Here is a 42,203-nt window from a genome sequence, read left to right as displayed (position 1 = left end):
ATAAAGTGAAAAAGTCTATAAAGAAAGGCGACTATCCGTCCAAAAAATGAACGGATAGTCGCCTTTTTCGTTTACGATCTTGAAATAAAATTAAAAAACGTAAGTTTTTCAGTGGCCTCCCATAAGGCCGACTACTTTTTTCATTATTATTCTTCCTCTTCTTCATCAAGGAAAGTATTTAACATTTCTTCAATTAAATCCCATTCCTCTTCTGTTTCAATTGGTTCTAGATCTCCATCTTCTCCATCTTTATGTGGATTAAAGCTTGATGCATGAATCTCAATTTCTTCGCTATCATCCTCATCCGCACCAACTGGATAATATAAGACATATGATTTTTTAAATTCTTCTGACTCAAACGTAAACAATACTTCACATAATTGTTCATTTCCATTTTCATCAATTACTGTAATTTGTTTTTCTCCATGTTCCATTAATGGTCACCTCATTATTAGTTTAACCGCTACTTTATTATCAGACGATTTCTAATCATTTTTGCATTTCATTCGAAAGAAAAGTCTAACTTCTTTTATAGCAGGGCTTTAGTTTAAACTATCCAAATAACTTTGTAAAATCATAACTGCCGCCATTTTATCAATGACTTGCTTCCGCTTTTTACGACTAACATCTGCCGAAATTAACATCCTCTCAGCCGCCATTGTAGTAAGTCTTTCATCCCATAAAATAACGGGCAAATCAAACTTTTTTTGTAAAATTTGAGCAAATTGTTGACTAGCTTCTGCTCTTGGTCCAATTGTACCATTCATATTTTTAGGCATTCCAAGAACCACTTTCTCAACGCCGTATTCTTTAACAATTTCAGAAAGCCGCCCCATATTATAGTCTCGGCTTTCTTCATTTATTTTAATCGTTTCAACCCCTTGTGCAGTCCATCCGAGTTCATCGCTAATAGCTACCCCAAGTGTCTTTGATCCTAAGTCCAATCCTAATATCCTCATGACTATCCTTTCAATTCAAAAAATAGGTGTAAATCAAAACGCGAAAATCAATAATAATTTTAACAGCCTCTTCACCTACTCGCCAAATTTGGCGATCATCTATTATTATTTAGCATGCTTTGAATTTAATCCATTTTGATTTTGTAAATAAGATTTAACTAATTCCTCAATTAATTCATCTCTTTCTAGCTTACGAATTAAATTTCTAGCATCACGATGGCGAGGAATATATGCAGGATCACCAGAAAGCAAGTAGCCTACGATTTGATTAATTGGATTATAACCTTTTTCCTGTAAAGCGTCGTAAACGGTATAAAGCACTTCATTTACATTTGTTTCGACCGAATCATCAGAGAAATTAAATTTCATCGTTTTATCAAATGAACTCATCATTTGCACCTCTTTCTTAGATTCAACATAGGAATCTACCTACTTTGTCCAATCTTACCTACATTTTACACTACTTTTTATAATTATAAAACGGATTGAACCCATTCTTCGACATACTTCAGTGCTTCTGCTAATTTTTCTGGATTTTTTGCCCCAGCTTGAGCCATTTCTGGACGACCGCCGCCTTTTCCTCCACATTTTTCTGCGACTTCTTTAATTAATTTCCCTGCATGATAGCCTTTATCAACTAAATCCTTCGTCACCCCAGCAACAAGATTTACTTTCCCATCCTCAGTTGCACCTAATACAACGATCGCTGATTGTAATTTCGATTTTAAATCATCCATCATCCCACGTAAACTATTCATATCTTTTGCATTAACAATTGTTGAAAGAACCGTAACTCCATTAATTGTCGTAGCTTTATCAACAATACTATTCGCTTCAAGATTGCCTAGTTTTGCTGTTAATGATTCCTTCTCACGTTGAAGTTCACGATAATCAGATAATAGACCTTCAATTCTAGTGACGATATCTTTTGGATTTGTTTTTAATAATTGCGCCGCATCTTGTAGCTTTTCTAATTGACCGTTTATTAGTTGGTATGCAGATTTTCCAGTTACAGCTTCAATTCGTCTAGTTCCTGCACCAATCCCTGTTTCAGATACAATTTTAAACAAACCAATTGTTGCTGTATTATCGACATGGCAACCACCACATAATTCAAGGCTGTAATCACCAACTTGGACAACACGGACAATATCTCCATATTTTTCACCAAAGAGTGCCATAGCTCCCATTTCCTTGGCCTCTGTTAATGATTTATAATCAATGTTTACTGCAATGCTCTTCCAAATTTGTTCATTCACGATTTGTTCTATTTGCGTTAATTCATCTTGGCTTACCTGTCCAAAATGAGAGAAATCAAAACGCAGTCTTTCTGACGTTACCAATGATCCAGCTTGATTAACATGATTACCTAAAACATCCTTCAACGCCTGATGTAATAAGTGGGTTGCAGTATGATTTTTTACGATTCCACTTCGATTTTCTTCTGAGACAATCGCGTGTACAACATCATTTTGTTTAAGAGACCCGCTTTCAATAATGACGTTATGCAGATTTTGTCCGTTTGGTGCTTTTTGTACATCCTTTACCTTTAATTCGACTTGCTCATTCCCCATTGTTCCGACATCAGCAATTTGTCCACCACTTTCAGCATAAAATGGAGTTTTGTCAAGAATTAATTGAACCTCGTCACCTTGTTTAGCTTCGGTAATTGTCTCTCCATCCTTAACGATTACTAAAACAGAAGCATTTTCGACAGCTAATTGATTATATCCTACAAATTCACTCTCTACCTTTATTTCACCAAGGACGCCACCTTGAACTTGCATTGAGTCGACTTTTTGAATTGCTGCACGTGCACGTTCCCGCTGCCCTTCCATCTCTTGTTCAAATCCATCGTGGTCGATTTTCATGTCTTCTTCTTCTGCGTATTCCTCAGTTAATTCAACTGGAAAACCATAAGTATCATACAAGCGGAACACATCTTCACCAGGTATTATGTCGCTACCTTTAGCTTTTTGTTCCTTTATTACTTGACTTAAAATTGTCAAACCTTCATTTAATGTTTCATGAAAGCGCTCTTCCTCGTTTTTAATTACTTTTTGAATGAAATCCGTTTTTGCTTTTACTTCTGGGTAAAAGTCAACCATAATCTCAGCAACAACTGGGACAAGTTCATTCATAAACGGACGATTAATATTAATCTTTTTCGCAAAACGTACAGCTCTTCTCAGTAGTCTTCTTAGTACATATCCTCGTCCTTCATTCGACGGAAGGGCGCCATCACTAATTGCAAAGCTAACAGTACGCACATGGTCTGCGATAACTTTAAACGAAACATCCTTTTCTTTATCTTCACCGTATTTTTCATTTGAAATTTGTTCAGTGGCGCGAATAATTGGGATGAATAAATCTGTATCAAAATTTGTTTCAACATTTTGAATGATTGAAACCATACGCTCTAGTCCCATTCCTGTATCGATGTTTTTCTTCGGTAAAGGTGTGTATGTACCATCGGGATTATGATTAAATTGAGAGAAAACTAGGTTCCATACCTCTAAATAACGATCGTTTTCTCCGCCAGGATATAATTCAGGATCTTCTGGATCATTTCCATATTCTTCGCCACGATCATAGAAAATTTCTGTGTTTGGTCCACTAGGTCCTTCACCAATATCCCAAAAATTTCCCTCTAAGCGAATAATTCTTTCTTCTGGTATTCCGATTTTTTTATGCCATAATTCAAATGCTTCCTGATCTTCAGGATGGATTGTTACAGATAACTTATCGGCATCAAATCCAATCCATTTTTCACTTGTTAAAAACTCCCATGCCCATTCAATGGCTTCAACTTTAAAATAGTCTCCAATTGAAAAGTTACCTAGCATTTCAAAAAAAGTATGATGTCTTGCTGTTTTTCCTACATTTTCAATATCATTTGTACGAATGGATTTTTGTGCATTACAAATTCTTGGATTTGCTGGAATAACCCGTCCATCAAAATACTTCTTTAATGTTGCTACACCACTATTAATCCAAAGTAAAGTAGGATCCTCATGTGGGACTAGTGAAGCACTAGGTTCAACTGCATGTCCCTTCTCCTTAAAGAAATCCAAAAACATTTGACGAACTTCTGACGATTGTAATTTTTTCATATATATCCTCCTTAATAAATAATAGGCAATCGTAATAAAAGATTTCTCTAGTTAAACTCGTATGTATATGTAAAATTTGAATACAAGCTTAAATGATTTTCAGAGAATTTCCTAAAAATAATAAACTCCCGCCACTGTGTAAAGAAATCCTCTTTCCACAGGGACGAGAGTAAGCTCGCGGTACCACCCTGATTACAGATTTTAAATAAAATCCATCACCTTTATTAATCCGTAACGAGGATGAAACGACAGTTTTTCTCTGTACTTAGGAGTAGCTTTCTGTTGTCCTTACTTTAGAATTTCTTCCAGCCAAGGAAATTCCTCTCTATAAAAGTGATACAACATACTTGTTCCATCATTGATTTGTCATTATTCTATCGTGAATTATAGACAAGCACATAGTAAATGTCAATGGTTCCTCCTCATTTGAACTAAGTGCACAACCATAACTCTTAAAACAACTACAACAGGAACTGCAACCATCATTCCAAGTACACCCCCAATTTCTCCACCAGCTAATAATGCGAGCATTATTACGATAGGATGCATATGTAAGCTCCTACCTACAATTAACGGACCGAGGATATTTCCTTCAAGAAATTGTAAAGACAAAATGATAATAATCACAACGATGATTGTTTTGGATGACATTGTTGCTGCAATAATTAGTGCTGGAACTGCACCAATTATTGGACCGAAATAAGGAATAATATTCGTTGTTCCAATAACAAGTCCTAAAATCAGTGGATATTTTACATTAAAAAACCATAATGATAAAAATGCAATTGTTCCGATTATAAAACAAACAAGCAATTGTCCTCTAATATAGTCACCTAGGGAATCGTCAATATCCCTTAAAAATTTTATCGCAGGCTTTCGTAACTTACGAGGGGTTAAATACCAAGCTGCTCGTTTTAGTTGCTCGTAATCCTTTAACATATAAAACACTAAAAATGGAATGATTGCGAGAAGTAAAACATAATCAACAAGATTTTTTATTCCATTCATTACCTTTTCAATTGTCAACACTAACCATTCTTCTGTTTGCTGAAGCATTCCATCAATTTTATCATGTATACCATCTGGCCAATTATCCGTTTGTGCATGAATCGAATTTATCCACTCTGTGTAAATTAATGAAATTTCCGGGAAATTCTCAGACAAATCTCTTAGCTGTGTTATGAGGAGAGGAATCCCGCGATAAAATCCATATCCTATTAATCCAAAAAACAAAAAATAGATAATTAAAATAGAAAGTGATCTTGGTACTCCAGTCCGATGCAGTTTTTCAATGATTGGATGAAGCAAATATGTAATAAATCCACTTATGAAGAAAGGGACTAAAATTGCCTTTACCATAAGAAAGAGAGGATTCCATATATAATGTATCTTAAAAAAGATAAAAACCGTTAAAAAACTTAACAAAAGGATAGAAATAGTTAATAACCATTTAATTTGTCGGTCTCGCATCGCTCTCTCCTCCTCCCCCTTATTTTGGGAGGAAGTGAAGTTTTTATTCATAATGGCAGCTATGCATAACAATATATATAACGTAAAGAGCTGACAATTTGTCAGCTCTAATATACTTATCTAATTTTTCTTTTGTTACTTAAAACATTTTCATTACGCGATTACGCATTTTTTTCATTGAACGATTTGATGTCAAATTCGAATTACGAGCAAAATAATAAGCTGCTGCACCTAATCCAACAGACACTAATGAAGTTATCGTACGATTCATGCAAATCTCTCCTTTACATGCTTATTGATCGTTCATCATCAGAAAACAAATCATCCAATGAGCTTAATGTTCCATCCTCTTCAACTTGATGAGTTGAAATTTTACCTTTCGCAATGGAAAGCTCTATAAAACAACTCCAACAATAGTATTGATTTACACCGATTTTTCCAAGGTCTTTGCTTTTACAATTCGGACACGAAAACAACTGGGACACCTCATTTAATCAAAAGTCGATGACGATCGCATCTTTGCTTATCGCAAGTGGTTCACCAGAAGCTTTTACAACTTTTTTTCCTTCTGTGAGGTCAGCAAAAAATCCGTCCGTCAATTCATATGCCTCAATTGTTTCCATTTCTTCAGAAATATATACATCCTCTAATAAACCGAGCTTTTCTCCTTCTTTAGTCAAAACCGATTTAAAATGAAGATGATCATATGGAATATATTCCTCATTTGTTTTAACTGTTTGGAGTGGGAGTAACTTATCACGATCCTCAACCATTACACCATTTTCACCTAGTGCATGTATCGCCTCAATCGGGATAAACCGATCTCGATTGAGTAGTCCTTTCCCTTCCATGATTAGTCCGAATACTTGCCCCTTGGAGGATAAATATAAATCGGTAACATGTCCTAAAAGAAATGCACTTTTGTTACAATAAACCGGCATTCCTTTTAAGTTCGAGAATGTCCGCAAAGTCATCTCCACCTTTCCGAACATTCATAGGTTATGTCCTAGTCGAAAAAGTGATACAGTGTAAGGTTTTCCATTGATTTTTCCACTTGATACTTTTTTAGGCTATTCTTAACAATGGTCTTTAACTTTTTGTCCTTTTTATGTTAATTGTCTTACATATCCAATAAAAGGATCTATTCGGCACTAATATAATTTCATTATTAAATACCAATTTATCCAAAACTTCTTCGCACTACCTAAAAAGAAAATGGAAATATAAGCTATAAATAAATTACACAAACTAAGAAGACAATATATTTGTCTACTGGTGATTCACTAGTAGCAACCATATACCAATTGCAACTCTTAACTCGACGATAACAGTATATTTCAAGGAGGAATCTAGATATGGTAAAAGAAACAGAATTGGAAGTTATAAAAAAGAATATTAAATCAAAAGATGCAGAAAATGCTAAAATTGAAAAAGTTGCTTCTGCTAAAGTAGAAGAAGAAATTGGTGAAGAGCTTGCACCATTGAAAAGTCAGTTACAAACTATACAAAATGCCCTAGATAAATTAAATGTAAATGGACAACAAACTTCTATGACATCAGCGGGACAGAATCAACAACAATCAAATGAACTTTTAAGCCAGATGCAACAATTTAGTACACAAGCACAACAACAACAGCAGAAAACATTTCAACAATTACAACAATCAATCCACCAAGCTGCACAAATGCTAAATAATGTAGAACAATCATTACAATCGGTTAATATGTTAAACCAAATCGCTCAACAAATTAATCAATCTCAACAACAATTGCAAAGCCAGCAACAACAAAATCAAAGTCAATCAGGAAGTTCAAACATGTATCAATAAATGCATTTTATAAAATGTGTAGTTGATGTGTAAATCAACTACACATTTTTAATATTTTCACATTAGTTTTTCCTAATTTAAATTAGTTTTACTATACTCCATTATACTTGTTATTATTCGCCTTATTAAATCTTTCTAATTTTACTTAACATCGGATTACACTTCTAATCGTAAAAAATTTAATGTATAAATAAAGGGCTAATCCATAAAGTCATACGGTGTAACGTTTTCCATGCCAATATTTGCATCTGAAATTGGAAAAGGTAATTCCTTCTGTAATTCATCCTCATCAATATTTCCCGTTAATTTCAACCGAAGACTTGTCTGTCTGTCAGAACTATCATTATTTTTTATTCCCCATTGTAATGCTTCCTTTTCACCGCATAATACTAATGACCGCTTACTTCTTGTTATCGCTGTGTAAATTAAGTTACGTCGTAACATTCGAAAATATCCCTTAACAATCGGAAGGACGACAATAGGGAATTCACTTCCTTGTGATTTATGAATTGAACAACAAAAGGCATGAGTAAATTGGTTAAAATCCTGTTTTGTATATGTGACTTCATTTCCATCAAAAGAAATAACAATCATATCTTCTTTTTCAGTGTTTTCCTTCGCATAAAAAATCGCGACAATTTCCCCAATATCACCATTGAAAACATTGCTTTCAGGCTGGTTGACTAGTTGAAGAACTTTATCTCCATTTCGATAAACGACGTCTCCATACTTTAACTCCCTTTTCCCTGGTTCCATCGGATTAAATATATCTTGAAGCAGCAAATTTAATTGGTCAATCCCAGCAGGACCTCGATACATTGGGGCTAACACTTGAATATCTTTAGCTGTATATCCTTTTCTTATTGCACTTTTAATGACCTTCTCTATTACTTCCTTCATTTGCGCTTGAGAACATTGGATAAATGAACGATCAGAAGTTGGAGCAGCGATATTAGCTGGTAAAGTACCTTTTTTTATTTCATGAGCCAGCTCAATTATTGAAGAGCCTTCTGCTTGGCGATAAATGTCGGTAAGACGTACAGTAGGAATCATTTGTGATGCTAATAAGTCCCTTAACACTTGTCCTGGTCCAACAGAAGGTAGCTGGTCCTCATCGCCAACCATGATTACTTGAATGTTATCAGGTAATGCTTTAAATAGCTGATTTGCTATCCAAATATCAACCATTGATACCTCGTCAACAATTAATAATTTGCCCCCAATTGGATTATCCTCATCATGCTCAAATCCATCGGCTCCATTCCATTTCAATAATCGATGAATCGTCACAGCTGGCATTCCTGTTGCCTCACTCATTCGCTTTGCTGCACGACCTGTAGGTGCAACAAGTACGATTGGAAATGGTTCTTCCTTTTTATAATCATTTAGATCAAGAGAACATCCATGTAAATCAGAATATATCTCAACAATCCCTTTTATAACTGTAGTTTTACCTGTTCCTGGACCGCCAGTTAACAATAGCATCGGTGACATTAATGCCTTTTGAATCGCATCCTTCTGTGTTGGTGCGTATTGTACTTTCATTCTTTCTTCAAGCGCTCCTAGAGAAAGAAGAAACTCTGACTCTGGAAAAAGATTGGAATATTCATCCTGTGCAAGAATTCTTTTAATATTTTTTGCGACTCCTTGTTCAGCATAAAAAAGCGAAGGAACATATGCTCTTTCGTCTTCAATTATGATTTTCTTCTCATTTCCTAAAGCGATAATTTGTGTAGATATCTCTGTCTCCTGGATAGGTGCTTGCTTTGATTGATTTAATAATTCCTTTGTTTTATGAATTAATTGTTCAATAGTTAAATAAACATGTCCTTCTTGAAGACACATGTATTCTACATTATAAAGACAAGCTGCTTTTATTCGTTCCGGGTCTTCCCCTGAAATCCCTAACTGATTACCGAGCTCATCTGCACGTAAAAATCCAATTCCTTCAACATCCTGAACTAATTGATATGGATTTTCTTGAATAACAGTTAATGTATTATCCTGATATGCCTGATAAATCTTCATTGCAAGCTGTGGACCAAAGCCAAATTGATTCAATGCAATCATGGTACGCTCTAGTCCTTGATGGGCAATAAGTGATTCAGCAAGTTGCTTCGCCTTTTCCCGATTTATTTTCGGAATATCTTCAAGAACTGATGGGTTCTCAAGTATTTTTGATATCGCGGAATCCCCTAGTTTTTCTACTATTGCTTCTGCTGTTTTTTTTCCTATTCCCTTAAACAGGTCACTTGATAAATATTGAATAATCCCATCTTTTGTTTGAGGAATTTCCTTTCGAAAATGTTCTGTTTGAAATTGAAGGCCAAACTTAGGATGATTTGTAAAGGCACCAAAAAAGGTATATGTTTCATCCTCATGCAGGAGTGGAAAGTAGCCCGTCACGGTGATTTCTTTCTCTTCTAACGGTTCACTTGACTCATGAATTCTAACTTTTAATACGGAATATAAGTTTTGTTCATTATGAAAAATGACAACCTTAACGAGTCCTTTAATATATTGTTTGTTTTCACCGAATAAATCTGCACTTTCCTGCATGATCTCACTCCTTTCAAACCCTATAGACTTGTAGGCTTAACATTCCTCTTTAAGAAAACAAATTAACATGATGAACTTCATAATTTTTCTCTTATCAGTCTTTTTCATTTTCATTGATTATTTTTAAAGCATGACTTGCAAGTATATGGTCAGATTGAATTTCCAATGCTTTCTTTAGCATCTCTTTTGCTTTTACACTATTTTCTTTAAATGCATATGCAACTCCTAGATTATAAAAAGCATCTGCATGTTCCTCATTTATGTTAATAACCTTCTCGAATTGAACAATTGCTTCATCAACTAAATCCAATTGAGCTAAACATAAACCATATTGAAACCTTGCATCACTATCTTCCTCATTCAATTCAACAGATCGTTGAAAATATGGTAAAGCAAGTCTTATTTGGCCAATATTGACCATACACATCCCTAACATAAAAAATAAATCAGCATGATCCAATCCTTTTTTTAGTGCTTTTTCAAACATGTCTTTCGCCTTATCATATTGTTCTTGATTGTAAAAGACATTTCCTGCTCCATAATAAGCAGTAGCGACGTTTTTATCAATTTCTATAGCTCTTTCAAAAAATTTTAAAGCTCTCTCAAAATCATTCACTGCAGAAAGTAAGTTGCCAAAATTAATATAATTTATCGGATTGTTTGGATTTTCCTCAATTTCTTTTGAAAAAATCGTTGCCGCTTCCTCAAAATTCCCCTTCTGCATTGCTTCGATCCCTTTTTGTGCTTGCTCCACGTTATCCCTTCTTTCCATTCTTTATATGTATGAAATAATAGTTAACAGGTAAAAGGGGCTGACTCAAACAAATGTGTCAACCCCAATCTCTATACTATCTTACTTTTCTTATACATACCATAGCTTTTCACCATTTTTAAAAACATCGTCGATCGTGCCACCGCCAAGACATACTTCACCATCATAAAACACGACAGCTTGTCCAGGGGTCACTGCACGGATAGGTTTTTTAAAAATCACTTTCGCTGTTGTCTCATCTAACATTTTCACTGTAACTTCATTGTCTTCCTGACGGTAACGGAATTTTGCAGTACATGTTAATTCAGAAACAGGCTTATCTGAAACCCAGCTCACATTTGTTGCAATAATTGAGTCTGAATATAATAGTTCATTATCAAATCCCTGAGCAACATATAACACATTTTTCTCTAAATCTTTTCCAACAGCAAACCATGGGTCTCCACTTCCGCCAATTCCAAGACCATGTCGTTGTCCAATTGTATAATACATTAAGCCATCATGCTTTCCTTTAACTTCTCCGTCTAGTGTTTGCATGAGTCCAGGTTGTGCTGGTAAATAACCACTTAGAAATTCCTTAAAGTTTCTTTCGCCGATAAAGCATATTCCCGTACTATCTTTTTTCGTTGCGGTAGCCAAATTAGCTTCTTTTGCCATTTCCCGTACTTTTGGCTTTTCAATATCTCCTATTGGAAACATAACTTTTGATAATTGTTCTTGTCCCAATTGATTTAGAAAATACGTTTGATCTTTATTATTATCAATTCCACGCAACATTTTGTACTCACCATCACGGTATTCAACTCGTGCATAATGACCTGTTGCTAAATAATCTGCTCCAAGGGACATTGCATGCTCTAAAAATGCTTTAAACTTAATTTCTTTATTACACATTACATCTGGATTTGGAGTCCGACCTGCTTTATATTCATCTAGAAAATACGTAAATACTTTTTCCCAGTATTGTTTCTCAAAGTTAACTGCATAATATGGAATACCAATTTGGTTACAAACCTCAATCACATCATTGTAATCTTCTGTAGCTGTGCATACTCCATTTTCATCCGTATCATCCCAGTTTTTCATGAAAATACCAATTACGTCATACCCTTGCTGTTTAAGCCTTAATGCTGCAACAGAGGAATCTACTCCTCCTGACATACCAACTACTACTCTTATATCTTTTGGATCTTTTTTCATGTTTTCACCCCCATTTATTTGCTTTTTGCTGTTCTTTTCACAATTTTTGCAATCTCATGTGCAGCATAGTTAATTTCCTCCATTTTAGTCCCATAGCCGAAACTAAAGCGGATTGATGACGTTATTCGATCAGACTCTTTTCCGAACATTGAAACTAATACATGTGACGGATCAACAGACCCTGCAGTACATGCAGAACCGCTTGATGCAGCAATACCTGCTAAATCTAGATTAACAAGTAATGATTCAATATGCGTCTTCGGAAAGTACACATTGAATACGTGTGGTAAACCATTTAGCAAACCGTTTACTTCATACTCGAGCTGATATTCATCGAAAACCGATATCATTTCTTTTTTATATGAAAGGAAGACTTCCCTTTTTTGTTCAAGATTTTTCAAACTAAGTTCAGCAGCAAGACTAAAGCCGTAAATACCTGGTACGTTCTCTGTACCCGCTCTTCGTTTTAATTCTTGCTCACCGCCATATAAAGTCGGTTTTAATTTAATACCTGATTTCGCATAAAGAAAACCAACACCTTTTGGGCCATTAATTTTATGTGCTGAAACAGATAATAAATCTACACCTAGTTCTTTTACATTTATTGGTTCAATTCCAAATGCTTGAACTGCATCAGTATGGAAAAATGCTTGATGAGACTCTAATAACTTGGAGATTTCTTTTATTGGTTGTATTGCACCTACTTCATTGTTTCCATACATTATTGTGACAAGGATTGTTTGATCAGTTAAATGCTTTTTAACATCATCAACAGATATGATTCCTTGATCATTAACTGGTAAATAAGTAACATCATACCCTATACTTTCTAGGTATTCGCAAGCACGTAAAACCGCATGATGCTCAATTTCAGTTGTTATAATATGATTTCCTTTATTGGAATGAGCTAATGCAGTTCCAATAATCGCAAGGTTATCTGCCTCTGTACCACCACTTGTAAAGATGATTTCAGATGATGTTGCACCAATTTTCAATGCGAGATTTCTTCTAGATTCATCGAGTATACGGCGGGCATCTCTGCCAAATGAATGGATACTTGAAGGATTGCCGAAGTGTTCTAACATAATTGGGAGCATTTTTTCTGCTACTTCTGGATGAAGCGGGGATGTTGCAGCATGATCCAGATAAATTCTTTTCACCTGAGCAACTCCTCCTTTCTTTTAATCAGGATGCACTAATAATAAATAGTCAAGCTTCCCATTTATTTTAGTTATTTGTTAATTTCTTAACAAGTATTTTGCTTTTGATTAAATATAGAACATATATGGCTCTTGTTCTCCGCCTTCTGTATAACTAGCTAAATCTTCAAGAGTTGTATTATCAATAACATCAACTACTGCATCTCGTATTTTAATCCATAATTGTCTTTTCGCCGGTTCCTCATCCTCTAGCACCTCAACTGGGCTAATCGGACCTTCCAATACTCTAATTATATCCCCTGATGTTATATTTGCCGGTTCATCACCTAAAATATAACCACCGTAAGCCCCACGAATACTTTTAACAAGTCTCGCATTACGCAAAGGAGCAATAAGTTGTTCTAAATAATGCTCAGATAGATTATGTGCTTGAGCAATACTTTTCAAGGAAGTCGGACCTTCTCCATGTTTTTTTGCTAACTCAATCATAATTGTTAAACCATATCGACCTTTTGTTGATATTTTCATACTAGCACCCCTATAATTTTCTTTCTAAAAAGCTTGTGTCATGAAAATTCCTATTATTACTGGAAAGCTTTAGCATTAAACCTGCTGTCCATTTATCACAGTAAGGAATCATAAATCCTGCTACATAACCAATTGTTACAGTAGCAATAATTGTTCCAATAAAGACCGGACCACCTAACAACCATCCAAAAAATAACACAATGACTTCAATGGTTCCTCTAATAAATGTAATAGATTTTCCAGTTTTATTTACTAATGCAATCATTAAACTATCTCTAGGTCCAGTACCACGTTTTGCAGATATATATAAGCCCATTCCATAGCATAAAATAATTATTCCTATAAGAAGCATAATCAGTTTCCCAAAAATTGATACTGGTGTTTTCAGAAAAGGTACCATTAAGTACAAATCAATAAATATTCCAACAGATACCATATTCACAAATGCACCAAGCTTTGGTCTTTTTTTTGTTAATAATGAAGCAACAGACAGAACAAATAATCCTGTTATAATTGACCATGTGCCAATTGTTAATCCAAATTGATAATAAAGCCCAATATGAAGGACGTCCCAAGCAGAGACACCTAAATTAGCCTTAATCGTTAACACAATTCCCAATGCCATAATTAGTAATCCGATAAAATAAATAAGCCAAGTCACTATCGGTTGAATGACATGATCGGTTTTCTTCAATTTGAGCTCCCCCGATACTAAGAAAAAATTCTTGCTGGAGAACACTAGCCTATATTTCACAAATCTACTTTCCATACTTTGAACATTAGCCATTATAGCATATTATTAAGGGAAAGGGCATTAAAACCAACTAACTTGCTCGGGAAGTATCGTTTTACTTCTCAAGAACCATTACTTTATAATTTTTAATTAGGTACTTATCTAAAGTAATGGTTTTTCAGCTCAGCTTTGTAAAGGTTGATTTCAACGTATGTTCGATACACCTTGAAGGGAAGTAGACACCCATCCCGATAAAAGCAGTACTGCACTAGGAAATCAATCAAACACGACAACTAAGAAAAAGCAACAAAGTTTACGAAAACAGCCTTAATTAAAATCACATCATTTAAAAAACTACTATCATTTTTATTATATGTTTGGAGTGTTCTACATTGAAGCAACCACTTGCCTTTCGTATGCGGCCTAAAAAGCTAGAGGATATCATAGGACAAGAACATCTTGTTGGAAAGGGAAAAATCATCTATAGAATGGTTAAAGCAAAGCATTTATCTTCGATGATATTATATGGGCCACCTGGTATAGGTAAAACATCCATTGCCACAGCGATTGCTGGAAGTACAGGCACAGCTTTTCGAAAATTAAATGCAGTAGTTAATAATAAAAAAGATATGGAAATTGTTGTTGAAGAGGCAAAAATGTCTGGAAAGGTTATCCTCATCCTTGATGAGGTCCATAGACTTGACAAAGCAAAACAAGATTTCCTATTACCTCATTTGGAAGACGGAAAAATTATTTTAATTGGAGCAACTACAAGTAACCCATACCATGCAATTAATCCTGCAATACGCAGTAGATGTCAAATCTTTGAACTACATCCGCTTAATGAAGAACATTTAAAACAAGCTTTACTTCGAGCACTTCAAGACGAGGAAAATGGATTTGGCAAGCAAAAAATTGAATTAATAGATGAGGCTCTTCACCATTTTGCTACAAGCTGTGGTGGCGATGTGCGCTCGGCTTTAAACGCTCTTGAATTAGCAATTATATCTACTGATGAGAATGAGAAAGGTACAAAAATCATTGATCTTGCGACAGCAGAAGAATGTCTTCAAAAAAAGAGCTTTGTTCATGATAAAGATGGTGATGCTCATTATGATGTTCTTTCAGCATTTCAAAAATCAATTAGAGGTTCGGATGTCAATGCCGCGCTTCACTATTTAGGAAGATTGATCGAGGCCGGAGATCTTGTTAGCATCAATCGCAGGTTATTAGTCATTGCCTACGAAGATATTGGACTTGCTAATCCTCAGGCTGGACCTAGAACACTATCAGCAATTGAAGCAACAGAGCGATTAGGATTTCCAGAAGCTAGAATTCCGCTCGCTAATGCTGTCATTGAATTATGTCTCTCTCCAAAATCTAATAGTGCCTACCAAGCATTAGATAGAGCAATAGCTGATATCCGTTCAGGAAGAGCAGGAGAAATCCCTCTCCATTTAAAGGATGCTCATTATCAAGGGGCAAAATCTTTAGGAAGAGGCGTCGATTATCTCTATCCACATGACTTTGAAAATGGATGGGTAAAACAACAATATTTACCTGATAATTTAAAGGATAAAGTCTATTACGAACCAAAAAGGACTGGCAAATTCGAATTAGCTTTAAGTCAAATTTATGAAAACCTTATGAATCAACAAAAAAAGTAGAGCTAGTACGTTTAAGTAAAATTGTTTGCATAGTTAAAACGATTCTGTGGAAAGGATAACATTAGACTTTCTTGAAATGAAAGAGGAGGCGAGCTGTCGAATCGTGATAAACAAACCAAGATTTTGGACTGAAAAGGAAGATGCAATTCTTGCCAACTCGATGTTAAAATCTATAAAAGACGGAGATACTTTGGCTTCAGGATATGCTGAAGCAGGAGAAAAATTAAATAGATCGATAGCAGCCTGTCGTAATCGTTGGAACTCTGTAATCCGTAGAAATTATGAAACGGAAATAAAAAAAGCAAAACAACATAAAATGGAGAAAACTCATGATGTAGTTGGTCATTTAATAAAGGAAGAAGAAACTTTACAAGTTGCTGAAATGAATCATAATCAAAAGAAGTTAACAGAAACAAAATTAGAGGAACAATTCCTTCCAGACATTCAACATATTACTATTGAAGACTGTATAGAATATTTAACTAATTCCCAAAGTATGAAAGAAAAAAATCAGAAATTAAAGGCTGAAAATCTACTCCTTAAGAATAAAAATGAACGCCTAAAATTGAAGTACAATGAACTAGTTAAAAAGAAGCGACAAAATGAAGAAAAATATTACACACTTATGAAAATTGTTCAGCAGGCAAGCAAACTTAATGATGACTCTTTAGAAAATAAAAAATTACTTCATTAAAGAAGAGGCATTCTCATGCCTCTTCTTTTTACAATTAAATTAATAAATTCGGGTGAACCTTTCTATCTAAAAATAATTGCAGCTACTCCCCATTTCTCCTATTCATCTTTTACACGAACAATTTTAATATCCTTTAATAAATCAGAAATAACGTACCCACCCATAATTAAACCAGCTACGGAAGGAACAAAAGCGTTTGAGGATGGAGGCATTTTTGCTTTTCTTATTGATGCAGCATCATTTCCAACCTCTTTTCGAATATCTTCACGAATGACGATCGGACTTTCATCTGAAAAGACAACCTTAATACCCTTTCTAATGCCTTCTTTTCGTAATCTTGTTCGAATAACCTTTGCAATAGGATCAGTATGTGTTTTCGAAATATCTGCTACTTGAAATCGCGTCGGATCCATTTTATTTGCCGCACCCATACTTGAAATAATCGGGATATTACGCTTTAGACACTCTTTCATAAGATGAATTTTATATGCGATCGTGTCTGAGGCATCGATAACATAATCCAATTTATAATCAAAGAACTGTTCATAAGTTTCTTCAGTATAAAACATCTTTAATGAAATAACTTCACATTCAGGGTTAATATCTTTTATACGCGCTTCCATTAAATCAACTTTTGGTTTACCAATAGTTGAAAGCAAGGCATGAATTTGTCGATTAACATTCGTAATATCAACATCATCCTTATCAACTAAAACGATTCTTCCAACTCCAGATCTCGCAAGTGCCTCTGCAGAGAAAGAGCCAACACCGCCGACACCTAATACAGCTACCGTACTTTTTTTAAGAATTTCTAATCCTTCTTTACCAATTGCTAATTCATTTCGAGAAAATTGATGTAGCAAACTAACTCACTCCATTTATCATTCATTTCTGCGCCATACGAGTAATGACAGTATTTTTACCTGAAGAAGAATATAACATACATTGTTGAAAAAGCAAGTCCTTTCCGTTTAATTTGACGTTTGTCTACTCACACTTCAATTATGATTAAACATATAGTATGATCACCTCATCATACATACCTGTTACTACTTGATAACACATTTTTAATATGATATTATTTGTTCATAAATAAAATATGAAAGCGCAATCATAGTCCTGATGTGTTCGTTGTACACCTAGTTTTGACCTAACATTTTTTTTATGGGAGCTTGCGTTTCCTCGGAAAGTAAACGCCTCTAATTTCGGATTACGAGGACTTACAAACCGCGGAATAAAGCATCCACCTGCTAAGGGCGGGCTCAAAACGAGGGAAACGGCGACGGCACGTTCGGGACTTCTTTATTATTATAGCTCAGGATATATATTGTTTGAATTCAATAGTAAATACTCAAACTATTTTTACCTTGAAAAAGACCTATTCCATCATGTGAAATAGGTCTTTCTGTCATTAAAGGTCGCGAAGCTCTAAATTTAATTCTTCAAGCTGTGCTTCACTTACAGCACTTGGTGCATTCGTTAATAAATCACTTGCACTTGCTGTTTTCGGGAAAGCAATTGTATCTCTTAGATTTGAACGACCAGCTAATAACATAACAAGTCTGTCTAAGCCTAACGCGATTCCACCATGTGGAGGTGTACCGTATTCAAACGCATCAAGTAAGAATCCAAATTGTTCATACGCTTCTTCCTGTGTAAAGCCTAATAGCTTAAACATTTTTTCTTGGATATCTTTTTCGAAAATACGGATTGAACCGCCACCTAATTCATATCCATTTAGAACAATGTCATAAGCCTGTGCTTTCATGCTAGCTGGATCTGTCTCGAATAAATCTAAATCCTCACGAGCAGGCATTGTGAAAGGATGATGTGCAGCATAATAACGTTTTGTCGCTTCATCATATTCTAATAATGGCCAGTCTACAACCCAGAGGAAATTATATTTTGTTTCATCAATCAACTCAAGCTCTTTTCCAAGCTTTAAGCGTAATGCTCCTAGTGCATCGGCTACAACCTTTTTCTTATCAGCAACAAAAACAAGTAAGTCACCGACTGATGCTTCCATCGTTTTTACTAATTGGTTTTGCTCTTCTTCTGTAAAGAATTTAATAATTGGTCCTTTTAAGCAATCCTCTTCAACCTTTAACCAAGCTAACCCTTTAGCACCATATGGAGCTACAAATTCTGCTAATGCATCCATATCTTTTCGAGAATATCTATCAGCAGCACCTTTAACATTAATCGATTTCACTTGACCACCATTTGCTACAACCGTACTAAATACTTTTAGACCACTATCTTTTACAATTTCACCAACATCAACTAATTCTAATCCAAAGCGGGTATCTGGTTTATCTGAACCGAATCGTCCCATTGCTTCTTCATATGACATTCTTTGGAATGGAAGTTCAACCTCAATGCCCTTTGTTTCCCTCATGATTCTTGCCATCATTTGTTCAGTCATTGTCATAATATCATCTTGACTCATAAATGAAGCCTCAATATCAATTTGAGTAAATTCAGGTTGTCTATCCGCACGTAAATCCTCATCACGGAAGCAGCGCGCTACTTGATAATACTTATCAAATCCAGAAACCATTAAGAGTTGCTTAAAGATTTGTGGTGATTGTGGCAATGCGTAAAATTCACCTTCATGCACACGGCTTGGAACTAAATAATCACGAGCACCTTCTGGAGTACTTTTAGTTAAGATTGGTGTTTCAATATCAAGAAAACCATTCTCATCTAAAAAATTGCGCATAGATCTTGTAACTTCATGACGCATTTTAATCGTATTAAACAATGCAGGTCTTCTTAAATCTAAATAGCGATATTTTAAGCGAACATCCTCTGAAACTTCATCTGATTTATCTTCAATTAGAAATGGTGGGTTTTTCGCTGCGTTAATGATTGTTACACTTTCAACAAGAACCTCAATTTTACCAGTAGGTATATTCGGATTAATAGTTTCTTCATCACGTTCAACAACTTTACCAGTAATATCAAGAACGTATTCACTACGAACTCTTTCTGCAATTGCTAAAGCTTCCTCAGAAATTTCTGGATTAAAAACAACTTGAACAACACCCGAACGATCACGAAGATCAATAAAAATAACCCCACCTAAATCACGACGCTTCGCAACCCATCCTTTTAATACAACCTTCTCACCAATAGCAGACTCTGGTACTTCACCACAGTAATATGTACGACCGAACATATAACCCTCTCCTTTTGTATATATAAAATAATTGATTTTTCCTTTAATTACGTTGTTGCTTCAAATATTCAATTACACCATCAATTGGAACCTCTTCCTGTGTTCCTGTTTCCATATTTTTCACAGAGATAACATTTTTCACAAGCTCATCTTCACCTAAAACAGCAACATATTTAGCTTGATGACGATCAGCTGCTTTAAATTGAGCTTTTACCTTTTTGTCCTCATAATCTTTTTCAGCTTTTAAACCGGCTTTTCTCATTTCAAAAAGCAATGAAACTGTTCTATCCTTTGCAGCCTCTCCCATCGCAACTAAATAACAGTCAATTGATGAGGAAATAGGGAGGCTAACTCCTTCAGCATCAAGCGCAGCTAAAAGCCTTTCAATACTTAATGCAAAACCGATACCAGGAGTCTCTGGACCGCCGATTTCCTTAGCAAGGCCGTTATACCGTCCGCCACCACATAAAGTTGTAATCGCTCCAAATCCTTCAGCATTACTCATAATTTCAAAGGCGGTATGATTGTAATAATCTAATCCTCTCACAAGCCCTGGATCGACTTCAAAATCGATTCCATTTGATGTTAAATATTGTTGAACCTTATTAAAATAAGCTTTTGATTCATCATTTAAATATTCAAGAATCGATGGGGCCGATGCCATTAATTCATGGTCATGATCTTTTTTACAATCTAATATACGTAGAGGATTTTGCTGTAATCGCTTTTGACAGTCAGAACAAAACTCTCCTATTCTCGGTTCAAAGTGCGCGATTAACGCTTCACGATGTGCTATACGACTTTCTGCATCCCCTAAACTATTTATTACGAGTTTAAGACTTTTTAAGCCTAGAGTTTGATAAAGCGACATCGCAAGTGAGATGACCTCCGCATCAATAGCAGGGTCATTACTTCCAAGTGCTTCGATTCCAAACTGAACAAATTGGCGGAATCTTCCTGTTTGTGGGCGCTCATATCGAAACATTGGACCAATATAATATAGTTTTGTTGGTTGTGATGGGTTAGCATAAAGCTTTTTCTCTACAAAAGCACGTACAGTTGACGCTGTCCCTTCTGGTCTCAATGTAATACTTCTGCCTTTTCGATCAAGAAAAGTATACATTTCCTTTTGAACAATATCTGTACTTTCACCAACACCTCTTGCAAATAATTCTGTATGCTCAAATATCGGTGTTCGAATTTCCTTATACTGATATCTTTCACATAAATCTCTTGCAGTTTTTTCAATAAACTGCCACTTTTCAACCTCTCCAGGTAAAATATCCTGTGTTCCTCTAGGAATCTGGAATGACATAACTTTCTCCTCCAATTCTAAAAAGCAAAACATCTTACTTTCACACTTTTAAGATTCGTTCAATACCTATTAATTGTTCGTGAAAAAACCGACATTTGTATTCTCACGCTTTAAAATGACTAAACGAAACAAATTTAGAAGATTACTTTATACAGATGAATCTAATACGCAATTATGTAAAAGCATTAGCTATATTAAGCTTTTAAGAAGCTTTTTTTATTGTTAGCTGATACGTTCACTTCTTCAGGCAGTTACGAAGTCTCCTCGTCGCATTACTTCTAAGAAAGCTCCCTATAATAAAACTCTTCTTGAAGCAGGAATCTGCTGGCATTAACCCACAAATGTTTACAAATTAGAAAATAGAAAATAAACTTCATTATTTCTGAAAATTAAAAAACTCCCGTCTCTACAAAATGTAGGGACGAGAGTTATACCCGTGGTTCCACCCTAGTTGAGATAAAAAAGCAATCTCCACTCAAACAGATAACGCCTGTAACGTTCAACACCTACTAAACATATCGTTTTTCAGCGAGAAACCTAAGAAGTGTTTTTCAAAAAGTCATAATGGAGAAATGCTTTCAGCCTTAGACATTTCCTCTCTATCCATCTGTATTCTTATTTACTTTTCTTCCTCATTGGTTCTACTATTCATTTCTTATCGAATTTTATCTTATCATACGAATCTTTCACATACAATGTCAAGAACGATTTAAATGTTTTTTTAAATTCTTTACTTCTCTTAAGGAAATTCCAAATTCAGATGCTAGTTCTAAAGATGAATCATTTTGTTCTTTCGTTATAAAATCATGAAAATCGACACCAAATATATCGCGCTGTGAATGAGAGAACTCTGCTTTTCCGCTGTTTCTCATGACCTGTCCCCTTCCTTTTTAACAATGCTATAAATATCATTTCCTATATTGGAAGATTTTATTTAATTTTTTTAAAGGAATGTCGATATAAAAAAAGAAATGAATATTTACAGTTAAAGTTCAAATGAATCATTGTTTGACTGGAATGATTTTTAAATGTGAGATGTTCGTTTTCTTTAATGATGTACCGGAAAGGAGCCAACTTAGTGATTAAAAAAACGATATCTGTTCTCATTTGCTATTTCTTACTTATTTCAACCTTAAACGGTACTTTCCAAGTATCAGCTGCTTCAGAAAAGGTTACGATTCAAACAAACAGCATCAATGTTCGGAGTGGAGCAGGTCTAACATATCCTGTCATCGCTACTGTTAAAAAAGGACAGACATACGATTTAATTGAAAGTAAGGGTGATTGGTATAAGATAAGGTTATCTGGGACAAACACTGGATGGGTGGCAAATTGGCTTGTCAAAAAAAATAGTGATAGTAAAACTGAGAATGAGCATGTAAATGGCTCAACAGTTGTTTCAAATACTACCGGATTAAGGTTTCGTTCTGGGCCTGGAACTACGTTTCGAGTAATCGGTGTATTTGAAAGGGGAAAAGCAGCTACATACCTTGATAAAAGCGGTGATTGGATAAAAATCTCCTATAAAGGTAGTCAAGGTTGGGTAGCTTCAAAATATGTATCATATCAATCAACCACAGCATCAAATTCAACAGAAAGTACGAAGGGAAAGGTTGCAACCGTTAAGGCGGCTTCTCTAAATATCCGAAAGTCACCTTCAACAAGCTCTACTCGAATTGGTAGTCTTCAAAGAAACGCCAAGGTGACAGTTTTGAAAGAAGAAAATTCTTGGGTGCAAATACGTACATCAACTGTTAAAGGCTGGGTCCATAGTGATTATTTAAGCTATAATCATTCAAGCGATTCGGTCTCAAACACCGGTCCAGCTAATCAAAGTGGAACTGTTACAGCATCAAGTATAAATGTTCGAAATAGCGGAAATCTCACTGGAAAAGTAATAGACTCGATTAAAAAAGGAACGAGCGTGACAATTATTGAGGAAAAAAATGATTGGTATAAAATAAGCTATGGCTCAAACAAAACAGGTTGGGTAGCAGGCTGGTACATCTCACAAACAAGTGCCAATCAAGGAAATCAATCTTCAACTAATCAAAAAAAGAAGCAGGTCCAAATCATATATGATGGAACAAATATCCGTTCAGGATCATCAACTAGTCATTCCATTGTCAGAAGAGCTAATTTAGGTGAGACTTACGAGATAATTGAAACAGCAGGTGATTGGTATAAACTCAATCTAGGTAACAATAAAACAGGGTATGTTGCTGGATGGGTTGTCGAAGCTACTGGAGTTAGTAATCCAGTATCAAAGCCTGGTTCAGAACAATATTTAAAAAATCAAACAATTGTTATTGACCCTGGACATGGAGGAAGAGATAGCGGTGCTATTGGAATAAGAGGAACGTTAGAGAAAAAGATGACATTAACTACAGCAAAGCTTGTCTATGACAAGTTAAAATCAGCTGGTGCTAATGTTTTTATGACCCGATCAAATGATACATATGTTAGTTTAAATTCTAGAGTTAGTACGTCACATTATCGAAAAGCTGAAGCATTTATTAGTCTTCATTACGATAGCATAAATAACAGCAGTGTAACTGGAACTACGACATACTATTATCATTCCTTAAAGGATGGACCTCTTGCCTCAAAGGTGAATAACGAACTTGCTAAAAAGACTCAGCTCAGAAATAGAGGGACTAAATTTGGTAATTTTCATGTTCTTAGGGAGAATAAAGCACCAGCAATATTAATTGAATTAGGATATTTGAGCAATCAAACAGAGGAACTAACAATCAAATCATCTAGCTTCCAAGAGCGTACATCACAAGGAATCTATAATGGTTTAGCTCAATACTTTAAAACCAACTAGTTTTCTTCTTCATTTAAGTTATCGTATTCCCTTCTAAAGGGAATCTAAAATCCATATTTTGTATAAAAAAGGGTAGGCTATAATCTGTTAGCCTACCCTTTTCCATTGCTTTCAACTATTAAAGTAACTGGACCTACATTCGTAAACTGGACATCCATCATAGCTCCGAATATTCCGGTTTCTACTAGTATCCCTTTTTCTCTTAATTTCGTATTAAATAATTCATAAATAACGTTTGCGACATCCGGTTTTGCGGCATCCATATAATTTGGTCGTCTTCCTTTACGGCAATCACCATATAAGGTAAATTGAGAAACAGATAATACCTGTCCATTAACATCAAGTAATGAATGATTCATTTTTCCTGTCTCATCTTCAAATATTCTTAAATTGGCAACCTTCTCTGCTAAATATTCTGCATCTGCAGCAGTATCATCATGTGTGATACCTACCAAAACCATAACACCATTTTCAATTTCGCCAACTATTTTACCCTCTACAATAACCTTTGCATGTTTCGCTCGTTGAATCACAATTTTCAAATAAAACTCATCCCTTACAACATAAAATAACTATTTTTACCACAAAAACAAGTTGTTCATCCTGCTTATAAAACAATATTAACAAAAATTAATTCATTACTCGACGGACAGAATATATATCAGAAATTTGCTTAATTCTTTCTACTACTTTATGCAAATGGTTAATATTTGAGATCGAGATTGCCATATTAATTGTTGCTACTTTATTTCGATCAGATTTGCCTGAAACAGACGATATATTCGTTTTCGTTTCATTTACAGCCTGAAGGACTTCATTTAATAAGCCCCTTCTATCATATCCTAGTATTTCTATTTCAACGTTATACTCTTTACGGCTTGTTGATGCTTGATTTTCCCATTCAACATCAATTAAACGCTCTTTCGCATCCTCAGTATGGACATTCGTACAATCTGCACGGTGGACCGAAACACCTCGACCTTTTGTAATAAATCCAACAATTTCATCACCAGGTACAGGGTTACAGCATTTTGACAAGCGAATAAGAAGATTATCAATTCCTTTTACTTGTACACCTGCATCGCGTTTTCTTGATGTAGGTGATGTGACTTGTCTCGCTTCTTTTACTACTTCTTGAATATTTTTTTCCTGCTCTTCTTTATCACGTTGTTTACGCCACTTTTCAGTTAAACGATTTGCAACCTGTAATGCTGTAATACCATTGTAACCGACAGCAGCAAACATATCTTCCTCATTAGAGAAATTAAACTTTTCTGCTACACGCTGCAAGTTATCCGCTGTCATCACTTCTTTAATTTCAAAATCAAGATTTTTTATTTCTCGCTCTACCATTTCTCGGCCTTTTTCAACATTCTCTTCACGACGTTGCTTTTTAAAGAATTGTCTAATTTTATTTTTAGCCTGGGAAGTTTGAGCTAGCTTTAACCAATCCTGACTTGGACCATAGGAATGTTTCGATGTAAGTATTTCAATGATGTCACCTGTTTTCAGCTTATAGTCAAGCGTCACCATTTTCCCATTAATTTTTGCACCGATAGTTTTATTGCCTATCTCTGAATGGATTCTGTATGCAAAATCAATTGGAACAGATCCTGAAGGTAATTCAATAACATCCCCTTTTGGCGTAAAGATAAACACCATATCAGAGAAGAGATCAATTTTTAGTGACTCCATAAATTCCTCAGCATTTGTTACATCATTTTGGAATTCTAAAATTTCTCTAAACCAGGAAAGCTTCTTATCAAGCGTTGTTTTTTCATCGACCTCTTTGCCTTCTTTATAAGCCCAATGTGCCGCAATCCCGTACTCAGCAATTTGATGCATTTCAAATGTACGAATTTGTACCTCTAATGGCTCACCCTTTGGACCAATCACCGTCGTATGAAGTGATTGATACATATTCGGTTTCGGCATCGCAATATAGTCTTTAAAACGGCCTGGCATCGGTTTCCAGCAAGTATGGATAATACCTAAAACAGCGTAACAATCCTTTATACTTTTTACAACAATTCGAACTGCCAATAAATCATATATTTCATTGAATTGTTTGTTTTGTAATACCATTTTTCGATAAATACTATAGATATGTTTTGGTCTACCAGAGAACTCAGCTTCGATATTTACTTCATCAACACGTTCACGAACCTCGCTAATGACCTGTTCTAAATATTCTAACCGCTCCTGGCGCTTTTTCTTCATTAAGTTTACAATACGATAATATTGTTGGGGATTTAAATAGCGAAGCGAAGTATCCTCAAGCTCCCATTTAATTTTTGAAATCCCTAATCGATGTGCCAACGGAGCAAAAATTTCTAATGTTTCATTAGATATTCTTCTTTGCTTTTCTTGTGGCAAATGTTTTAAAGTTCTCATATTGTGCAGACGATCTGCGAGCTTTATTAAAATAACACGGATATCCTGTGCCATCGCAACAAACATTTTCCGATGATTTTCCGCTTGTTGTTCTTCCTGTGATTTATACTTTATTTTCCCTAATTTTGTTACACCATCAACGAGCATAGCCACTTCATCGCTAAATTCTCTTCGTAAATCATCTAATGTAACGTCCGTATCCTCTACAACATCATGTAAGAAACCTCCTGCTATTGTTGCAGGATCCATTTCTAAGTCGACCAATATGCCAGCTACTTGAATCGGATGGATAATATACGGTTCACCAGATTTTCGAAATTGTTCCCGATGAGCTTCTTCAGCAAATTCATATGCACGTTGAATAAAAGCGGTATCTTCCTCTGAAAGATATCGCTGTGCCTTTTCAATTACTTGCTCAGAAGATAAAACTTGTTCATTTGCCATGGAATCACCTTTTTATTATGAAAACTTTAATATCTCCAAATTTATAAAATTGGAGTAACAAGACCATATCATATAATCCGTTTAACTGAGGTAAACAACCATATCTCCTACTTCTACTAAAGAAAAAGAAGTTGGTGACGTTAAAAACCAGTAAATACACTTTAATCATTAGTAAGACAAAAAATATATGAATAAATATACTTCAACTTCATCTAAAGTCTTATATTTTTAAAAATTATCTTTTTTATAAACTTTACTATATTGTAACTATTATCAATAAAATAATTGGAGATGTAAAGAAGAATCACTTATTTTTAACCGTCCAATTACTGGTTTTCTTATTTTATTTATCATTTTTAAGAAGGAATGAAGAAAAAAAGTCAAAATAGATGTCAATAAATACTATTATTGAAATGAGAGTAGGACAATTTTATCATATTCACAAAATTTTTTTTGTAAAAAAAGCACCCATTCGAGTGCTTTTCATAAATCATCATTTAAGGCTTGCTATTAAAACTTCATTAATGTTAATACATCGTAACCGTCAAGTAATCTGCGTCCATTTAAGTAAGATAATTCAATTAAGAAAGCAATCCCTGCAACAACTCCACCAAGCTCTTCAACAAGCTTAATCGTTGCTTCGATTGTACCTCCAGTAGCCAATAAGTCATCAGTAATCAAAACACGTTGACCTGGTTTAATTGCATCTTTATGAATAGTTAACACATCTTTTCCATACTCTAGACCATATTCAACACGAACAACTTCTCGAGGAAGTTTTCCTTCTTTTCGAACAGGTGCAAAACCTACTCCTAAAGAATAGGCAACAGGGCATCCAATAATAAAGCCACGAGCCTCTGGTCCAACAACAAGATCGATTTGTTTTTCACGTGCATATGCAACAATTTGATCTGTCGCATATTTATATGCTTCACCGTTATCCATCAATGTCGTAATATCCTTAAATTGAATACCTGGTTTTGGATAATCTGGTACGACTGTAACGAATTGCTTTAAATCCATGTTTACTTTATCCTCCTTATACATTCACAAATGCATGTTTTGAAGATTCAAACTGATCCTCAAACCATTGTTTAAGCTGCATGTATGATGTATATAATAGCGTTTTTTCTAATTCAATTTGCATTTGTTTCTGGGCATATGTTTTCGACTCAGCTAAGTCTCTTTTAGAAGTTGTAGATTTTGTCGAAATAACACCATTTTCTATTGTAACAAATTCTAGTTCAAAAAACACCTGTGACATAAAATCAATTGTTTCTTTTGTCCAACCTTTATAATTAGCTAGCTTTTCACCTTGTTGCTTCAAATTAAATGTGCCCTTTTTTAAGAGAAATGCATAAAACCATTTAAAATGCTCTCTTGTAGGAATCGTTGCAAAAAAGTGTTCAGCTTCCTGAAGAAAAATGGCATATATTCGACTTGGCTTTCCTTTTGAAAAAATAGCATGTAACAGGTCAACAGAATTCGGTATATCTAAAAGAATAATATGTTTATTATTAATGTTTACTTCCCTTGCTAATTCGATCGAATCTACAAAAAAGCTATTTTCTTCATAACCCTTTTTCATTAAAGCATTAAACATTTTCGATTGAAACGTAACAATAAGACTATCATTTGTTGACTTAACTACAGAACCTAATAATTTATCAACCTCTCTAGTCCCACGAAAATCGAATAATTGCCACGTATCTACTTTTATATCTTGAAGCATTAGTTGTGGCTTTCTAAAATTATTCCATTCATTAATTGATAGCTCGCCGATTGCTGATAACTGGACTGACGGAGATAGTTCATCATGAATATAGCCTAATCCAAAACCTACACTATCTAATTGATGGACATCATCCTCGAAAACGAGCTTCAAATGATTTTGTTCTGATCCGATTTTTCGTACATTTGCAAGAGTGACCTCTTCAATTTGTACGATTGGCTTAGGATTATCCACCCCAAATGGAGCTAATTTTTGCATTTCTTCAATAGAATGAACAGTTATTTCTTCAAGTTTACAACATACATCAACTTTCGTAATTGGAATAAAATCCGTTTCAGTTAATTGTTGTTTCCCTTTTTCAACTAATCGTTTTCTTAACTCCTCAACGTCTTCAAGCTTTAAAGTCATACCGGCTGCCATCGGATGGCCTCCAAAGTGTGGTAAGATATCGCGGCAAGTTGATAGATTTTCAAATAAATCAAAGCCTTCTATACTTCTTGCTGACCCTTTTGCGATCCCTTTTTCATTATCAATGCTTAGAACAATTGTTGGACGATAGTACCTTTCAACCAATCTAGAAGCTACAATTCCGACAACTCCAGGATTCCAATTTTCCTTCGCAATGACAAGTACTGGATTATCTTCAATCGGAAAATTTGCCTCTACCTCTTCAATCGCCTCTTCTGTCATGTTATTTACTAGTTTTTGGCGTTCTTTATTTAATAAATCAATTTCATGAGCGATTTCCATCGCTTCGTCCTTATTGTCTGATAAAAGCAAATCAACAGCGGGATCTGCAGATTGTAATCTTCCAACAGCATTAATACGTGGAGCTAACGCAAATCCAATCGTTTCCTCATTAATTGTAGACAAATCAACATTTGCAACTTTTAATAATGCTTTTAAGCCAACGCGATTTGTCGATTTCATTTGCTTTAATCCCATTTTAGCAATAAGTCGATTTTCATCCTTTAATGAAACAAGGTCAGCAATAGTCCCAATTGCTGCTATTTCTAGTAAATCAACAGGCAGCTCTCCAAGTAGTGCGTGACATAACTTAAATGCAACTCCAACTCCAGCTAACTCTTTAAACGGATATGGACAGTTTGGTTGCTTTGGATGAACGATCGCAAGCGCATCTGGTAAAATTGGACCTGGCTCATGGTGATCAGTAATAATAAGGTCAACACCAAGCTCCTTTGCAATATTTGCTTCATGCACAGCAGCAATTCCTGTATCTACAGTAATAATTAATGAAAATCCTTGAGCATGGGCAAACCTAAATGCTGCTTCGTTTGGACCGTATCCTTCTGTAAAACGATTCGGTATATAAAAGGTTGCTTCTGCTCCCAAATTACGTAATGTCGTTAGTAAAACTGTTGTACTACTAACACCATCTGCGTCGTAGTCACCAAATATTAATATATTTTCTTTGTTTTCAATCGCCAATTTTATGCGATTAACAGCCTTTTCCATATCCTTTAAAAGAAAAGGGTCATGAAAGGAATTTAAATCTTGATGAAGAAATTCCTTTGCTTCATCTAATGTATGGATTCCTCGGTTAACGAGCAATGAAGCAACAAGTGGTGTAATAGCCAAACCATCTGTTAATGTCTTTATTATTGCTTCATCAGTAGGATTTATCATCCACCTTGTTTTTGCATTTAACATGCCAATTTCACCCCTCAATCTTTCCATTATACTAAAGAGGCCAAGGGGTTTCAATTTAAGGTTGTTTGTGGAAGTCCTGTCTCATTCTTTAAGTTACTCCTCTTCCTTCTCTACTACCTCATCAAATCTTTTCTCTTTTTGTACCAATTTATCGTCATCTCTTAAACGAAGGTTTTCTTTTTCAAGCTGTTTAAGTTTACGTTGCAATGTTACTATTCTAATAAAACCTGTTAAAGCAACTAAAAACCCCCCCATTAAAACCGAGCTTAAAATGATTAAAATTAGCGGCCATTCTGCTTGACCAAATAAATAATCGACTTGTACAGGTTCTACATTAATAACAGCAAAAATAGCAATTATGAGTGCAAATAAAATAGCAAGAATAATGCTCCATTGTCGTTTCACTTCATTCTCTCCCTTAATCAATAGTTTTTGTACGAACTTTTTTCCTGCAATAATTAGTTTGTCCACCGAGAACAAATATTAATAATACCCATCTTTGCTGATGATGTAAATTTAATTTTTTTAGCTCATTAGAAAAATAAAAAAAATCAACCTCCTCGATAAATTAACAATTTCATCTAGAAGATTGACCTTATTTTTTACAATTTTGCTAACTATGTGTTTCACGTTGCAATGGCTTGTTTAGTCGTGTTTTTATAGTGTTATTTAATTGCTTTCCTTTCCATATGAACCATAGCTGTGGTGCTATAAAAAGGGATGTATACCATACGCATATAAAACCTATTAATAAAGCAATAGAGAAATTTATCGTCGTAGGGCTTCCAGCAGCAATAAATACAACCATTATAGTAACTACTATTAGAACAGTCGTCAAAGAACGTATGATTGTTGAATGAAGGCTGCGATTTACAATTAATTTTAAGTTTTCGAAGCTGTTACCCTTTATTTCTCTAGAATTTTCACGTATTCGATCAAAGATTACAACCTTATTATATAGCGAATAGCAAGCAATGGTCAGTAGCGCAGCAATAAATGGTATATTAATTTCAAGTCTTGTAGCGCTAAAAAAAGCAACGACGAAAAATAGCTCATATAACAAAGAAGTAACAATTGCCATAGCGATATAAAGCTTATAGCGGGTAGCGACATATAAACCTATCCCTATTATCGAGATAATTAAGCCGATGACTGCCTTCTCTGCGACTTTCGTTCCTAAAGCAGGAGAAAATGTGCTTACATTCGGTTCAGTTCCGTATACCTCATTAAAGTGCTTCTTTATATCATCAATTTTTTGCTGTTCCAATTTTCCTTGAAAAAGAACAACGCCAATTTCATTTTCTGCTCCCGATAACACTACATCATGACGTTCAATATCAAGATTCAATATCTCCATTTCATGAATCATTTCATTTGCAGTTATCTCTTTCCCTGCCAACACTTCAATTCTCGTTCCAGTCGAAAAATCGATTCCATTATTCATCTTAAAGACTAATAAGATGATAAAGCCAATGAAAACAACTAAAGTAGATAGCATCAGCAAAGGTCTTCGATACTTTAAAGCGTCAATATGTTTAAACTTAGCCAATACCGGTAATTGTCCTTCATGTAACTGTTGCAAACCTTCTTCTTTTTTTACAGCGTAAAAATGGTGCCGTTCATCAAAAAAACCACTTCTAACTAATAAACCCATTAGTACCCTCGATAATAAAATAATTATCAAAAAATTTGTTAAAATAATTGTTAATAATGCTAGTGAAAAACCTTTTATAGAACCTGTTCCACAAATAAGTAAAACAATCCCAACAAGAAAAACGACTAAATTAGCATTAATAATAGCCATAATAGAGCGTATAGAACCCTCTTTAAATGCTAAACGAATATTTTTACCTAGTTGTAATTCTTCCTTTACTCGCTCAAAAGTAATCTTATTTGCATCCACTGCGATTCCAACACCAAGTATAAGTGCTGCAATTACAGGAATTGTAACATCTACATTCAACCAATCAACTATAAACAAGGTGATTGATAAGGATGTCACATACGTCATAACTGCGATTAATCCTTGGAAACGATAAACAATTAGTAAAAAGAGCGTTACAAGTCCAAGACCAACTATTGCAGCAAATATCGTTTTACTTAACGACTTATCTCCATATTGTGCTCCAACAGAAGTCGAGTATATTTCCTCTAACTTTACGGGAACGGGTGATTCTAACTGTTTCGAAAGACCTGCCATCACCTCTGTTCGATTTGTAACATTTGCTAATAAAACTCGAATTCTATTTCCTTCAAGTTGCATTGAATAATCGTTAATTCCAAGTACCCTCACACGTTTCTCTAATGTATTGACTGTTCCTTTCAATACATCTTTTGTAATCTTTTCACCTTTATTGACAGGCTTAACCTCATACAAAATTTCATAGCCACCTTGTAACTCCAAACCAAACAGATGATTGTCGGTTACTTTTTTTGCTATTAAAGCAATGTCTGAGACAAAAAGTAAAGCAAGTAGAAAAAAAACAATGATGGGCCCACGTTTGACCAATATGTATCCCCCTTACAGTCAAAAAGTAATCACTGTATGTGTATTTTTCTCCCGTTATTCTTTACACAGAAATCTTTCCCCTTTTAAATATACTCAGCAGCTAAAAAAACAGTATTAAATTAAGTCCTTTAATAAATCTTTTGCCTCTTCACTTTCAAACCATTTTCCATTTTTATACGTTTCTACTGTTGCATAATTCATATAATCTCCAACTTTTACGGATAGTACATCATTGACAATTTCGTGAACAGATAATTCCTTTATCTTTCTCCATTTTTTGTTTTTTAAATAGTCCCAGAGCTTAGCCTCAGTGACGTCTTTATATCCGAATAATTTAAACTCCTCAAGCTTGCTTTTTAATGCTGGTTTAATATGATCTCTAAAATCATCCATTGGTTGTTTATCCAATCTATTCTCCTCCTTTTTCATACAAAAATTATATCTAAAAAATTTTGCGATAATTGTTTTTCAGATTCATACCTAGAACTTGTCATGCTTGGCCTAGTCCTTCGCATATAGTAATTGTATCTAATTACATGTTAATTGAGAAGGCAGGGAGAACAAATGACAAAACAGACGTTTCTGAAAGGAACGCTTATACTTATATTAGCTGGATTTATTACGCGAATTCTTGGATTCATTAACAGAATCGTTGTTGCCCGTTTTATAGGTGAGGAAGGTGTCGGTTTATATATGATGGCAGTCCCTTCACTTGTACTAGTTATCACGATTACTCAGTTAGGATTACCTGTTGCAATTTCAAAATTAGTTGCTGAAGCGGCTGCACAAGGAGACAATCGAAGAATAAAAAAAATCCTTGTCGTCTCATTGTCAATAACCGGGACATTAAGCATTTTATTTACCCCTGCTATCTTTTTTGTTGCACCTTATCTAGCAGATACGATATTTACAGATGAACGGATTATTTGGCCATTACTTGCAATAACACCTGTTGTCCCGATTGTAGCGATATCTTCTGTTATAAGGGGCTATTTCCAAGGAAAACAAAATATGCAGCCTGCCGCTATCTCACAAGTACTGGAACAAACGATTCGCATTTCTTTAGTAGCTTTGTTTACAAGCGCCTTTTTGCCATATGGGATTGAATATGCTGCTGCAGGTGCAATGATTTCATCTGTTATTGGTGAACTTGTTTCACTCATCTATTTATTAACGATGTTTAAAGTAAAAAAGAAACTAAAGGTTCGTAGAAATTTTTTCAACTCTTTAAAAAAGGGGAAGTCAACGTTTAATCAATTAATGAGTATTGCCTTACCTACAACAGGAAGTAGATTGATCGGATCAATTTCATGGTTTTTCGAACCAATTGTCGTTGCTAATAGTTTAGCAATTGCAGGTGTTGCAACAGCGGTAGCGACAAAACAATATGGAGGGTTAACAGGCTACGCATTACCGTTGTTAATGCTACCATCTTTTATTACAGTTTCTCTTTCCACCTCACTAGTTCCTGCTATAAGTGAAGCAATGGCACAAAAAAAATTGTTTCTTGTTGAGCACCGTCTACAACAAGCGATAAGACTCTCCCTCGTAACTGGTGGATTAGCAAGTGTTGTTCTATATATTTTTGCAGAACCTTTAATGGTGTTTATGTATGGTAATAGTCAGTCGGCTATTTTTGTTAAAGTTCTTGCTCCTTTTTTTATCTTTCATTATTTTCAAAGTCCCCTTCAAGCAGTATTACAAGGCTTAGACTTAGCTAGAGCGGCAATGATCAACAGTTTAATTGGGTCAGCTGTTAAAACTGCCTTAATTTTCATTTTAGCGACAAGACCGTCATTAGGGATAATCGGAGCAGGATTAGCAATTGCCATCGGTATAATCCTAACTACATTGCTCCATTTTGCAACGGTTATGAAAGTTGTACCATTTACTATTCATGTGCGGGCATATATTAAGAGTGTGATAACAATTGTTCTTTCTGGAATAACAGGTTATTATTTTTATCACTTTCTTATTGATTCTTTAAATGATTCGATTCGTTTAATTATAGCTATTTGCATAACATCACTAGTTTATTGCTTCATGTTATTACTCTTTAAATTAATCGATAGAGAAGAAATGAATCGAATTCCATTCATTGGTTCATTTTTAGCAAAGCTTATTCCGGTTAAGTAATAAGCTAATAAGACAAGTAGCTTCATTTACGTTAAATTGAAGTACTTGTCTTATTTTTTTACTATGATAATAAACGGTTAAGTTCTTCTTTATTTAATTTCATCTTTAATATCAACAGACAGTTTTCCTTCATGAAATGAGCATAATGATATATTTTGTAAGTCATTATAACCTAATTTCTTCAATTGCTCTTTCAACCAAAATTGATTCAAATTCATCATTTTTAAATTTTCTTGTTGAATATGTCCATCAATGATAAGTGGTAGATGAAGCATTTGCCGTTCATTTTCGTTTTTCACAATAATCGATAATTTCCCATTCGATTCTAAAATTGCAAATTCAACTTCAGCGACATTATTTATGTTTTGTTCGCGAAGCTGAGTCAATAGGTCATCAAAATTATAGCGCTGTGACCTCATAGCATGTTCGTCAACCTTTCCCCGATTAATAATGATTGTCGGCTTACCATCAAGAAGATGACGTACCTTATCACTTTTAAGCGATAAATACGCTAGTGAAATTTGAATAAGAAGAAGGACAGACATTGGAATGATCGTATGAAGTAATGGATCTTTATGATTTTCAATCGATGTAATCCCAATTTCTGCAATCATTAAAAATACGACCAAATCAAATATACTTAACTCACCAACTTCTCTCTTTCCCATTAGTCGAAAAATAAAAACAATCAAAAAGTACAATATGATTGTTCTTGCCACAATGGAAACATACATATCCATCTGATGGCATTCCTCCTTCTATCTTCAAAGCTTTTTTGTTAGTTTAATCGTTACTACAACTTTTATGTACGAAACTTACTTAATACAAAAGGATTTTCCTTTCTCAGCCTCGCACATTCAATATAAAAATACATATTTTTAGCTATTCCTATAATCAAGGTCTGTTAATACATATAGATGTAAAGAAATCTATTCTATTTTTCCCTTACATGAATATTCTGTATTAAGACGAGCTTCAAAAGCTTGATTTCATGTAGATGGGAAGGGGATGTGAAAGTGGAATCAAAAAAATGGGGAAAAGCCATTCTATATGGATTAATCACAATTTTTGTCATCGCATTAGTAACTAGTCTATTCTTTGCAACCTTATTGAAATTTACAAGTTTAACTGAGTCTTCGATAAGTTGGATCCTTCTAACGATTTCCATTTTGGCAGTATTCATCGGTGGTTTTGTTGCTGGAGGCAATGGGAAAGAGAAGGGTTGGTTAGTTGGGGGAATTACAGCCCTTTTATATTCATTAATCATTTTGCTATTTAAATTTTTAGGATATGGACAAATTTTTACTTTAGAAGAATCTTTATACCATGGGGCTTTTTTACTCATAGCAATGCTAGGTGGAGTTTTTGGAGTTAATCTTTCATCCTCTCGAGCAAGTAAATAATGATTTTTACATTTGAACATGTTTTTGTCATTGATTATCAAAAAAAGCCAATCATCTTCTCAATGATTGGCTTTTTAGTTTGTATGTACTATTAGTCCTTTACTACTTCACGGACTGAGCGACGATCAAAAGTTAAACGTGTTCCATCTGATACTTTTAATACGATCTTATCTTCATCGATCGAATCTAAAATACCATGAAGGCCACCAATTGTAACAATTTTATCACCCTTTTGCAGGCTGTTTTGCATCTCACGTACCGCTTTTTGTTGCTTTTGTTGCGGACGAATTAACAAAAAGTAAAAAATGGCAAACATTGCGACTAAAGGTAATACTGTACCTATTAATTCCATTCATTTTCCCCTCCTTTCAGCATAAATTAGAAGTTTTTGGCATTTGGCTTATTAAAACCGTATTTTTCAAAGAATTCATCGCGGAAATCGCCTAAACGATCTTCACGGATAGCTTGCCTTACATTCTTCATTAAGTTTACCAGAAAATATAGATTATGATAAGATGTTAATCTTAATCCGAACGTTTCGTCACATTTTATTAAATGTCGAATATAAGCCCGTGAATAATTTCGACAAGTATAACAATCACAATGCTCATCAAGCGGACCAAAGTCTCTTGCATATTTTGCATTTTTTACTACTAGTCTTCCTTCACTCGTCATTAATGTTCCATTACGAGCTATTCTAGTAGGTAGAACACAATCAAACATATCTATTCCGCGAATTGCACCATCAATAAGCGAATCTGGTGACCCAACTCCCATCAAATATCGAGGTTTATGAGCTGGCATAAGCGGAGTCGTAAACTCAAGCACACGATTCATGACATCCTTTGGTTCTCCTACCGATAAACCACCAACTGCATAGCCAGGAAAATCTAATGAAACTAAATCCTTTGCACTTTGTTTACGTAATTCCTCATATTCTCCACCTTGAATAATACCAAATAACCCTTGTTCATTTGGGCGTTTATGAGCTTTAAGACATCGTTCAGCCCATCTGCTTGTCCGTTCTACTGACTTTTTCATATAATCATATTCAGCTGGGTATGGTGGACATTCGTCAAATGCCATCATAATATCTGAACCTAAATCATTTTGAATTTGCATCGCTTTTTCCGGTGATAGAAATAGCTTATCACCATTTAAATGATTTCGGAAATGAACGCCCTCTTCCTCAATGGTTCTCATGTCACTTAAACTAAATACTTGAAATCCACCTGAATCTGTTAATATCGCTCGATCCCAATTCATAAATTTATGAAGGCCACCAGCTTCTTTAACGATTTCATTGCCGGGTCTAAGCCATAAATGATAAGTATTACTTAAAATAATCCCAGCACCCATTTCTTTTAAATCTTCAGGTGACATTGTTTTAACGGTTGCAAGTGTACCTACTGGCATAAAAACAGGTGTTTCGAAGCTACCATGAGGTGTATGAACGATTCCAAGTCTTGCACCAGTTTGTTTACATGTTTTAATTAATTCATAGCGTATCGGTAAAGTTGACACTGTATTCCTCCTTAATAAGCAAGCAAAATCATCTAGCTCTAGCTACGAACACTAATAGTGACTTGATGCTCTTATAGGAACTGTTATCTTAGTTAATAGAATCCCACTACAGGCGTTTTCTTACGCATTTCACTCCAATAACAAAGTGCTAAGAAATCAACAATATGCTTTAACAGACTCCTATAAAAGGACTTCAAAATTACTTGTCGCAAGCCGTTTTGAGCTGACGCTAAGGTCTATTATATAGTTTCAGTTTGATAAAGTTTAAATGATAAGCATGGCATCTCCAAAGCTAAAAAACCGATATTTTTCCTTTACTGCAATTTCATAGGCATTCATAACATATTCCCTTGTTGCTAACGCACTTACAAGCATGATTAGCGAAGACTTAGGGAGGTGGAAGTTTGTAATCATTCCATCAATTCCTTTGAATTGAAACCCTGGATAAATAAATATATTTGTCCAGCCACTTTCGGATACAAACTTTCCATCATGCTTAGATGCAATTGTTTCTAATGTTCTTGTCGATGTTGTACCAACTGAGATAATGCGACCACCATTTTTGCGGACATTATTTAAAAGCTCAGCGGTTTCTTCTGTTACTTGATAAAATTCAGCGTGCATTTCATGTTCTTCCACATTATCTGCGCTAACTGGCCTGAACGTACCTAATCCAACATGAAGTGTGATAAATGCAAGATGGATTCCTTTGCTTTTTAACTGTTCTAAGATCTCTTCTGTAAAATGCAACCCAGCAGTTGGTGCTGCAGCAGAACCAATTTCACGTGAAAAAACAGTTTGGTATCTTTCACGGTCATCTAATTGCTCTTTTATGTATGGTGGTAAAGGCATTTCACCTAATGAATCCAATACCTCATAAAAAATACCATCATAGTCAAATGTTAATAATCTACCACCATGCTCACTTGTTCCTACACAGGTTGCTGTTAAAATTCCATCACCAAAGGAAATAACAGTTCCTTCCTTCACTCGTTTTGCTGGCTTCACCAATGTTTCCCACGTATCATTCTCTTTTTGTTTTAAAAGAAGAACCTCGATACTCGCACCTGTATCTTGTTTTGTCCCAAATAATCGTGCCGGCATTACTCTTGTATTATTTAAAACAAGGCAATCACCTGGCTGGAAATAATTAACAATCGACTTGAAGGTTTCATGCTTTACTTCCCCAGATTCCTTATTTAATACCATTAAACGAGATGCATCTCTCTCTTTAAGCGGTACCTGTGCAATTAGTTCTTCTGGTAGATCAAAATCAAATAATTCAACTTTCAACGTGCTCACCTTATTTCTTTTCTCTAGATTATTTAAATCTTCCAATAAACGAAAATACAATCGATAATATAATGCTAACAACTATGCAAGTCACAATGGGGAAAAATACTGTTGTATTCCCTTTTTTAAATACTATGTCACCTGGTAGTTTACCAATAAACTGCATAAAAAATCCAATGATTAAAAGGATAGCTCCAATCATCATTAATATCTTTGGAAAATTAGCCATGTTTAGGTGCCTCCATATTAAAATGTTGGTAGACTCTTTCCGTAACAATTCTTCCTCTTGGAGTTCTTTGCAAAAAACCAATTTGCAGGAGATATGGCTCATATACATCTTCAATTGTATGTGATTCTTCTCCTATTGTTGCCGAAATCGTATCAATCCCAACCGGACCGCCACGGAATTTTTCAATAATTCCTAACAATAGCTTATGATCTATGTGATCCAATCCTAATTTATCAACCTGAAGCTTCTCAAGCGCATCGATTGCTAGTCCTGTTGAAATCGTATCAACACCAATCACCTGGGCGAAATCCCTTACTCTTCTAAGTAAGCGGTTCGCAATTCTCGGTGTTCCCCGCGACCTTCTAGCCATTTCAACTGCACCTTGATCCTCAATTCCTATTTCTAATATTTCAGCAGTACGCTGTATAATAAGGGATAATTGAGTTTCATCATAATATTCAAGCCTGCTCAAGACTCCAAATCGGTCACGTAATGGAGCTGTTAGAAGTCCTAATCTTGTTGTTGCACCAATTAACGTAAATGGTGGAAGATCTAATCGAACAGACCTTGCTGTCGAGCCTTTGCCAATTACGATATCAAGGCAAAAATCTTCCATTGCAGGATACAAAACTTCCTCAATTGACCTTTGTAATCGATGTATTTCATCAATAAATAGAACATCTCCTGGTTCTAATGCTGTTAAAATTGCAGCTAAATCCCCTGGTCTTTCAATAGCAGGTCCTGAAGTTGTTCTAATATTTACACCCATTTCATTGGCAACAATTGTGGCTAAGGTTGTTTTCCCAAGACCCGGCGGACCATATAATAACACATGATCCAATGTTTCACCACGCAATTTTGCAGCCTCAATAAATACTTTTAAATTATCCTTTACTTTATCCTGACCAATATATTGAGATAATGTCTGCGGTCTTAAGGACTGCTCTAAGTACGAATCATGTAAATCTGCCTCACCAGATACTAGGCGTTCATCCATAGTTATCACCTTACTTCAATAGCTTTTGCAATGCTTTTTTAACATACATATCAGTTGATAAACTTTCTTGCTTAAGCGAAGGAAGCACTTTATTAATTTCGCGTTCTCCATAGCCTAAAACCTTCAATGCTTCTACAGCTTCATTTAACGCATGATTATTAGTTCGTTCTTTTTCAATTTCTTCATGAGTAAATAAATCAGGAGCGTACAAAGCAGCAATATCACCGAGTTTCCCTTTTAAATCTAAAATTATTTGTCGTGCCGTCTTTTTTCCAACACCAGGGAATTTCACTAAAAACGCATCGTCTTCCTTTTCAATCGCTTCAATGACGTGAGATGGATTACCTGATGCAAGAATTGCCAATGCCCCTTTAGGTCCAATCCCAGTAACGTTTAATAGCTTCATAAACAAAGCCTTTTCTTCTCTCGTTTGAAAACCGTATAACGCAAGGACATCCTCACGTACATGTTGATACGTATAAATCGTAATTTCATCCTGATTGCTTTTTTTATAAATAAAAGGATTTGGCGTATGTATTTGATAACCTAATCCATGATGTTCAATAACTATATATTCTGGTGTGATATGTTCGACATATCCTTTAATAAACTCAATCAACACTTTCACCTCTTTAAGCGACTGTATCCAATTGTAACAAAAAACCGTTCAAATCAGAAGAAGTTTTATCTACAAAAAACTTTCATACCGCAATCCATAAGGATAATTTCTAATAATATTCATTATGGCTCGAATAAAATTTCTAGGAATCAATTTTGATTCTTGAAATGAGAAATACGTACAATTGTTCCTATTTATCATATCACAATAAATGAATGTAAGAAATTAAAACTGTTTTGCGAAATAAAAAAAGCTAACCTAAAAGACCGTCTATCTTTCAAGTTAGCAGTGTTTATTTTTTTTCAGTCTTTGAATAAGATTCAAAGCTTTTAATTACCTCAAAGTATTGATCTCTTGATTGAATTCGAATACCTTTACGTAACTCATCCTGCCTATGACTTTCCAGCTTTTTTATGTCAATTTGAAAAAACGATTGGATCACTTCATTTGTCTCAGGCTTTCCATTAAATGTTGATAATGTACCATCGCCGGTTATTCCAAAGTATCCATTTGTTTTTAATAATGGAGAAATGTCATCTACAGCACGGTGAAATACCAATTCTTTCTCATTTTGAGTGACCAAATGCCAATTTTTATATTTTTCCTTAATTGCATTAAGAGGTAAATCATATTCATGCGTTACTTCTTCACTTAGCTCTCCGTCAAGATATTCTTGCTGCATTATAATTTTTATTGGAGTATTTCCATCTAAAGTTTCCGCATGTACATTCATTGGATTCGATTGTATACATATCATTAGACCTACAGCGATCAACATGATTAGAGTAAGATTCGTAAAGTTGCGACTTCGATGAAATACTTTCATCTGCTTCACCTCATTCATTATTTTGTACATTGAAGCATGAAAACGCGTAATTAAATATTGTCCGTTACTATTGTGACCAAAAGTAGAATTTTTAACCACGGTTTATAGAACCTTATATACATGATTTTATTTTAAAAATACCTCTCTTGATCATTTAGGTGTCGGCTAAATATATGCTAAAAACGCGCGCGTTTAGTAGAACTATTTAAGCATGTGGAAATAACCAAGGATATTCACATCAATATATCTAAAAAAACATTGTATGGGGAATCAGCTAAAATAAAAAGAGCATCACTCGGTACCGACCCCCAGAAGTTAGAGTAATAAATCTAACTTCTGGGGGTATTATTATGGCCAAATATAGTGAGGAATTTAAAATAAAGATTGTTACCGAATATTTGAATGGAAATCTTGGA

General features: G+C 34.8%; 39 protein-coding genes, 1 other RNA gene and 2 other annotated features. Of the genes, 7 read left to right on the top strand and 33 right to left on the bottom strand.

All coding sequences use genetic code 11. The features are described from left to right. Nucleotides 1-146 precede the first annotated feature (146 nt). The 8 genes from ACTJJ9_RS21810 to ACTJJ9_RS21775 all read right to left on the bottom strand — a co-directional run bounded on the left by ACTJJ9_RS21810 (nt 147) and on the right by ACTJJ9_RS21775 (nt 6,510). On the bottom strand, nt 147-434 hold the full coding sequence (locus ACTJJ9_RS21810) for a DUF1292 domain-containing protein (RefSeq protein ID WP_145583264.1): 288 nt from the start codon (nt 432-434) through the stop codon (nt 147-149). A gap of 108 nt (nt 435-542) precedes the next feature. Continuing rightward, the gene (ruvX, locus tag ACTJJ9_RS21805; protein WP_095302919.1) at nt 543-959 is read right to left on the bottom strand and encodes a Holliday junction resolvase RuvX; all 417 of its coding nucleotides are present in this window, start codon (nt 957-959) and stop codon (nt 543-545) included. 105 nt (nt 960-1,064) lie between these two features. Beyond that, on the bottom strand, nt 1,065-1,349 hold the full coding sequence (locus tag ACTJJ9_RS21800; RefSeq protein ID WP_095302920.1) for an IreB family regulatory phosphoprotein: 285 nt from the start codon (nt 1,347-1,349) through the stop codon (nt 1,065-1,067). Nucleotides 1,350-1,432: 83 nt separating this feature from the next. Further along, nucleotides 1,433-4,072, bottom strand: a complete 2,640-nt coding sequence (gene alaS / locus ACTJJ9_RS21795; protein ID WP_145583263.1) for an alanine--tRNA ligase — start codon at nt 4,070-4,072, stop codon at nt 1,433-1,435. A gap of 156 nt (nt 4,073-4,228) precedes the next feature. Then, nucleotides 4,229-4,440 (bottom strand) — a binding site (T-box leader). A 40-nt stretch (nt 4,441-4,480) separates the two neighbouring features. Then, complete coding sequence (locus ACTJJ9_RS21790) at nt 4,481-5,542, bottom strand: AI-2E family transporter (RefSeq protein WP_095302922.1); 1,062 nt, start codon at nt 5,540-5,542, stop codon at nt 4,481-4,483. A gap of 139 nt (nt 5,543-5,681) precedes the next feature. Then, nucleotides 5,682-5,813, bottom strand: a complete 132-nt coding sequence (locus tag ACTJJ9_RS21785; protein WP_095302923.1) for a YrzQ family protein — start codon at nt 5,811-5,813, stop codon at nt 5,682-5,684. A gap of 13 nt (nt 5,814-5,826) precedes the next feature. Further along, nucleotides 5,827-6,018 carry a hypothetical protein gene (locus ACTJJ9_RS21780; protein ID WP_095302924.1) on the bottom strand — a complete coding sequence of 64 codons (192 nt, stop codon included), beginning with the start codon at nt 6,016-6,018 and terminating at the stop codon, nt 5,827-5,829. 18 nt (nt 6,019-6,036) lie between these two features. Next, nucleotides 6,037-6,510, bottom strand: a complete 474-nt coding sequence (locus tag ACTJJ9_RS21775) for a PRC-barrel domain-containing protein (protein WP_145583260.1) — start codon at nt 6,508-6,510, stop codon at nt 6,037-6,039. 387 nt (nt 6,511-6,897) lie between these two features. On the opposite strand from ACTJJ9_RS21775, the gene ACTJJ9_RS21770 reads away from it, so the two are divergent. Beyond that, entirely contained in the window at nt 6,898-7,371 is a 474-nt protein-coding gene (locus tag ACTJJ9_RS21770) for a hypothetical protein (RefSeq protein WP_145583258.1), read from the top strand. A 198-nt stretch (nt 7,372-7,569) separates the two neighbouring features. Here ACTJJ9_RS21770 and recD2 read toward each other — a convergent pair whose 3' ends face one another. From recD2 to ACTJJ9_RS21740, 6 genes are all read right to left on the bottom strand, one after another. Continuing rightward, entirely contained in the window at nt 7,570-9,930 is a 2,361-nt protein-coding gene (recD2, locus tag ACTJJ9_RS21765) for an SF1B family DNA helicase RecD2 (protein WP_145583256.1), read from the bottom strand. A gap of 94 nt (nt 9,931-10,024) precedes the next feature. After that, entirely contained in the window at nt 10,025-10,684 is a 660-nt protein-coding gene (locus ACTJJ9_RS21760; protein WP_186324255.1) for a tetratricopeptide repeat protein, read from the bottom strand. A 108-nt stretch (nt 10,685-10,792) separates the two neighbouring features. Next, nucleotides 10,793-11,902 (bottom strand): tRNA 2-thiouridine(34) synthase MnmA, encoded by a 1,110-nt coding sequence (mnmA, locus tag ACTJJ9_RS21755; RefSeq protein WP_095302928.1) that lies wholly within the window; start codon nt 11,900-11,902, stop codon nt 10,793-10,795. 14 nt (nt 11,903-11,916) lie between these two features. Continuing rightward, the gene (locus ACTJJ9_RS21750) at nt 11,917-13,062 is read right to left on the bottom strand and encodes a cysteine desulfurase family protein (protein WP_145583253.1); all 1,146 of its coding nucleotides are present in this window, start codon (nt 13,060-13,062) and stop codon (nt 11,917-11,919) included. Nucleotides 13,063-13,170: 108 nt separating this feature from the next. Next, on the bottom strand, nt 13,171-13,590 hold the full coding sequence (cymR, locus tag ACTJJ9_RS21745) for a cysteine metabolism transcriptional regulator CymR (protein WP_095302930.1): 420 nt from the start codon (nt 13,588-13,590) through the stop codon (nt 13,171-13,173). Nucleotides 13,591-13,600: 10 nt separating this feature from the next. After that, a complete protein-coding gene (locus ACTJJ9_RS21740; protein WP_440768869.1) occupies nt 13,601-14,284 on the bottom strand; it encodes a YczE/YyaS/YitT family protein in 684 nt (227 codons plus the stop codon). Nucleotides 14,285-14,739: 455 nt separating this feature from the next. Here ACTJJ9_RS21740 and ACTJJ9_RS21735 point away from each other — a divergent pair, with 455 nt between their 5' ends. Then, a complete protein-coding gene (locus ACTJJ9_RS21735) occupies nt 14,740-15,990 on the top strand; it encodes a replication-associated recombination protein A (RefSeq protein ID WP_145583267.1) in 1,251 nt (416 codons plus the stop codon). A gap of 103 nt (nt 15,991-16,093) precedes the next feature. Beyond that, complete coding sequence (locus ACTJJ9_RS21730) at nt 16,094-16,684, top strand: hypothetical protein (RefSeq protein WP_145583251.1); 591 nt, start codon at nt 16,094-16,096, stop codon at nt 16,682-16,684. A gap of 98 nt (nt 16,685-16,782) precedes the next feature. Here ACTJJ9_RS21730 and ACTJJ9_RS21725 read toward each other — a convergent pair whose 3' ends face one another. Then, complete coding sequence (locus tag ACTJJ9_RS21725; RefSeq protein ID WP_095302933.1) at nt 16,783-17,547, bottom strand: tRNA threonylcarbamoyladenosine dehydratase; 765 nt, start codon at nt 17,545-17,547, stop codon at nt 16,783-16,785. A 250-nt stretch (nt 17,548-17,797) separates the two neighbouring features. Between ACTJJ9_RS21725 and ssrS the strand changes: the two genes are divergently transcribed. After that, a non-coding RNA gene (ssrS, locus tag ACTJJ9_RS21720) (6S RNA) lies at nt 17,798-17,986 on the top strand. A gap of 109 nt (nt 17,987-18,095) precedes the next feature. Here the strand turns inward: ssrS and aspS are convergent. The 3 genes from aspS to ACTJJ9_RS21705 form a co-directional block, all read right to left on the bottom strand. Then, nucleotides 18,096-19,865, bottom strand: coding sequence for an aspartate--tRNA ligase (gene aspS, locus ACTJJ9_RS21715; protein WP_145583249.1), 1,770 nt, complete (start codon nt 19,863-19,865; stop codon nt 18,096-18,098). Nucleotides 19,866-19,908: 43 nt separating this feature from the next. After that, nucleotides 19,909-21,180, bottom strand: a complete 1,272-nt coding sequence (gene hisS, locus ACTJJ9_RS21710; protein ID WP_095302935.1) for a histidine--tRNA ligase — start codon at nt 21,178-21,180, stop codon at nt 19,909-19,911. 414 nt (nt 21,181-21,594) lie between these two features. Then, nucleotides 21,595-21,825: a binding site (T-box leader), on the bottom strand. Nucleotides 21,826-21,878: 53 nt separating this feature from the next. Further along, nucleotides 21,879-22,052 (bottom strand): hypothetical protein, encoded by a 174-nt coding sequence (locus ACTJJ9_RS21705; protein WP_170944491.1) that lies wholly within the window; start codon nt 22,050-22,052, stop codon nt 21,879-21,881. Between the two features lie 206 nt (nt 22,053-22,258). Here ACTJJ9_RS21705 and ACTJJ9_RS21700 point away from each other — a divergent pair, with 206 nt between their 5' ends. After that, nucleotides 22,259-24,010, top strand: a complete 1,752-nt coding sequence (locus ACTJJ9_RS21700; RefSeq protein ID WP_186324254.1) for an SH3 domain-containing protein — start codon at nt 22,259-22,261, stop codon at nt 24,008-24,010. Between the two features lie 92 nt (nt 24,011-24,102). On the opposite strand, the gene dtd is transcribed toward ACTJJ9_RS21700, so the two are convergent. The 7 genes from dtd to ACTJJ9_RS21665 form a co-directional block, all read right to left on the bottom strand. Then, complete coding sequence (dtd, locus tag ACTJJ9_RS21695; RefSeq protein ID WP_095303145.1) at nt 24,103-24,552, bottom strand: D-aminoacyl-tRNA deacylase; 450 nt, start codon at nt 24,550-24,552, stop codon at nt 24,103-24,105. Between the two features lie 88 nt (nt 24,553-24,640). Then, nucleotides 24,641-26,848, bottom strand: coding sequence for a RelA/SpoT family protein (locus ACTJJ9_RS21690; protein WP_145583245.1), 2,208 nt, complete (start codon nt 26,846-26,848; stop codon nt 24,641-24,643). Between the two features lie 510 nt (nt 26,849-27,358). Then, nucleotides 27,359-27,871, bottom strand: coding sequence for an adenine phosphoribosyltransferase (locus ACTJJ9_RS21685; protein WP_095303147.1), 513 nt, complete (start codon nt 27,869-27,871; stop codon nt 27,359-27,361). 16 nt (nt 27,872-27,887) lie between these two features. Further along, nucleotides 27,888-30,251: a single-stranded-DNA-specific exonuclease RecJ gene (gene recJ / locus ACTJJ9_RS21680; RefSeq protein WP_145583243.1), complete on the bottom strand. Its 2,364-nt coding sequence runs from the start codon at nt 30,249-30,251 to the stop codon at nt 27,888-27,890. Nucleotides 30,252-30,344: 93 nt separating this feature from the next. Next, nucleotides 30,345-30,656, bottom strand: a complete 312-nt coding sequence (locus ACTJJ9_RS21675; protein ID WP_095303149.1) for a LapA family protein — start codon at nt 30,654-30,656, stop codon at nt 30,345-30,347. Nucleotides 30,657-30,864: 208 nt separating this feature from the next. After that, entirely contained in the window at nt 30,865-32,760 is a 1,896-nt protein-coding gene (secF, locus tag ACTJJ9_RS21670) for a protein translocase subunit SecF (RefSeq protein WP_145583241.1), read from the bottom strand. A gap of 114 nt (nt 32,761-32,874) precedes the next feature. After that, the gene (locus tag ACTJJ9_RS21665; RefSeq protein WP_145583239.1) at nt 32,875-33,168 is read right to left on the bottom strand and encodes a post-transcriptional regulator; all 294 of its coding nucleotides are present in this window, start codon (nt 33,166-33,168) and stop codon (nt 32,875-32,877) included. A gap of 156 nt (nt 33,169-33,324) precedes the next feature. On the opposite strand from ACTJJ9_RS21665, the gene spoVB reads away from it, so the two are divergent. Further along, nucleotides 33,325-34,896, top strand: a complete 1,572-nt coding sequence (gene spoVB / locus ACTJJ9_RS21660) for a stage V sporulation protein B (RefSeq protein ID WP_095303152.1) — start codon at nt 33,325-33,327, stop codon at nt 34,894-34,896. Nucleotides 34,897-34,985: 89 nt separating this feature from the next. Here spoVB and ACTJJ9_RS21655 read toward each other — a convergent pair whose 3' ends face one another. Further along, complete coding sequence (locus tag ACTJJ9_RS21655) at nt 34,986-35,636, bottom strand: DUF421 domain-containing protein (protein WP_145583237.1); 651 nt, start codon at nt 35,634-35,636, stop codon at nt 34,986-34,988. A gap of 276 nt (nt 35,637-35,912) precedes the next feature. Between ACTJJ9_RS21655 and ACTJJ9_RS21650 the strand changes: the two genes are divergently transcribed. Beyond that, complete coding sequence (locus ACTJJ9_RS21650; protein WP_095303154.1) at nt 35,913-36,299, top strand: TIGR04086 family membrane protein; 387 nt, start codon at nt 35,913-35,915, stop codon at nt 36,297-36,299. Nucleotides 36,300-36,390: 91 nt separating this feature from the next. Here ACTJJ9_RS21650 and yajC read toward each other — a convergent pair whose 3' ends face one another. From yajC to ACTJJ9_RS21615, 7 genes are all read right to left on the bottom strand, one after another. Continuing rightward, the gene (gene yajC / locus ACTJJ9_RS21645) at nt 36,391-36,651 is read right to left on the bottom strand and encodes a preprotein translocase subunit YajC (protein WP_095303155.1); all 261 of its coding nucleotides are present in this window, start codon (nt 36,649-36,651) and stop codon (nt 36,391-36,393) included. 26 nt (nt 36,652-36,677) lie between these two features. Further along, complete coding sequence (gene tgt / locus ACTJJ9_RS21640) at nt 36,678-37,823, bottom strand: tRNA guanosine(34) transglycosylase Tgt (RefSeq protein ID WP_095303156.1); 1,146 nt, start codon at nt 37,821-37,823, stop codon at nt 36,678-36,680. 264 nt (nt 37,824-38,087) lie between these two features. Beyond that, on the bottom strand, nt 38,088-39,116 hold the full coding sequence (gene queA, locus ACTJJ9_RS21635; RefSeq protein ID WP_145583235.1) for a tRNA preQ1(34) S-adenosylmethionine ribosyltransferase-isomerase QueA: 1,029 nt from the start codon (nt 39,114-39,116) through the stop codon (nt 38,088-38,090). 28 nt (nt 39,117-39,144) lie between these two features. Continuing rightward, complete coding sequence (locus ACTJJ9_RS21630; protein WP_095303158.1) at nt 39,145-39,345, bottom strand: DUF2905 domain-containing protein; 201 nt, start codon at nt 39,343-39,345, stop codon at nt 39,145-39,147. Further along, entirely contained in the window at nt 39,338-40,342 is a 1,005-nt protein-coding gene (gene ruvB / locus ACTJJ9_RS21625; RefSeq protein ID WP_145583233.1) for a Holliday junction branch migration DNA helicase RuvB, read from the bottom strand. The genes ACTJJ9_RS21630 and ruvB overlap by 8 nt, the downstream gene beginning before the upstream one ends. Nucleotides 40,343-40,352: 10 nt before the next feature. Continuing rightward, entirely contained in the window at nt 40,353-40,961 is a 609-nt protein-coding gene (gene ruvA, locus ACTJJ9_RS21620) for a Holliday junction branch migration protein RuvA (RefSeq protein ID WP_145583231.1), read from the bottom strand. Nucleotides 40,962-41,253: 292 nt separating this feature from the next. Next, on the bottom strand, nt 41,254-41,787 hold the full coding sequence (locus tag ACTJJ9_RS21615) for a BofC C-terminal domain-containing protein (RefSeq protein WP_186324253.1): 534 nt from the start codon (nt 41,785-41,787) through the stop codon (nt 41,254-41,256). Nucleotides 41,788-42,203 lie beyond the last annotated feature (416 nt).

Source organism: Metabacillus sp. 22489 (assembly GCF_052044855.1).
Lineage (GTDB): Bacteria > Bacillota > Bacilli > Bacillales > Bacillaceae > Metabacillus > Metabacillus niabensis.
This window is presented reverse-complemented; position numbering and strand designations above follow the sequence as displayed.

What these genes read in the sequence shown, in the direction of transcription:
- ACTJJ9_RS21785 (WP_095302923.1), bottom strand. Translation starts at nt 5,813, where the DNA reads ATGAATCGTACGATAACTTCATTAGTGTCTGTTGGATTAGGTGCAGCA.
- cymR (WP_095302930.1), bottom strand. Translation starts at nt 13,590, where the DNA reads ATGAAAATATCAACAAAAGGTCGATATGGTTTAACAATTATGATTGAG.
- ACTJJ9_RS21630 (WP_095303158.1), bottom strand. Translation starts at nt 39,345, where the DNA reads ATGGCTAATTTTCCAAAGATATTAATGATGATTGGAGCTATCCTTTTA.
- spoVB (WP_095303152.1), top strand. Translation starts at nt 33,325, where the DNA reads ATGACAAAACAGACGTTTCTGAAAGGAACGCTTATACTTATATTAGCT.
- ACTJJ9_RS21810 (WP_145583264.1), bottom strand. Translation starts at nt 434, where the DNA reads ATGGAACATGGAGAAAAACAAATTACAGTAATTGATGAAAATGGAAAT.
- ACTJJ9_RS21615 (WP_186324253.1), bottom strand. Translation starts at nt 41,787, where the DNA reads ATGAAAGTATTTCATCGAAGTCGCAACTTTACGAATCTTACTCTAATC.
- ACTJJ9_RS21690 (WP_145583245.1), bottom strand. Translation starts at nt 26,848, where the DNA reads ATGGCAAATGAACAAGTTTTATCTTCTGAGCAAGTAATTGAAAAGGCA.
- ACTJJ9_RS21790 (WP_095302922.1), bottom strand. Translation starts at nt 5,542, where the DNA reads ATGCGAGACCGACAAATTAAATGGTTATTAACTATTTCTATCCTTTTG.
- mnmA (WP_095302928.1), bottom strand. Translation starts at nt 11,902, where the DNA reads ATGAAAAAAGATCCAAAAGATATAAGAGTAGTAGTTGGTATGTCAGGA.
- hisS (WP_095302935.1), bottom strand. Translation starts at nt 21,180, where the DNA reads ATGTCATTCCAGATTCCTAGAGGAACACAGGATATTTTACCTGGAGAG.
- ACTJJ9_RS21770 (WP_145583258.1), top strand. Translation starts at nt 6,898, where the DNA reads ATGGTAAAAGAAACAGAATTGGAAGTTATAAAAAAGAATATTAAATCA.
- ACTJJ9_RS21735 (WP_145583267.1), top strand. Translation starts at nt 14,740, where the DNA reads ATGCGGCCTAAAAAGCTAGAGGATATCATAGGACAAGAACATCTTGTT.
- yajC (WP_095303155.1), bottom strand. Translation starts at nt 36,651, where the DNA reads ATGGAATTAATAGGTACAGTATTACCTTTAGTCGCAATGTTTGCCATT.
- ruvB (WP_145583233.1), bottom strand. Translation starts at nt 40,342, where the DNA reads ATGGATGAACGCCTAGTATCTGGTGAGGCAGATTTACATGATTCGTAC.
- ACTJJ9_RS21685 (WP_095303147.1), bottom strand. Translation starts at nt 27,871, where the DNA reads ATGGATTTAAAGCAATTCGTTACAGTCGTACCAGATTATCCAAAACCA.
- aspS (WP_145583249.1), bottom strand. Translation starts at nt 19,865, where the DNA reads ATGTTCGGTCGTACATATTACTGTGGTGAAGTACCAGAGTCTGCTATT.
- ACTJJ9_RS21655 (WP_145583237.1), bottom strand. Translation starts at nt 35,636, where the DNA reads ATGGATATGTATGTTTCCATTGTGGCAAGAACAATCATATTGTACTTT.
- ruvX (WP_095302919.1), bottom strand. Translation starts at nt 959, where the DNA reads ATGAGGATATTAGGATTGGACTTAGGATCAAAGACACTTGGGGTAGCT.
- recJ (WP_145583243.1), bottom strand. Translation starts at nt 30,251, where the DNA reads ATGTTAAATGCAAAAACAAGGTGGATGATAAATCCTACTGATGAAGCA.
- ACTJJ9_RS21800 (WP_095302920.1), bottom strand. Translation starts at nt 1,349, where the DNA reads ATGAGTTCATTTGATAAAACGATGAAATTTAATTTCTCTGATGATTCG.
- ACTJJ9_RS21705 (WP_170944491.1), bottom strand. Translation starts at nt 22,052, where the DNA reads ATGAGAAACAGCGGAAAAGCAGAGTTCTCTCATTCACAGCGCGATATA.
- recD2 (WP_145583256.1), bottom strand. Translation starts at nt 9,930, where the DNA reads ATGCAGGAAAGTGCAGATTTATTCGGTGAAAACAAACAATATATTAAA.
- alaS (WP_145583263.1), bottom strand. Translation starts at nt 4,072, where the DNA reads ATGAAAAAATTACAATCGTCAGAAGTTCGTCAAATGTTTTTGGATTTC.